A 57,671-nucleotide genomic window follows, 5' to 3' on the forward strand; every position below is an offset into this window, starting at 1 on the left:
GATGGTTAACTGCCGTATACGCCGCCCCGAGGCCGAACCGTTTGCCGGTTCGGGTTGACGGGCGGCTTTGTATGGGGGCGGAATGAGAGCTTGGACCAATGGGGGCCATTGGGTGAAAAGGGACAAACGGATAGCCATCCTGTCGGATGGGGATAAAAAGATAAAGGGAATTAAAGATATGTACTTAAAGGTATTTGACGGAAAACGGAATGGGGCAACTGTGCAGAGGGGCTACTCCTTGATACAGCTGTTGGTGGTGATGCTGTTGGTTTCGATAGTGGCGATGTAGGATATTAGGCCGTCTGAAAGATACTTCACATCAGCTTTCAGACGGCCTTATTGTCTGATGAATTTTTGATATTGGCGTACTTTTTTAAATACAGATAAAATCCCTGCTAATTATTTATAACGATATTTTTAGGATACACAGTGCTTGCTTTGGATTATTGTCATCAAAAGGCTGCAGAAAGCCATTCCAGTTTTTTATCCGGCTTTCGTTTTTTATCGGTAGAAAAACGAAATGCAATCACTGTTTTATATGCTTTTTGTCGCGAACTAGATGATGTGGTTGATGGCTGTACCGATCCAAATGTAGCTCAGATAACGTTGAATTGGTGGCGCAGTGATTTGGAGAAAGTATTTAATAATGAGATGCCGGAGCATCCTGTTCATCAAGCTTTAAAAGATATTCGGGCAAATTTTGACTTGCCGAAGAATGAATTTGAAGCTTTGATTGATGGCATGCAGATGGATTTGGAGCAGGCTCGTTATGGTAGTTTTGATGAATTAAAGCTGTATTGCCACCGTGTTGCAGGGGTGGTGGGTTGTCTTATTGCGCGGATTTTAGGTTTTTCGAATCCCCAAACTTTGGAATATGCGGACAAAATGGGCTTGGCTTTGCAGTTGACGAACATTATTCGCGATGTGGGTGAAGATGCGCGACAGGGAAGAATTTATTTGCCGATAGAGGAAATGCAGAAGTTTGATGTGCCTGCCAACGTCATCATGCAATGTAAACCGACAGACAATTTTGCAAAATTAATGCAGTTTCAAGTGGATAGGGCGCGTGAAACTTATCGTGAGGCTATGTTGCTTTTGCCGGCTGCGGATAAGAAATCGCAAAAAGTCGGCCTGATTATGGCGGCTATTTATTATGCGTTGTTAAATGAAATCGACCGTGATGGTGCGCAAAATGTGTTGGCTTACAAAATTGCGATTCCTTCTCCACGTAAAAAACGTATTGCTTTGAAAACTTGGCTGTTTGGATTTAAACCATGAATACTCAGCGTCCAAAAATTGCTGTAATTGGTGCCGGTTGGGCAGGTTTGTCTGCGGCGGTTTCCCTGATTCATCGAGCTGATATTGCTTTGTTTGAAGCCGGGAGGCAAGCGGGCGGTAGAGCGCGTACCTTAGCCGGGAAAGATGATGGATTCAGCTTTTTGGATAATGGGCAGCATATCTTGTTGGGCGCGTATCATGGTGTCCAAACTTTGATGCGACATATTGGCGTTCAACCTGAATCAGCCTTTTTACGCCAGCCTTTGCAATGGTACATCCATGAGGGATTGCAGTTTCAGACGGCCTCTCTGCCTGCACCGTGGCATTTGCTTGTCGGTATCCTGCGTGCAAAAAATCTTTCCTTTTCATTGAGAATCAAATTGCTGTCGGATATGTCGGCATTGCAACGTTGGACAGGCCATCATAAAACCGATTTGACGGTTGCAAAGTGGTTGAGAACACGAAATGTTCCGCGCAGCCTGCTTGGCCAATTTTGGCAACCTTTGGTTTGGGGTGCTTTAAATACGCCGTTAGAACAGGCATCGTTGCGCATTTTATGCAATGTATTGAATGATGGCGTGTGGTCTGAAAAGGCGAACAGCGATTATCTTTTGCCCAAGCAGGATTTGGGGCGGATCGTAGCCGAACCGGCTTTGGATTTTCTACACAAACATGGTACAAAAATCCATCTTGAAACCCGTATTACACATTTAAACCATCATATCGATGGCCGAATTGAAATCAATGGCGAAGTATTTGATGCGGTGATTTTGGCTGTTGCGCCATATCATGTTGACGCGCTTTTGCCTGAAGATACGCCTGACTATATTCAGACGGCCTATCAATCGTTGCATTACCATGCGATTACTACGGTTTATTTGCGTTATGCCCAAGCGGTCAAGCTGCCTGCGCCTTTAACCGGCTTTGCCGATGGTACGGCGCAGTGGGTGCTGCATCGGGGAGCGTTGGGTTTGCCGGATAATGAAGTCGCGGTTGTTATCAGCGTTTCTGATTACACCGAGGCTTGGAAGGATAAAGATTTAGCCGAGAAAATTCATGCGGACATTAAGCGGGTTTGTTCGGATTTGGATAAACCCGAAGCCGTACGCATTATTACGGAAAAACGCGCGACTACGGCGGCAACGGTTGATTTTGTACAACCTGATTTCTCATGGCTGCACCATCGCCGTATTTATCCGGCCGGCGATTATCTTCATCCGCGCTATCCGGCAACCTTGGAAGCGGCGGTTCAGTCAGGTTTTGCCGCGGCTGAAAAGCTTATGCTGGATTTGCGGTTTGAATAAACTGAGGCCGTCTGAATGTTCAGACGGCCTTTTTGACTTTACAAAACTTACCAAGTCGATACAATATCCAAAACCATAAAGTTCAAGGAAAAGTCATGACGACATTAGCGGACAAAACCATCTTGGTTACCGGCGCATCCCAAGGCTTGGGCGAGCAGGTTGCCAAAGCCTATGCGGCGGCCGGAGCGACTGTCATTTTGGTGGCGCGTCATCAAAAGCGTTTGGAAAAAGTATATGATGCCATTGTGGCTGCAGGCAGCCCAGAGCCGTTTGCCATCTGCTTTGATTTGATGAGCGCAGAGGAAAAAGAATTTAAACAATTCGCAGAAACCATTGATGAAGCTACTGGCGGAAAATTGGATGGCGTGGTGCATTGCGCCAGCTATTTCTATGCTTTGTCGCCATTGGATTTCCAAACCGTATCAGAATGGGTCAACCAATACCGCATCAATACCGTTGCGCCTATGGGCTTGACCCGTGCGCTGTTCCCATTGTTGAAGCAATCCGAAGACGCTTCTGTGATTTTTGTCGGTGAAAGCCACGGCGAAAAACCGCAAGCCTATTGGGGCGGTTTCGGAGCTTCCAAAGCCGCGCTTAATTATTTGTGTAAAGTGGCTGCGGACGAGTGGGAACGTTTTGATAACCTGCGTGCCAATGTTTTGGTGCCGGGTGCCATCAATTCGCCGCAACGCATCAAATCCCATCCGGGCGAATCGAAAAGCGAACGTAAAAACTACAAAGATGTCCTGCCGCAATTTATTTGGTGGGCAAGCCGAGAGAGCAGGGGGCGGACAGGCGAAATCGTCTATCTGTAAATCTACCTGCTCAGATTGGTTTGAGAACATGAGGCCGTCTGAAATCTATATTTTCAGACGGCCTTTAACTTATTGAGTTTTATATCTAAATAATGGTGTAGGTTTGATGTTTGACGTGCTAATAGGCAACCGTTGGGCTGGCACAAAATTAGATTTAGTAATCTAAGTTATAGTTATATTGGATAAATATGACGGAATTTGACTTTATCAGACAATATTTGCAGCGACAAAAATCGGAAGGTTTGATTTTGGGTATAGGCGACGATGCCGCCATTATCCGCCCAAGTAGCGGATTTGATTTATGTTTTAGCGCTGATATGCTGGTCAAAGGCAGACATTTTTTTGAAGATGTTTCGCCTGAAGATTTGGCATGGAAAATGCTTGCAGTAAATTTGTCCGATATGGCCGCTATGGGTGCCAAGCCGCGTTGGGTGTTACTCAGTGCTGCGCTGCCTGAATTGAATCAAGACTGGCTGACACGTTTTTGCGACAGCTTTTTTGCTTTGGCCGCGCGTTTTGATACGGTGTTGATTGGTGGCGATACCACCAAAGGCGATTTGGTCTTTAATGTAACGATAGTGGGCGAAGTGCCGACAGGGCGCGCCCTGCGGCGTGATGCGGCCGAAGTCGGCGACGATATTTGGGTATCGGGCCGCTTGGGTTTGGCTGCCGCTGCTTTGAACCAACATCTGGGGCATTATCAATTGCCGTCTGAAATCATGGCGGTTTGCGATGATAAATTGCTCCGTCCGGAGCCGCGCGTTTCATTGGGGCTGGCATTGCTGCCGTTTGCCCATGCTGCGCAAGATGTTTCAGACGGCCTAGCTCAAGATGTGGGGCATATTTTAAAAGCCTCTGCTGTCGGGGCGGAAATATTTGCCGATTGTGTGCCGTCGTTGCCTGAATTAAAAAACGTATTGTCGCGCGAGCAATGGTTGTCGGCAGTATTGGCCGGCGGCGATGACTACGAACTGATTTTTACCGCTGCTCCAGAAGACAGGGAACGCGTTTGTCAGGCAGCGGAACAAAGTGGCGTACCAGTCGCTCGAATTGGTAAAATTACCGACTCAGGCCGTCTGAATATTTTGGATGCCGAAGGCGGCGTATTGGAACTGACTTCTTTAGGATTTGATCATTTTGGCTGAACGTAAACCTACTTTTTCTTGGCTGTTGCACAAACCATTGTGTTTTTTAGGATTCGGTTTCGGCAGCGGCTTGTCGCCGGTTGCGCCGGGTACGGCCGGAACGCTGGCAGCATTACCTCTGGCTTTTGTATTGTGCCTGTTGGGCATAGACGGCTGGATATTGCTTTTATTGTGTATCGCCTTGTTTTTTTGGGGTATCCGCATTTGCGGTTATACCGAGAAGGAACTGGGTATTCAGGATTACGGCGGTATCGTCTGGGATGAAATTGTCGCGATGCTGCTGGTGCTGTCGCTGATTCCGTTTAAATGGAGCTGGTGGCTGGCTGCTTTTGTTATTTTCCGCTTGTTTGATGCGTTGAAACCATGGCCGATCAAATGGTTTGACCGGCGGATTCATGGAGGTTTAGGCATTATGCTTGATGATTTGATTGCGGCTGTGATGACCTTGATGGTCTTAGGCCTGTTTTATTGGATTGCGTGATGCGTTTTAAGTGTTTCGACCCTTTGCAAAAATAGGGCGGGCACGCCGGAATTATCCGGATTGAAATAAAATAAATACCATACGGGGTAAATAATTATGAATGAAATCGAGATTAACGTGGAGCCGCGTTATATGGCCGGTCAGAGCGATGTCTATCGTGACCGCTATGCCTTCAATTATCTGATTACCATCTGCAACCGTAGTGATGAAATCATTACTTTGCGTCAGCGTTTTTGGGAAATCACCGACGGACACGGTGAGACAGAGCAGGTCGGTCATGCTGGCCTGATTGAAGAGCAACCTGTTTTGTACCCGGGCGAAGCCTATGAGTACAACAGCGGTTCGCAAATCAGCACGCCTTGGGGCAGCATCGAAGGCGCGTATGAGTTTGAAGACAGTATCGGCAAACGTTTCGTTATCGGGGTGCCGAAGCTTGAATTCAAAGCAGGCTTTACTTTGCAATAGGCCGTCTGAAAAATAAAAAACCGGAACATGCGAAATGTTCCGGTTTTGTTTTTTCAGACGGCCTTATCAGTCTTTGCAAGGCTGTACCAATACCCACGGCGCCACGACAACCGCCCACATTTCCTGCTTATCCGCTAAAAATGTGCGTGCCATATCATCGCTGATGGCACCGAATTTGCCTTGTTCCATCCATTGTTTCAATGGTGCGGCTTCATCTTCGGCAACATGGCGGGCGACGGCAATCAAATCCAAATCGGGCGCAACATAGACGGCGGCACCGCGTGCGAAGTGGGGTTGCAGCTCTTCCCATGAAATGCGGGCGGTTTCGGTATTGAGTTTTTCGTTTAAGAGTGGAATAGACATAGGACAATCATCAAATAAAAAACGGATTGTAACCGATATTCTGCCTTTTGCCCGATGCCGTCTGAAAACGAAAGAAATTTACAGGGTTAACGTTATACAGTATCATTTTAATGTTTTAATTTTCTTTCAGACGGCCTGTTGTTCGTATTCGGGCAAGGGCGGTTTTAGGCTTATGAATTCTGTATTGTTGACCGGATTGCTGCAAAGGCTGCTGATTGCGCTTGTCGCATTGGCGGCGTTGTGGGCTGTATATTTTTGGGCGGTATCGCCATGAGTATCGTGGTGGAGAATCTGACGGTCAGCTATCAGCGCAGGCCGGTGGTGCATCATGTCGATATGGTGTTTGAAGATGGCAAGATGTGGACGATTTTCGGGCCGAACGGCGCGGGCAAATCTACCCTGCTCAAAGCCATTATGGGCTTGCAGAAGGCGGACACGGGCAGCGTGCGCTATGAAGATATGGCGCGCAAGGACATTGCCTATCTGCCTCAGCAGTCGGACATTGACCGCAGCCAGCCGATGACGGTGTTTGAACTGGCGGCGATGGGGCTGTGGTATGAAATCGGCTTTTTCGGACGCGTGAACGCAACGCAGAAAAAGCGCGTAATGGCAGCTTTGGAACGCGTGGAAATGCAGGATTTTGCCACGCGCCAAATCGCGCACTTGTCCAATGGTCAGTTCCAACGTGTATTATTCGCGCGGATGCTGGTGCAGGATGCCAAATTTTTGCTGCTGGACGAACCGTTTAACGCGGTGGATGCGCGTACAACTTATGCGCTGTTGGAAGTTTTGCGCCAGTGCCATCAGGACGGTCAGGCTGTGATTGCCGTGTTGCATGATTACGAGCAGGTGAGGGCATATTTTGCCAACACACTGCTTTTGGCGCGTGAAAAAGTGACTGCCGGTGCGACGGAAAATGTGTTGACCGATGAATTTTTGGCACAGGCCAACCGAATGATGCAGAAACAGGAAGCGGCCGATTGGTGCGCGGTTTAATGGACAAGGCCGTCTGAAAGTAAGTGTTTTTCAGACGGCCTAAGGCTTTCAGAGATTAATAAAAAAAGCGATAAAACATGAATTTATATGATTTAGTCGTTGCGCCGTTCGCCGAATTTGACTTTATGCGCTATGCCTTGGCATCGATTTTCTGCCTAGCATTGAGCGCGGCGCCCGTCGGTGTGTTTTTGGTGATGCGCCGCATGAGTTTGGTGGGCGACGCCTTGAGCCATGCGGTTTTGCCCGGTGCGGCCATTGGCTATATGTTTGCCGGCTTGAGTTTGCCTGCGATGAGCGTCGGCGGTTTCGCGGCCGGTTTGCTGATGGCTTTGTTGGCAGGTTTGGTCAGCCGGTTTACTTCATTGAAAGAAGACGCGAACTTTGCCGCATTTTATTTGAGCAGCCTTGCCATCGGCGTGGTTTTGGTCAGCAAAAACGGCAGCAGCGTCGATTTGCTGCATTTGCTGTTTGGCTCGGTGTTGGCGGTGGACATTCCGGCTTTACAGCTGATTGCCGTTTCTGCGAGTGTCACTATTTTGCTGATGGCTGTGATGTTCCGCCCGCTGGTGTTGGAAAGCATAGACCCTTTGTTCCTCAAGGCTGTCGGTGGTAAGGGCGGCTTTTGGCATGTGTTGTTTTTGGTGCTGGTCGTGATGAATCTGGTTGCCGGTTTTCAGGCATTGGGTACGCTGATGTCGGTCGGCTTGATGATGTTGCCGGCAATTACCGCCAGACTGTGGGCGAAAAGTATGGGTTGGCTGATGATTTTGTCTGTCGCATTGGCTTTGCTTTGCGGCTTGGCAGGACTGTTGTTTTCCTACCATATCGAAATCCCGTCCGGCCCTGCTATTATTTTATGCTGCGGCACGCTTTACCTGATTTCCGTCGTATTCGGTTGGGAAGGCGGCATTTTGGCAAAATGGTTGCGCCGCAAGAAACACCGCACGGCATGATTTTTCAGACGGCCGCTTGAATAATCAGGTGGTCTGTCTTATGATGATGTTAATGTTACGTTATATCACTGGAGAGAATATGAAACATTGGAAACTCGGCATTGTTGCCGCATTATTGACCGGTGCCGCTTATGCCGCTCCTTTGCCTGTTGTCACCAGCTTCAGCATTTTGGGCGACGTGGCCAAACAGATTGGTGGCGACCGTGTGGCCGTTCAAAGCTTGGTGGGCGCAAACCAAGACAGCCATGCCTACCACATGACCAGTGGCGACATCAAAAAAATCCGCAGTGCCAAATTGGTATTGCTCAACGGCTTGGGTTTGGAAGCCGCCGATGTACAGCGCGCAGTCAAACAGAGCAAAGTTCCTTTTGCCGAAGCGACTAAAGGCATTCAGGCTTTGAAAGCAGAAGAGGACGGCCATCATCATGACCATGATCACGAAGGCCATCATCACGATCACGGCGAGTTTGACCCGCACGTTTGGACCGACCCCGTCCTGATGGGTACTTATGCGCAAAATGTTGCCAATGCTTTGATTCAAGCCGACCCTGAAGGCAAAACCTACTATCAGCAACGTTTGGGCAACTATCAAATGCAGCTGAAAAAACTGCACAGTGATGCGCAGGCTGCCTTTAATGCCGTACCTGCCGCCAAGCGAAAAGTCTTGACCGGACACGACGCGTTCTCTTACATGGGCAAACGCTACAATATTGAATTTATCGCCCCTCAAGGCGTGAGCAGCGAAGCCGAGCCGTCTGCCAAACAAGTGGCTTCCATCATCCGCCAAATCAAACGCGAGGGCATTAAAGCCGTCTTTACTGAAAACATCAAAGACACGCGCATGATTGACCGTATTGCCAAAGAAACCGGCGTCAATGTCAGCGGACGTTTGTATTCTGATGCATTGGGTGGCGCACCGGCCAACAGCTACATCGGCATGTACCGCTACAATGTCAAAGTTATGACCGATGCCATGAAAAAATAAAGCGGCTTAAGGATAAAGGCCGTCTGAAACCTCAAAAACAAGGTTTCAGACGGCCTTTTATATGCTTATTTTTAAAATAAACCGTCAAATTTAAAATATAAAAATAAAATTTGTGCTATTAAAAGTTTAATTATCAAAAATTCATGCTAATTTGCTTGGTAAGTACGCACCATCCGTGCGAATTGCTTATCGGCTGTCTGCCGGCCACTCACGGCTTGACTTCACCCTGTTACAATTCGGCATCTTCACGTTTCTTAATATTACATCATGAGCAACCATTCGTCTTGGTCATCCAAAATCGGCTTTGTGCTTGCTGCGGCAGGCTCGGCCATCGGTTTGGGTGCAATTTGGAAATTCCCTTATACGGCCGGTACAAATGGCGGCGCCGTATTTTTTCTTTTGTTTTTGATTTTTACGATTTTGGTGGCTTTGCCGGTTCAATTGGCCGAGTTTTACATCGGCCGCACGGGTGGTAAAAATGCCATCGACTCCTTCAAAGTATTGCGCCCCGGTTCGCAGTGGCCGTGGGTTGGCCGCATGGGCGTGGCTGCTTGTTTTATCTTGCTGTCGTTTTACAGCGTGGTCGGCGGCTGGGTATTGAACTACGTCGTGCACAGCTTTACCGGTGAAATTCATGCCGGTGCGGATTTTGAAGCCTTGTTCGGCAAAACGATTTCATCGCCGTTTGGTTCGCTGTTTTACCAAGGCTTGTTTATGCTGATTACCATTTGGGTGGTTAAAGGCGGCGTTTCAGACGGCATTGAAAAGGCAAACCGCGTCTTGATGCCGGGTTTATTTATCCTCTTTATTGCATTGGCTATCCGTTCGCTGACCTTGCCTGGCGCAATGGACGGCGTGGCATTTTTGTTGAAACCGGATTGGTCGTATTTGAAACCGGGTACGATGCTGACTGCTTTGGGGCAGGCGTTTTTTGCCTTGAGTATCGGCGTGTCCGCGATGATTACCTATGCTTCGTATTTGGGTAAGGATCAGGATATGTTCCGCTCCGGCCACGTGATTATGTGGATGAACCTGTTTGTGTCGCTGCTGGCCGGTTTGGTGATTTTCCCTGCGGTATTTGCCTTCGGTTTTGAACCCGGTCAAGGCCCTGGTTTGATTTTTGTCGTATTGCCTGCGGTATTCATGAAAATGCCGATGGGTACGTATTTGTTTGCCGTGTTTATGCTGTTGGTTGTCTTTGCGACACTGACTTCCGCGTTTTCCATGCTGGAAACCGTTATCGCGGCAACCATCCGCCAAGACGAGAAAAAACGCAGCAGCCACGCTTGGGTAACCGGTATTGCGATTTTCATAGTCGGTATTCCTTCGGCGCTGTCTTTCGGCGTATGGAGCGAGTTTAAAATTTTCGGCAAAACCATTTTTGACTTGTGGGATTTCATTATTTCCGCCGTCATCATGCCGATTGGCGCATTGAGCGTTGCCGTGTTTACGTCATGGGTTCAGGACAGACAGTCTGTCCTGCGCGATGCAGGCATGGGCAGCACCATTCCGAAACAGCTGCTTTACCTGTGGTTGGGTGCGCTTCGCTATCTTGCGCCGATTGCGATTATTGTCGTGTTTATCAACTCTTTGGGTTTGATTTAATCCGATAGTGAAACAAACAGTCCGGCGTTGCATTGCTTCGCCGGACTGTTTGTTTAAAAATATCATTAAAAATATTAAGGCCGTCTGAAAATTTTTCAGACGGCCTTTTTATATAGCGAGGCTGATTAGAACTTCGCTTGCAGTCTCAGCCATGCGGTGCGGCCGGGTTCGTTCACACGCATGGTTTGAGTGCCGGCAGACGGGTCGCCACCACGGCTGACGAATTCAGCATAGGTTTTGTTGAACACGTTGTCCACGCCGCCTTGCAATGTGGCGTATTTGCTGAATTTCCAACCAGCGTTGAGCGAGAGTACGCCAAAGCCCGAGGAAGCGCCGATGTCTTGGCCGACGATATTGCCTTGGCCTTTACTGTAACGGTTTTGTTTGGCTACGACGCGCCATAATGCGCCCGCACTAAATTTGCCGTTGTCAAAGGCGAGGGTGTTGTTCCACTCGAGCGGCGGAGTTTGTGCCAAAGGTTTGCCATCGGTGCGGTTTTTGCCATGGGTGTAGGCGAGGCTGGTGCCGACTTCCCAGTTAGGTGCAAAGGTCCATTTGACTTCGGCTTCGCCGCCAAAGCGTGAAGCGTTGATGTTGCGCACGCCGAAATTCATGCCTTGGCGCTCCATCATGATGAAGTCTTTGATGTCGCTGCCGAATACGGATACGGAAGCGTGGAGATTAGGACGTTCCCAGATTACACCTGCATCGATTTGGCGGTTTTGCTCTGCGCGGATGGCTTTGTTTTCAGAGCGCAGGCGTTCCCAATAGTCAGGTGCGCGTTCGGCAATACCGAAGCCGGCATAGTATTTCAGGCCGTTGTCCGTATTTCTTTCCCAGCGCAGGAAGCCTGAGTTCAAATTGAATTTTTGATGTTTCAAAACGGGGTCGGTCACGCGCGCGGTATCGTAATGCGCTTTGACTTGGTCATGGCGCAAACCTGCTACCCAGCGTTGATTGTCGGTTTGCTGCCAAGCGGCTTCGGTGAAAACGCCCCATTGTTTGAAACTTTGGTTGGGCATGTAAGGCTTGTGACTGTAGCCGTCGCCGCCACGTTCCATGCGTGCGACGTGGACGTCGTCCAGGTAGTCCAAACCGGTTTGCAGGTTGAGCTTGTCCCAGTCAAAAGTGGCTTTCAGACGGCCTGTATCGGTATTGCGTTTAGGGTTGTTGGCATTTTTAATCTGCTTGCCGGCAGGATTGTAGATGGTACGCAGGCTGTATGTATCCATCACGTGGTCGATTTCGCTTTTGCCGTAGCGCAGTTCGAGTTCGCTGAACCAAGGAGTAAGGTTGCGCTGGGTAAAGCGGACGTTCCATGCATCGCGGTCGAATTTACTGCCGTCCATCATGCGGTCGGCGTAGGCAACCTTGGCTCTGCTGCGCTCGTATGTGCCGGCAATGGTGGTGTTTTCTGTCGGGGTAACACCCAGTTGCAACATTTGGCTGTCGCGTTTGAAGTTGGAGTGAATGCGGTTGCCGTCGCCGTCTTTGTAATCGTCGGCTTCGTTATGGGAGATATTGGTACGGACGTAGCCGTATTTGCCGCCGAATTCGGCTTCCAACGAGCCGTCAAGACGGTCGTTGCTGCCTGCCGTCAGAGTAGCGTTAATGTTGTAAGTTTTTTCAGTGAAATCAGGGTCTTTGCGGATAAATTGCACCGAGCCGCTGACCAATCCCATGCCTTGGGTAACAGTTTGCGGGCCTTTGGTGACGACGACTTTATCAAACGAATTGGGGTGGATATAGGCAGTCGGCGGGTCCATGCGCATACCGCAACCACCATAAATAAACTGGTCGTCGGCATTGACGGAGAGGCGCGAGCCGCCCAAGCCGCGGAACAGCGGATCGCCCGAGCTGCCACCTTTGCGGATGATGCTCATGTTGGGCACGGATTGTAAAAGGTCTGCCCCGTCTCCGGCAGGGAGGGGTTGCAAAGCAGCTTTGGGGTTGAAAGTAACGCGATTGGCTTTTTGTTGTTGTGTGCCGGTGACGGTGACAGGGGAAAGGGTAACCGTTTCTTCAGGTGTAGGATCGGTATCTGCCCATGCTTGGGATACGGCTAAGGCAATGGGTAAGATAAGTAATGGTGGGTATTTCATATCGTTTCTCTCTATTATTAGGAATTATTTTGACTAATACCTAAGTATTATACATAAAGTCTAGTTAAATAGAAGCAGTGGGATTTTAATCTAAATCAATATTTTCAGATTTTGGGCGAATAGGTTGTTTATTAAGATTGGTCATACCAAAATATTGATTTGAAGGCATTGGTGAGGTTACTCAATAAAAATGAATGTGTTTGAATTAAACTGCTTGCGATGGGGAGAATGGCATTTCTTGACGAAAAAATAGGGGATTGATTAGAATGGGCGGCCAATTGGTCAATCCAATTTATGGCCGTCTGAATACAACTGTCCTTCAATCATCAGGAATACAACATGACGAAATTGGTTCGTCCGCAAAAAATCAGCGATCAGGTTTTAGCCGTTTTGGAAGAACGTATCGCGACCGGCATTTATGAAGAAGGCAGTAAATTGCCTCCCGAACGTACGCTCTCGGAAGAATTCGGCGTGTCGCGTCCGTCGGTCCGGGTGGCATTGAATATCTTGATTGCCAAGCAGGTTTTGGAAGCACGGCAGGGCGATGGCTATTATGTTTCCGTCAAACCGCAGCAGGATTTTTTACAAAGCTGGCAGGATTTGCTCGGCAAGCATACCAATTGGGAAACAGACGTATTCGATTTCAGCTGTCACGTTGAAGGCTGTATGGCGGCTTTGGCTGCCGAAAGACGGACTGATGCCGATTTGAAACGCATTGACTTCTGGAGGCAGAAGTTCGAGACGGCCTGTGAAAGCGGAAATTTGGAGCATCAAGCCGAAGCAGACGTCAGCTTTCATCAAACCATTGCCGATGCTGCACACAATATCCTATTCAGTCATCTTTCCAGTAGCCTGCTCAAAATGCTTTATCAGCAAACACGCAGCGGCATTATCTATATCCATCAAACCGAAGACCCGCGCCCGACATTGATTGCCCAGCACCGCGCTATTTTTGAAGCCGTTGCGCAGGCCAAACCGGCGGAGGCTGCTGAAGCGGCCAAGCTACATTTGAATTATGTCGCCCGCCGCATTTTGCAGGACAGGGAATATCAAAGCCGCAGCGAGCATGCGGATGTATTGGCACAAAATGATTTGAAACGGGTAGATTGGTAGCGTTTAAAAATAATCAGGCCGTCTGAATTTTTCAGACGGCCTGATTTTGCAAACAAGGACTTTTAGTGCCACAATCTTCATCAATTCTGTCTGAAAACAAAGGAAGCACCATGTACCGTCATGTCGAGTATTATCCGGGCGACCCGATTTTGAGTTTGGTTGAAACCTTCAAACGCGACGAGCGTCCTGAAAAAGTCAATTTGAGCATAGGCATTTATTTTGATGACGAAGGCAAAATGCCGGTTTTGGAATCTGTCTGCCGCGCAGAAGCAGAACGTGCGGCCGTACCGCGACCATCGCCTTATCTGCCGATGGAAGGTTTGGACACTTATCGAAGCGCGGTTCAGCGTTTGTTGTTTGGCAAGGATAATCCGGCGCTGGCAGAAGGGCGTGTTGCGACCGTACAGACTTTAGGCGGATCGGGGGCATTGAAAGTCGGTGCCGACTTTTTGCACCGGTGGTTCCCTGATGCAAAAGCCTATGTCAGCGATCCGACTTGGGATAACCATAAAGGCATTTTTGAAGGCGCCGGTTTTGAAGTGGGGACGTATCCTTATTACAACCCTGAAACCGTCGGCGTGAAATTTGGAGAAATGACAGCGTTTTTCAAAACATTGCCGAAAAACAGCGTCTTGATTTTGCACCCATGCTGTCAAAACCCGACCGGCGTAGATATGTCGCAAGCGCAATGGGATGAGGTGTTGGACATCATCAAAACGCACAAGCTGATTCCATTTATGGATATTGCCTATCAAGGTTTCGGCGAGGATTTGGACAGCGATGCATATGCGATTCGTAAAGCCGTCGAAATGGGACTGCCTTTGTTTGTCAGCAACTCTTTCTCGAAAAACCTGTCGCTGTACGGCGAGCGCGTCGGCGGTTTGAGCGTAGTGTGTCCTAATAAGGAAGAAGCAGGGCTGGTATTCGGACAGTTGAAATTTACCGTCCGCCGCATTTATTCCAGCCCTGCAGCACATGGAGCATATATTGCGTCTGATGTGATGAACAGCGAGGAGCTACGCGCTTTGTGGGAGAACGAGGTTTACGCCATGCGCGACCGCATCCGTGCCATGCGTCAGAAGCTTTATGATGTTTTGACGGCCAAAATCCCCAATCGCGATTTCAGCTATTTCATCAAACAGCGCGGCATGTTCAGCTATACGGGCCTGACCGTAGAGCAGGTACACCGCCTGCGTGACGAGTTTGCCGTTTATTTGCTAGATTCGGGCAGGATGTGTGTGGCCGGTTTGAATGCATCGAATATCGATTATGTGGCCGAGGCATTTGCCAAAGTGTTGCAATAGCCGTTCAATCTGAAATTGAATGTAGTTTTATTTGAAGTAAATCAAAAGGCCGTCTGAAAAATTTTCATCTTTCAGATGGCCTCTTTATAATTGGCGCACCCAACAGGGATCGAACCTGTGACCTCCAGCTTCGGAAACTGACACTCTTCCAACTGAGCTATGGGTGCGGAAGCCGTAAGGTTAACGCATATTGGCTTTATTGGCAAAGTTTATCTTGAAAGTGTCTGAAAGTGGCATTGGCGGCCACTTTTTTGTATGGCTGGAATAATCAATTAACTACAAAGGCTTAGCAGAATTCAGACGGCCTTTTGAGGATTTTTGCGTATCTTTTTCTCAAGATGGATTGGAAAGCCTTTGCGAATTCAGTATAATCCAGCAAAATATTGTTAATTGCGTTTAACACATAAACTATAACTTACAGCACAACCTAACCTAACGGCGAGGCCTACCAAATGAAACAACTCCGCGACCACAAAGCCCAAGGCTCTGCATTGTTCACCCTTGTGAGCGGTATCGTTATTGTTATTGCAGTGATTTTCTTCCTGATCAAATTGGCGGGAAGCGGTTCATTCGGCGATGTTAACGAAACAACCGAAGCTGCGACTCAAACCCGTATCCAGCCAGTCGGCCAACTCAAACTGGGCGACGGCATCCCTGTCGGCGAACGTCAAGGCGACCAGATTTTCAACAAAATCTGTATCCAATGTCACGCGGCGGACAGCATTGTTCCTAATGCGCCTAAATTTGAAAACAAAGGTGATTGGGCTCCTCGTATCGCCCAAGGTTTTGATACCTTGTTCCAACACGCTTTGAACGGTTTCAACGCAATGCCTGCCAAAGGTGGTGCGGCTGATTTGACCGACCAAGAATTGAAACGCGCGATTACTTATATGGCCAACAAAGCCGGCGGTACTTTCCCTGATCCTGATGCTGCGGCTCCTGCCGATGCCGCTGCTTCCGGCGAAGCTGCTTCAGCTCCAGCGGCTGATGCTGCGGCTCCTGCCGATGCTCCTAAAGCGGACGCTGCCAAAGCTGAAGACAAAGGCGCAGCTGCCGGTGGTGCAGACGGTAAAAAAGTTTACGAAGCCAACTGCCAAGCATGTCACGGCGGTGCAGTTCCCGGTGTTCCTCATGTAGGCAAAAAAGAAGACTGGGCTCCTCGTATCAAACAAGGTAAAGACACCCTGCACAAACACGCACTCGAAGGCTTTAACGCAATGCCTGCCAAAGGCGGTAACGGCAGCCTGAGCGACGATGAAGTGAAAGCTGCAGTTGATTACATGGCTAATCAATCTGGTGCTAAATTCTAAGATTTGACTTTGAATCTCGAATAGAAAGCGCATTCTGCATAGGATGCGCTTTTTTCGTGCAGGAAGGCCTGATCTTGCTATAATACGGAAGTAGTAGATTGTGGTTTGTCTGAAAGATTCAGACGGCCTTCAAACACAATATTTTTTAAAGAAGTTCAACCATATTCACATACGACAAAACAATCACGGAGTTATCTCATGGCAAAAAAATATTTCGGTACTGATGGTGTGCGCGGCGAAGTCGGTCAATTCCCTATTAATCCTGATTTTGTCCTGAAATTAGGCTATGCGGCAGGTCAGGTTTTGGTGCAGCACGAAGGCGAAATCAAACCGACTGTCTTGATCGGTAAAGACACGCGTATTTCAGGCTATATGCTGGAAGCTGCGCTGATTGCCGGTTTTACCGCTGCCGGTGTTAATGTTATTCAAACCGGCCCTCTGCCGACTCCGGGCGTGGCGTATTTGACCCGTGCTTTGCGTTTGTCTGCCGGTGTGATGATTTCTGCTTCCCACAATGTTTATTCCGACAACGGCATTAAGTTCTTTGCCGAAGGCGGTGTGAAGCTGAGCGATGAAATCGAGTTGGAAATCGAAGCCAAAATCGATGAGGAAATGAAAACTCAGCCCTCCAGCCGTCTTGGCCGTGCGCGCCGGATTAATGGTGCGGATGACCGCTATATCGAGTTCTGTAAATCCACTTTCCCAAGTCATTTGGACTTGCGCGGTCTAAAATTGGTGGTTGATACCGCTAATGGTGCAGGCTATGCGGTTGCGCCTAAAGTATTCCATGAATTGGGTGCGCAAGTGGTCAGTATCGGTAATGAGCCAAACGGCTACAACATCAATGAAAAATGCGGTGCGACCCATCCGAAAGCTTTGCAAGCCGCTGTGTTGCAAAATGAAGCCGATTACGGCATTGCCTTGGATGGCGACGGCGACCGTTTGATGATGGTTGACCGCAATGGCAAAGTGTATGACGGCGACAGCTTGATTTATGTGATTGCCAAAGCACGCGCGCACGAAGGCGTGGAAATCGGCGGCGTGGTGGGTACGGTAATGACCAATATGGCGATGGAAGTTGCTTTGAAAGAGCAGGGCGTTGATTTCTGCCGCGCCAAAGTGGGCGACCGCTATGTGTTGGAACAGCTCCATCAACGCGGTTGGCTGATTGGCGGCGAAGCCAGCGGTCATATTTTGTGCATGGACAAACACAATACCGGCGACGGCATTATTTCCGCGCTGCAAGTTTTGGCTGCATTGCAAATCTTGAATCAAGACCTTGCCACCGTTTGCGCCGATTGGCAGCCGTATCCGCAAACCATGATTAACGTCCGCATTAAAAAAGGCCAAAACTGGCAGGATGCTTCCAAAGAGGCTTTGGCCGAAGTGGAAAAAGAACTCGAAGGCAAAGGCCGCGTGGTCTTGCGTGCTTCAGGTACCGAGCCTGTCGTGCGCGTGATGGTGGAAGCCAAACAGGCGGACTGGGCGAAAAAAGGTGCAGAAAAAATTGCCGCTGCCATTCAAGGTCAAAAGTAACAGTGTGTTTGATGTTGAATTGAACTAAATAAAAGGCCGTCTGTTGTTCAGACGGCCTTTGTGTTTCAGTTGAAAGCTTAATTGCTCAAGACATCAACGCCTTTAGGAGGGGTGAATTTGAACATACCGCTGGAAAGGTTAGGCTTAGTGTTCAAACCGCTGAAGCTGATGCTGGTTTGGTTGCCGAAGCTGTCTTTCAGCTGCATGGCGGCAAGGTTGTCGCCTTTGAAGCCGATGCGGATGTATTGGTAGCCGGCGTTGTTTTTCTTAGGCGTAGCCAAAACGTAGTCGATGCCGTTGGCAGAGCCGTCTTCTTTCAGCGTGTAGCTGCTGTCCAATGCGGTTTTGTTGGAGAGAATGGCGGCAGGGCTGTCGCCGATGGTTTGGTCTTGTGAGGACTTGGTTACTTGCGCCAAATCTACGTCATAGAGCCAAATAGTTTTGCCGTCGCCGACGATGGTTTGTTTGTAGGGTTTGGTGTATTCCCATTTGAACAAGCCAGGGCGCAGGATTTTGAATGTACCGTATGTGGTTTGGGTTTTCTTTTTGCTGTGAACGGTTTGGCTGAAGTTGCCGCTGATACCGTCGGCGTCATTATTGAATTTTTTCAGGGCGTCCACTGCGCCGGCTTGTGCAAAGCCGATGGCTGAAGAAAGCAGCGCGGCAGCGGTCAGGGTGAACAGTCGGGTAGTTTTCATGTTTTGGTTCCTTGTTCGGAGAGATGGGTTCAGTATAGACGTTATGGTGTAACAGGCAAGGGGCTGAATGGAGGGTTTAATTTGTGTAAATATGAAAAATCCAAGCAAGTGACTGAAATAACTTTATTTCTTCAGACGTCCTGCATTTGGTTTTGACGTTTTTTTAATGAAACGCATAAGGGCTTGGTGTGGTATTTAATGTCATTTTACGGAAAGCGTGAAATTATAGTCTTTCTGTTTGCTTTTTAAAACGGTTATAATATTTATCTTTTGAAAACAATGGTTTTGTATGTATCTGAATCCTTATCCTTTATTGGAACAGGCTTTGCTGTCGGACAATCCGGATGAAAAAGGAAAATTGACGCAGGCCTTGTTTGCGCAGTTGGGCGAGGCGGAAGGCTTGACGGCTGAAGCGTCGAAACCCGTGGATTGCCGTTTTGCCGGTCATCCGTTGCGTCCGCGTTTGGTTGCGCCTTCGGAGGTTACGCCGCGCAAGATGAATACGGTCGAAGGCTATGCGGCGATGTTGCATGCGATTGCGCATATTGAATTTAACGCGATTAATCTGGCTTTGGATGCGGCGTATCGTTTCCGCAATATGCCGTTTCAGTTTGTGCGCGATTGGGTAAGGGTGGCGAAAGAAGAAGTGTTTCACTTCGGCTTGATGCGTGGCCGTCTGAACAGCTTGGGCTACGATTACGGCGATTTTGAAGCGCATGGGCATTTGTGGGACATGGCGTATAAAACCGCTTACGATCCCTTGTTACGCATGGCTTTGGTGCCGCGGGTATTGGAAGCGCGCGGTTTGGATGTTACGCCGGGTATTCGTGCAAAAGTGGCGCAGCGCGGCGATATGGAAACCTGCGATGTGTTGGATATTATTTACCGCGATGAAGTAGGGCATGTCGCCATCGGCAATCATTGGTATCAGCATCTTTGCCGTGAGCGCGGTTTGGAACCGGTCGCCCTGTTCCGCAGCCTGATTGCGCGTTACGATATGTTTATCTTCCGTGGCTACGTCAATATCGAAGCACGGGAACGTGCAGGATTCAGCCGTTTCGAGCTGGATATGTTGGAAGATTTTGAGAAAAGTTTGAAACAGGATAAAAAGGCCGTCTGAAACGGTAAAACCATCATGGCACATCATCACGATCATTCGCACGCGCATACGCATACCGCCAACAAGCAGGTATTGCGCATTTCATTTTTCGTCATTGCCGGATTTATGCTGGTTGAAGCGGTTGGCGGCTGGCTGACTAACTCTTTGGCTTTGCTTTCCGATGCGGGGCATATGTTCAGCGATGCGTTTTCGCTGGGCATGGCATTGTGGGCATTCAAACTTGGCGAGAAACAGACCACGCTGCAAAAAACATTTGGGTATAAGCGTTTTGAAATTTTGACGGCGATGTTTAACGGCCTGTCGCTGGTGTTGATTGCGGCAATGATTTTTTATGAAGCAGTCAAACGATTGTTTTATCCGCCGGAAATTTTGACGGGCGGCATGTTGGTGGTCAGTATCATCGGATTGCTGGTCAACATCGGCGTCGCCGTTTATATGTTGAAAAATAGCGATACCGAAGAAAACGTCAATATGCGAGGTGCGTACCTACATGTAATCAGCGATTTGTTCGGCTCGATAGGGGCGATTGTCGCAGCGGTATTAATGATGGCGTATGGCTGGCAATGGGCGGATACGGTTGCCAGCGTATTGGTGGCGGCTTTGGTGGGGCGCAGCGGCTGGAAGCTGTTTAAACAGACTTTGCACATTTTGATGGAAGGCGCGCCGGAAAACATCCATACCGATGAGTTGCTCAGCGTTATCCGCAATACGGAAGGTGTAAAGTCCGTTCACGACTTGCATGTTTGGACGATTACCAGCAATATCCACGTTTTGTCCTGCCATATTGTTGTCGATGGCAACATGACGGTTGCAGAGTCTGAACAAATCGCCTACCGCATCGAACATGAATTGGCGCATCACAACATCGGGCATTGTACGATTCAGATTGAAAGCGAACAGCATCCGCATAAAGATGAAGTTTTGTGTTCGCAGGAAATGCACGAACATCATCACCATTAACCATATTCAGGCCGTCTGAAACTTGTTGGATTGTTCAGACGGCCTTCTAAAATCATCAAAGGAATACTTATGACCCAAGCCGTATTATTTGACCTTGACGGCACGCTTGCCGATACCGCACTTGATTTGGGTGGTGCGCTCAACACGGTATTGCGCCGACACGGTTTGCCTGAAAAAAGCATGGATGAAATCCGTCCGCAGGCCAGCCATGGTGCGAGCGGTTTGCTCAGACTTGGCGCAGGCATTACGCCCGACCATCCGGACTATATGCAATGGCGTAAAGAGTTTTTGGACGAATACAGCCGCTGCTATGCCGACCAAACCATCTTGTTCGACGGCGTGAACGAAATGTTGGAAGCCTTAGTTCAACGCGGTATCCAATGGGGCATTATCACCAACAAGCCTATGCGTTTTACCGATGTCCTCGTGCCTAAGCTTGGGTTTACTGTGCCTCCCGCCGTCATTGTCAGCGGCGATACATGCGATGAACCCAAGCCCAGCGTGAAGCCTATGTTTTATGCGTGCGAACAGATTGGTGTTGAGGCGCAGCGATGTTTTTATGTCGGCGATGCCGAGCGCGATATGCAGGCAGGCAAGAATGCAGGCATGACGACTGTGCTTGCCGATTGGGGCTATATTTCTACCGAAGACCAAACCGAAAACTGGCTTGCCGATTTCCGTATTGCCACGCCTTTGGATTTGTTGGCAATCTTGCGTTAAAACCCTGTAATAATCCGTTTTCAGACGGCCTGAAACGGCGTAAAATCGTACTAAGTTTGTATTTTTTCAACCGTTTTACTACTTGTAAAGAGAAAAATCATGTTCTTCAAGCATATCGAAGCTGCTCCTGCTGATCCGATTTTAGGTTTGGGCGAGGCGTTTAAAGCCGAAACCCGTCCGGAGAAAGTCAACCTCGGTATCGGCGTGTACAAAGACGCATCCGGCGCAACGCCTATAGTCAAAGCCGTCAAAGAGGCTGAAAAACGCCTGTTGGAAAGCGAAACAACCAAAAACTACCTGACCATTGACGGCGTTGCCGACTACAACGAACAAACCCAAATCCTGCTGTTTGGCAAAGACCACGAAATCATCGCCAGCCGTCGCGCCAAAACAGCGCAAAGCCTTGGCGGTACAGGCGCATTGCGTATTGCGGCCGAGTTTGCCAAACGTCAGTTGAACGCGCAAACCATCTGGATTTCCAATCCGACTTGGCCAAACCACAATGCCATCGCCAAAGCGGTCGGTATCCAAGACAAACCTTATCGCTACTATGATGCCGCCAAACACGGTTTGGATTGGGACGGCATGATTGAAGACTTGAGCCAAGCGCAAAAAGGCGACATCGTCCTGCTGCACGGCTGCTGCCACAACCCTACCGGCATCGACCCTACGCCCGAACAATGGGAAACTTTGGCAAAACTTTCTGCCGAAAAAGGCTGGTTGCCACTGTTTGACTTTGCTTATCAAGGCTTCGGCAATGGTTTGGAAGAAGATGCCTACGGCTTGCGCGTGTTCTTGAAACACAATACAGAATTGCTGATTGCCAGCTCTTATTCCAAAAACTTCGGTATGTACAACGAGCGCGTCGGCGCGTTCACCTTGGTTGCGGAAGACGAAGCAACCGCTGCACGCGCCCACAGCCAAGTCAAAACCATCATCCGTACCTTGTATTCCAACCCGGCTTCACACGGTGCGAACACCATTGCGCTGGTGTTGAAAAATGATGATTTGAAAGCACAATGGATTGCCGAACTCGATGAAATGCGCGGTCGCATCAAAGCCATGCGCCAAAAATTTGTCGAGTTGCTCAAAGCAAAAGGTGCAACCCAAGATTTTGATTTCATTATCGAACAAAACGGTATGTTCTCTTTCAGCGGTCTGACTCCCGAACAAGTCGACCGTTTGAAAAACGAGTTTGCCATTTATGCCGTCCGCTCCGGCCGCATTAATGTTGCAGGCATTACCGATGACAACATTGACTACCTGTGCGAAAGCATTGTGAAAGTCTTGTAATTGTCGAATTAAAGGCAAAGGCCGTCTGAACCATTCAGACGGCCTTTATTTTTTAGTTGTGGTGGCTTATCCGGCAACTGCGTTCATTCCCCAATAAATCATGGCATAGCGCAGCAGTTTGCCTGTAATCAGAATGATGGCGCAATGCAAAGCATTGAGCCTGAGCCAGCCTGCGGCAAGAGGGAGGGCATCGCCGATAATCGGCAGCCATGCAAACAATAGCGGCCAAATCCCCCATCTTTGTATACGCGCCAATACTTTTTCAGACGGTTTTTTCTTGGCCGGAAACATTCTGCCCATGTAATACGAAACCATACTGCCCAAGCCATTCGCCAAACCGGCACACAAACATGCGCCGAGGGCATGTTGCGGATATTGGTATACAAATGCGGCGTATGCCGCCTCGGATGTACCTGGAAGTAGTGTGGCCGAAGTGAAGGCAGAAGCAATCAGGGCAAGGTAAGCGTAAAGAAGGGGCATGTTTTGAGTTGCATCAAGTGATATTGTAAAAAAGAAATAACAGGTTCAATAAGAGGATTATGCCTTTATTTTTCAATATATCAAAATATAAATCCAATATTATTGAATTTTTTAAAATTAAACGTCTAAAGAGTAATGTGGTCGGCTGTTAGAAAATAGTTTTCAAAGTGACGGATTATCAGTATGATACGGACGCTGTTAATGAGTGTTAAGTTTAATGAACTGCTTTCAGCTCATTTTTGGCGAGTCTTAACAAAACGAAAGGCAAATTATGTCTGCGCATTCACAACAAAATCATACTCCTGCGCTGGTCGTCTTGACCACACTCTTCTTCATGATGGGTTTCATCACCTGCATGAACGATATTTTGATTCCGCATCTGAAAGATATTTTCGAGCTGACATATGTTCAGGCGATGCTAATTCAGTTCTGCTTCTTTACCGCTTACGCAATTATGTCGATTCCTATGGGTTATTTTGTCGGCAAAATCGGCTATAAAAACGGTGTAATTGGCGGTTTCGTATTGACTGCCATCGGCTGTCTATTGTTCTATCCTGCCGCCGGCAGCCATTCTTATCCTACTTTCTTGGGCGCGCTGTTTATTTTGGCTTCAGGTGTAACGCTGTTGCAAGTGGCGGGTAACCCTTATGTAACCCTGTTGTCTAAACCAGGTAAAGAATCTGCAACACTGACTTTGGTTCAGGCATTCAACTCTTTGGGTACGACCATTGCTCCGCAAATCGGTGCATTCCTGATTTTGGCTGATGCGACACAAACTGTCAGCAAAGCCGAGCAAATTTCTTCTGTTCAAATTCCATATTTGGGTTTGGCCGGTTTGCTGATTATTTTGGCTGTGTTTGTCAAAATGATTCGTCTGCCTGATGCAAACAAAATTGCTGAAGAAGAGAGTGAACACAACCATGATGGCAAACACAGCGTATGGCAATACCGTCATTTGGTTTTTGGTGCGGCTGGTATTTTCTGTTACGTTGGTGCAGAAGTATCTATCGGTTCTTTGTTGGTCAGCGTGTTGGGTTACCTGAAAGGTATGGACCACTCGTCTGCCGCAAAATATCTGTCGTTTTACTGGGGCGGCGCGATGGTTGGCCGCTTCTTAGGTTCTGCCATCATGGCGAAAATTGCGCCTAACCGCTATTTGGCATTCAATGCTACCGCTGCCGTTGCCCTATTGGGCGTTTCTATGTTGGTAGGTAAAGCCAGTGCAGATATTGCGATGTGGGCATTGTTGGCCATCGGCTTCTTTAACTCCATCATGTTCCCAACGATTTTCTCTTTGGCAACCAAAGGCCTGGGCCGATTCACCAGCAGTGCTTCCGGCGTATTGTGTACTGCGATTGTCGGCGGTGCGGTTGTGCCTGTGGTACAAGGTTGGGCAGCGGATACTTACGGCCTGATGATTTCTTTCGTTGTATCGGCAATTTGTTACGTATACATCGTCTTCTTTGCTATAAAAGGCTACAAAGCTGACGAATAATTCATCATGATAAAAGGCCGTCTGAAACCTTATGGGTTTTCAGACGGCCTTTTTACTTTGTGGCATAATGATTTAAATGACAGGAGGAAAAAATGGCCAAAATCATTTTGCTGCATGGCTTGCACATGCATTCATGGGTAATGAAACCGCTGGCATATTTGCTGGAACAAGAAGGTTTTGAAGTTGCGCTGTTCGATTATTACAGTGTTTTACATTCGATGAACCGACATGTCGAAGATTTGGCGCGATGGATTGATGAGAACCATGCTGATGAAACGCTGCACTTTGTCGGTCATAGTTTGGGCGGGTTGGTCTTACGCAATTTTGCAACAGCATATCCGGATAAAGTCAGCGGCCGTATCGTTACCATGGGTACGCCGCACCAAGGCAGCCGTGCCGCGCAACGTGTGTTCAATATGGGTTTGCAAAAACCGGTATTGGGCGGCTCGTATAAAGGTGCATTGGACGGCAGTATGCCTGAATTGCCCGAGGGTGTTGAGTTGGGCAGTATTGCCGGCAATAAACCGTATGGACTGGGCCGTGTTTTAGGTTTGCATGGCGAACATGATGGCACGGTTTTGGTCAGAGAAACGCATTGTCCGAATATGCGTGATCATGTCGTTCTGCCTGTCAGCCATAGCGGTATGCTGTTTAACCGTAAAACGGTCGAGCAGGTGGTGGCATTTTTGCATGATGGACGTTTTAAAAAGCAATAAAATTCCATTTATTTTCATTTAAAAATATTTAATTTTAATAATTTGATATATTTTAAAGAAAGTGTCGCAGTTTTGCTGAAGCTGTTTTTATAAAATAATAGGCAGGCCGTCTGAAAATCGGGTTTCAGACGGCCTGTTATGCTAAAATCTGTTAAATACTTATTAAAAAGGCAAAGAAGAATGTTTGCTTTCAAATCCTTACTTAATATGCCGCGTTTTGAGGCCATTGCTGTGGCCTTGGCTTTGGTGGCGGCAATGGGTTATACGATTATTTCGCTTGAATGGCTGCCGCATATGTCGATTGTGACGGCGATTGTAGTCTTGCTGTTGTACGGTTTGATGCGCGGCTTAAAATATCAAGACATGCAAAACGGTATGATAGGCGCGGTTGGGCAGGGCATGGGCGCGATTTATCTGTTTTTCTTTATCGGCCTGATGGTCAGCGCACTGATGATGAGCGGTGCGATTCCGACGCTGATGTATTACGGTTTCGGATTGATTTCTCCGACTTATTTTTACTTCTCGGCGTTTGCGCTTTGCTCGATCATCGGTATTTCCATCGGCAGTAGTTTGACGACTTGTGCGACTGTCGGCGTGGCATTTATGGGTATGGCGGCTGCGTTTCATGCCGATATGGCGATGACGGCAGGTGCGATTGTGTCGGGTGCGTTCTTTGGCGATAAAATGTCGCCGCTTTCCGATACGACCGGTATTTCCGCTTCAATTGTCGGCATTGATTTGTTCGAGCACATCAAAAACATGATGTACACCACTGTGCCTGCATGGTTGATCAGTGCGGCGTTGATGTTGTGGCTCTTGCCCAATGTTGCCGCGCATGACATGAACAGTGTCGAAGCTTTCCGCGCGCAATTGGAAGCAACCGGTTTGGTGCATGCTTACTCACTGATTCCGTTTGCCTTGCTGGTTGTCCTTGCCCTGATGCGCGTGAATGCCATTGTGGCCATGTTGTTTACCGTTATAGTGGCGTTGATTGTGACTTACTTCCACAGTACGCCTGATTTGAAACAGCTGGGCGCGTGGTTTTACAGTGGATATAAACTCGAAGGCGAAGCATTTAAAGACATTGCCCGTTTGATTTCTCGCGGCGGCTTGGAAAGCATGTTCTTTACGCAAACCATCGTGATACTCGGCATGAGTTTGGGCGGCCTGTTGTTCAGCATTGGTGTGATTCCGTCTTTGCTGGAAGCCATTCGTGCGTTCCTGACCAATGCCGGACGCGCTACTTTCAGCGTGGCCATGACATCGGTCGGTGTCAACTTCCTGATTGGCGAGCAATATTTGAGTATCCTGCTTTCCGGCGAAACCTTTAAGCCGGTTTATGACAAGCTTGGTCTGCATTCGCGCAACCTTGCCCGTACGCTTGAAGATGCGGGTACGGTCATCAACCCGTTGGTGCCTTGGAGTGTCTGCGGCGTATTTATCAGCCATGCCTTGGGCGTGCCTGTTTGGGAATACCTGCCGTATGCCTTCTTCTGCTACTTGAGCTTGGCTCTGACGCTGGTGTTTGGCTGGACAGGGCTGACTTTGAGTAAGAAGTAAACAGTATTTAAAATAGCAATGCTTTTATAAAATTAGGCCGTCTGAAAACAATTTCAGACGGCCTTGTTTTACTTGAAGTAGCCGTATCAGCATGATTTCACTATAATTGCTGCGCCAATAAAAAAATAATCCAAACAATGAACAAACAAATCCGCCAAGAAATTTTCGAGCGTTTCCGCGCTGCCAATCCTCATCCGACTACCGAGTTAAATTTTAGTTCGCCGTTTGAGCTGCTTATCGCCGTTTTATTGTCCGCGCAGGCAACTGATGTCGGCGTGAACAAAGCGACTGCAAAACTCTTTCCCGTTGCCAATACGCCGCAAGCCATGTTGGATTTGGGGCTGGACGGCGTGATGGAATACACCAAAACCATAGGCCTTTACAAAACCAAATCCAAGCACATCATGCAGACTTGCCGTATTTTGCTGGAAAAATACAATGGCGAAGTGCCTGCCGACCGAGAGGCTTTGGAATCTTTGCCCGGTGTTGGCCGTAAAACAGCCAATGTGGTGTTGAATACTGCATTCGGGCAACCTGTTATGGCGGTCGATACCCATATTTTCCGTGTGGCCAACCGCACCAAAATCGCGCCCGGCAAGGATGTGCGCGAAGTTGAAGACAAGCTGATGCGCTTTATTCCCAAAGAATTTTTGATGGATGCCCATCATTGGTTGATTTTGCACGGCCGTTATACATGTAAGGCTTTGAAACCGCAATGCAGTAAATGCCTGATTAACGATTTGTGCGAATATCCGGCAAAAATGTAAATAAAAACATAAAAAAAGGCCGTCTGAATTTCAGACGGCCTTTGATTTGGCTACGATTAGTCGGCAACTGCCATCAGGCTGGCATTACCACCGGCAGCGGTAGTATTGATACTGCAAGAAATTTCTTCAAATACTTGCAGGATGTCCAGACCTTGTTCGGAAGGCAGGATACGGATGAGCGCACCGTCGCGGCCGGCTAACTCTTGTTTGCGCTCGCTGCTCAAAGGCTCGATGGCGGCAACATGGCTGATGCCTGCGTTTTCAGGTTTGCTGTTGACTTGCAACAAACCGTCCAAATCGGCTGAGTAGGAAGCCAACGGGCTGTTAGGCTCAACAACGGTTTGGATGCCTGCGGCTGCCAGCTCGGTCAGGGCAGAGAAGGCTTGCAACAGAGTACCGCCATGTACCCAAACACGTTTTGGAGAGCGCCAGCTCAATGAGTTGCGTTCGCCGGTCGGGCCGACCAATACGGTTTCGGCTTTGCGCAGAGTGCGAACTCGCGCGTGACCCAAAGCTGCGGCTGCAGTTTTCTTCTCTTCTGCATTAAACGGCAGTTTGTGAACCAGAGTTTCCAAACGTTTGAGCGCGTCTTCGTCTGCTTGGCCGATACGGCTGAGGGTTGGCGCAATCCATTCAGGAGTGCGAACCAAACGTTGCAGATAGAATGGACCGCCCGCTTTAGGACCGGTACCGGACAAGCCGTGACCGCCGAAAGGTTGTACGCCGACAACGGCACCGACGATGTTGCGGTTAACGTAGATGTTACCGGCTTCGATGCGGTCGCGGACGTGTTCGACAGTACCTTCGATACGGCTGTGTACACCGCTGGTCAAAGCATAGCCTTTTGCGTTGATTTGGTCGATGAGTTGATCCAATTCGCTGGCGCGGTAGCGGACAACGTGCAATACAGGACCGAACACTTCGCGTTGCAACTCGTTCAAGTTGTTCAATTCAAACAGGATTGGACGAACGAAAGTAGAGTTGTTGCTATCAACGTCGGCAGCAGTTTTGATTTCGTGGTAAGCCTTCGCTACGCCTTTCATTCGGTTGATGTGGGCCAACAGGTTTTGTTGGGCTTCAGCATCGATGACAGGGCCGACGTCTGTGGTCAGTTGGGTCGGTTTGCCGACAACCAATTCGTCCATTGCGCCTTTGATGATGTTGACCATTTTGTCGGCAACATCTTCTTGAACACACAAGATACGCAGAGCGGAGCAACGTTGGCCTGCGCTGTCGAAGGCAGAGTTCAATACGTCGAGGCAGACTTGTTCCGGCAGTGCGGTAGAGTCCACAATCATCGCGTTTTGACCACCGGTCTCGGCAATCAGGACAGGGTTGTCGTCGCGTTTGGACAGTGCTTTGTTAATCAGACGCGCTACTTCGGTAGAACCGGTGAAGATCACGCCGCCGATGCGGGCATCGCCGGTCAGGGCAGAACCGACATCGCCTGCGCCGAGTACGAGTTGCAGCGCAGAAGTCGGAATACCGGCTTGATGCATCAGGGAAACGGCGTAAGTAGCAATCAGGCTGGTTTGTTCGGCAGGTTTGGCGATAACGGTGTTACCGGCTGCCAATGCAGAAACCACTTCGCCGGTAAAGATGGCCAATGGGAAGTTCCATGGGCTGATGGCAACGATTGCGCCGACAGCTTTGGCATCTTTAGGCAGGGTGTTTTCAGCTTCGTTGGCGTAGTAGCGGCAGAAGTCAACGGCTTCGCGTACTTCGGCAACAGCGTTGTTTAAGGTTTTACCGGCTTCGCGGACGGCCAGCATCATCAATGCAGGCGTGTGTTGTTCCAACAGGTCGGCAAAACGGCGCAGGCAGTCGGCGCGTTCTGAAGCAGGTTTGGCGCTCCACTCAGGCAGGGCGGCAACGGCTGCACCAATAGCTTCTTGAGCCAATGCGGCATCGGCAAAGCTGACAGTACCGACAACATCGTTGTGGTCTGCAGGGTTGCGGACAGGTTGTGCTTCACCCACATTGCGCGCTTCGCCATTGACGATGGAAGCGGCGTGGAAGTCTTCGGAAGAAGCTTGGTTGAGTTTTTCTTGCAGGTTTTGCAATACGGTTTCGTTGCTGAAATCTACGCCTTGAGAGTTCAGACGGTCTTTGCCATACAAATTGCGCGGCAGAGGCAATGCCGGATGCAGGTGGATGCCTTGTTCGGCGATGGTGTCGAACGGGCTCTTAATCAGGCGGTCGATGCTGATGTTTTCGTCAACGATTTGGTTCACGAAAGAAGAGTTCGCACCGTTTTCCAACAGGCGGCGTACCAAGTAGGCAAGCAGGGTTTCGTGTGTGCCGACCGGGGCATACACGCGTACGCGGCGGCCTAAGTTTTGCGGGCCGACCACTTGGTCGTACAGGGTTTCGCCCATACCATGCAGACATTGGTGTTCAAAGTCTTTGCCTTTACCCATTTGGTAGATTGCGCCCAAAGTGTAGGCGTTGTGGGTGGCAAATTGTGGGAATACGGCATCTTGCGCATCCAAGAGTTTGCGTGCGCAGGCGAGGTAGGAGATGTCGGTGTGGACTTTACGGGTGTAAGTCGGGTAGCCGTCCATGCCGTCTACTTGGGCCCATTTCACTTCGCTGTCCCAGTATGCGCCTTTAACCAAACGGATCATCAGTTTTTGGTTGTTGCGGCGAGCCAGATCGATCAGATAGTCGATAACGAACGGGCAACGTTTTTGGTAGGCTTGAACAACGAAACCGATACCTTTGTAGCCAGCCAAGTCAGGGTCGGAAACCAAAGCTTCCATCAAGTCCAAAGACAATTCGAGACGGTTGGCTTCTTCGGCGTCGATGTTGATACCAATATCGTATTTTTTACCCAAAAGGAACAATTCTTTCAGGCGTGGCAACAGTTCGCTCATAACGCGTTCGTGTTGGGCGCGTGAGTAGCGAGGGTGGATGGCGGAAAGTTTAACGGAGATACCGTTGCCTTCGTAAACGCCTTGGCCTGCGGCATCTTTACCGATGGCGTGAATGGCTTGAACGTAGTCATTGTAGTAGCGGTTGGCATCTTCTTCGGTGTATGCGGCTTCACCCAACATATCGAAAGAGAAGCGGTAACCCATTTTCTCGCGCTCTTTACCGTTTTGCAGCGCTTCTTCAATGGTTTGGCCGGTTACGAACTGTTTGCCCAACAGGCGCATTGCGTAGTTCACACCTTGACGGATCAGAGGCGCGCCACCTTTGCTGATTATGCGGCTCAGTGCAGAGCCCATGTTTTTTTCAGAAGTGTTGGTGGTCAGTTTACCGGTAATCAACAGACCCCATGCAGCCGCGTTAACGAAGAGGGAAGGGCTGTTGTTCAAGTGGCTTTTCCAGTTGCCTTCGGAGATTTTGTCGGCAATCAGGCGGTCGCGGGTTGCATTGTCCGGAATACGCAGCAGGGCCTCGGCCAGACACATCAGTGCAACACCTTCTTCACTGGAGAGAGAGAACTCGTGCATCAAAGCATCTACGCCGCTTGCTTTGGTGCGGCTGGAGCGGACTTGAGTAACCAAACGACGGGCAAGCTCAGAGGCGGCATTGCGCTCTTCGTCGGTCATCTGTGCACGTTGCAACATATCCTGAACGGCCTCGATTTCATCGCGGCGGTAGGCATCAGTTACAGCTTGACGCAGAGGAGTTTGTGTTGGAAAAGCGAAGTTAAACATTATTTATGTTCTCCAAAGGTTTTTTTCATGGTTTCAGACGGCCTGAATTAAGACTGCTAAAACAGGCATTCTGAAGGATAGTAATATCGTAATAAAAATATGATGCGGATACAAGATGCATCCGCATAAATTGCTGTTTTTTCTGATAAGGCTCAGATTATTTTGAAACAGTTTATTTCGTAAAGACGGCCTGCACGGAATCATGCAGGCCGTCTGAAAACGTTTTATTTAGAGGCGCGGTATTCTGCGTCTGCTTTTTCGAAACGTTCTTGCAATTCGCGTGAAGGTTTTTTGTCGATCAGGGAGACCAAAACAATCACGAGAGTGCAAATGATGAAGCCGGGAACGATTTCATAAACGGTAGAGAAGCCTGTTTCTTGTGCGGCCAAAGCAGGTTTTTTAATCCACTCAGCCCAAACAACCACAGTCAGCGCGCCTGCAATCATGCCAGAGAGTGCGCCGTAGGCAGTAATGCGTTTCCACAGAACAGACAGGATAACAACCGGACCGAATGCGGCACCAAAGCCGGCCCATGCATAAGCTACCAAGCCCAATACTTTGCTGTTAGGGTCAGAAGCAATCAGGATAGAAATCACGGCAATCGCCAATACCATTACGCGACCAATCCATACCAATTCAGCTTGTTGTGCTTTTTTACGCAGGAAGCCTTTGTAGAAGTCTTCGGTAATCGCGCTGGAGCAAACCAACAATTGGCAAGACAGGGTGGACATTACGGCGGCGAGGATCGCGCTCAAGATAATACCGGCAATCCAAGGGTTGAAAAGCAGGGTAGCCAAAGCAATGAAGATACGTTCGTGGTTGCCGTTCATTTCATCAACGTGTGCTGGGTTGGCGCCGAAGTAAGCGATACCGAAGTAGCCGACAGCCACAGCACCGGCCATACACAGAATCATCCAAGTCATACCGATACGGCGTGCAGAAACCAGAGATTTAGCGCTTTCAGCAGCCATGAAACGAGCCAAAATGTGTGGTTGGCCGAAATAACCCAAGCCCCAAGCAGCGGTAGAGATAATGCCGATGAAAGTAGTACCGGCAAACAGGCTGCCGTATTCTTTACCGGTAGAAGCGGCAACTTGTTGGATGGCAGCATTCATTTGATCTGCACCGCCCAAACCCAAGTACACCATTACAGGAGTCAATACCAATGCAAAAATCATCAAAGAAGCTTGCAGGGTGTCGGTCCAGCTTACGGCCAAGAAACCGCCCAAGAAAGTGTAGGCGATGGTAGCGCCGGCACCCAGCCACATGGCTTGAGTGTAAGACATACCGTGGAACAGGCTTTGGAACAGGGTAGCACCGGCTACGATGCCTGAAGCACAGTAAATAGTGAAGAAGAACAAGATAATCAGTGCAGAAACCACTTTCATCAAGTGACCGCCGGCACCGAAGCGGTGGAAGAAGTAATCAGGAAGCGTCAGTGCGTTGTTGGCGTATTCGGTATGCACGCGCAGACGGCCTGCAACCAAGAGCCAGTTGAGGTATGCACCCACAATCAGACCAATGGCGATCCAAGCTTCATTCAAACCGCTCAGGTAAATGGCACCTGGCAAGCCCATCAAAAGCCAACCTGACATATCGGAAGCACCGGCAGACATCGCGGTCACGAACGGACCCAAGCTGCGGCCGCCGAGAATGTAGTCGTCGAAGTTGCGTGTTGAAAAATAGGCGGCGAGGCCAATCAGTAATACGGCGACCAAATAGATCGCGAAAGTGATATACATGGGATTCATGTACTTATTCCTCATCTAACTTATAAATACGGGTTTTGAAATTGCAAGCAATTCGTACCCAAACTTTTTTCTAATAAAAATACAGCTTAAAAATCCTGTTTTTCACGAGAGAGTCAGGATAAATTATTTTCAAATACAATAGGATATGTAACCAATCCATATTAAATTGTAAATAATTAAATTCAGAATACAGTAAATTTTTTGTTTTGCAAAGCACTGAACACGGGCTTTATGAAAAATCGTAGTGCTTTTGAGGGGAAGTCATTTGAAAACAAAAGATTGCAAAAATTATCTTAAATTGAAGAAAAGGAAAGGCAATGAAACTATCTTTCCTATAAATGAAACGTTATGCAGAGAGAAAGCGTAATTATGTGACACGAAAGGCGCTTTCAGACGGCCTGATAAATGAAACTACCCCGTATTTCTGATGAATACGGGGTAGTGCGTCAGTTTGAACTAAATAGAAAAATCGTCTTTTAACAAATGTTTATAAGCGAAGAGATAGAAAGCGGCAACAAAAGACGATCCGCCGAGGACGTTACCTAAGAAGACGGGAATCATATTGTAGAAAAATTGACCCCAGCTGACATTTGCGCCTGCCCAAATACCGGCCGGAATGATGAACATATTGGCAACAAAGTGTTGGAAACCGATTAACACGAAGATCATGACCGGAAACCAAGTTGCCAAAATGCGGCCTGAAGTATGGCGTGAGCCGAAATAGAACCAAATACCCATGCACACCATCCAGTTACATGCGATAGCGGAGACGAATGCACGGCCAAAGTCCATATTAACTTTGGCTTCAGCGATGGCAATGGTTTTCGCCGTAGCCGCTCCCTCTGCCAGACCGACATAGTGGCCGAGGAAATAGGCCATGGCAACGGCTCCTGCCAGATTGCCCAAGCTGACAATGAGCCAGTTGCGTACCAGTTTGTAGGTGCTGACGCGGCCGGTCAATCTGCCCAAAGCCATAATCATCATATTGCCTGTTGCCAGCTCACCGCCGCCGATTAAGATACAAATCAGCGCAATCGGGAACACGGACGCACCCAAAAGGGCGGCCAGGCCATTCCATTCGGCCGGAATGCCGCTGATGACGCGCAGGCAGGCAAGATAGCCGAAGCCGACATAGCCGCCACCTAAAAAACTTAAAATCACCAACATTTTGATGCTGAACTCGGACTTGGCGCAGCTCTTGCCGATGGCTTCCTGCAAAATCTCGTGAGGGTACAAATCTCGTGTATCCATGAGGCTCCCTTAAATTGGAAATATCTTGTTTATCATGAAGATAATAAGTTTGCCTGAGAATGATGCCGGTAGGAAATAACGCCTGGTTGTAAGAATAGAAGAGGGGGTTATATATTGAAGCGGCTAAGGCTGCGGCTGACTTTTTTAAAAAAGATAAGTTGAGGCGTTGAGATATTGGTGTTTTAAAAACTTAAAAGGCCGTCTGAAAAGTTGCTCTCAGACGGCCTTTGGATTTGCTTGGGTAATGAGAACTACAAGCGCGTTACGCTTAAAACGCCTTTGATGTCGCCCAAACTGGCTAATACGCGCGGCAGGTCGTTGACTTGGCGGACTTCAAGGGTAAAGCGCATACTGGCTTCCAAATCACGCGATTGGGTTTGCACTGCGGTAACGTTGAGTTTATGACGCGCCAGCGCATCCGAAACATCGCGCAGCAAACCGGAGCGGTCTTGGGCGCGAATTTCAACATCGACGGCAAACACTTGTCCTTCTTGCAAGGCTGCCCAGCTTGCATTCAACACTTTTTCAGGGGACTGTTCGGCAAGGTGGCGGAAAGAAGGGCAGGTATTGCGGTGGACGGAAATGCCGCGGTCGCGCGTAACGAAACCGATGATGTCGTCCGGAGGTGCCGGTTTGCAGCATTTGGCAAGCGTGGTCATCAGGCCGTCTTCGCCGTCAATCAAAATGCCGTTTTTGCCGCCTTTTTTGATTTTAGACTGCTTGACGATATTGGTTTCATCAATAGGTACAGGAGGCGGTTCATTCAGCGCGCCGCAGGCTTTGTGGATGGCGCGGTTGGAAACTTCGCCCTGACCGATGGCCGTATAGAGTTCGTCGGTTTTTTTGAAGCCGAGTTTTTCTGCCAATGCTTGCAGACTGGGTTTGGGGAAGATTTTTGACAACTGTTTGTCTAACTGGGCGCGGCCTTCTTCGCGCACGGTATCCGCATTTTGCTGGCGGATGTAGGCACGGATTTTGCTGATGGCGCGGTTGGATTTGACCCAGCCTTCGTAGAGCCAGTTGACAGAAGGATTTCCCTCTTTGGCAGTAATGATTTCAACGCGTTGTCCGTTTTCCAACGGCGTGGACAGCGGCACGATTTGTCCTTCGACTTTTGCGCCGCGACAACGGTCGCCCACGCTGCTATGCAAGGCATAGGCAAAGTCGATGGGGGTAGCGCCTGTAGGCAGGGAAAGGACTTTGCCGTGCGGGGTCAAAACGTAAATCGTGTCGTTGAACAGCTCGGTTTTAAAGGCGGCGGCAAGGTCTTCTTTGCCGCTTTCGGCCATGTTTTCGCGCCAGTCCAAGAGTTGGCGCAACCAAGCGATTTTCTGTTCATAGGCGGAATCACCCTTGCCACCTTCTTTATAACGCCAGTGGGCGGCAACACCGAATTCGTTGAATTGGTGCATATCGAAGGTGCGGATTTGGACTTCCACGCCTTTGTCTTCCGGGCCGACGATAACGGTGTGCAAACTTTTATAGCCGTTGCCTTTCGGGTTGGCGATATAGTCGTCAAACTCGCCCGGAATCGGCTGCCAGAGGCTGTGGACAATGCCCAAGGTGGTATAACACTCGGGAATGGTGTCCACCAAAATCCGTACGGCGCGGATATCAAACAAGCCGTCGAAAGTAAGCTTTTTCTTCACCATTTTTTTGTAAATGGAGTAGATGTGCTTCGGTCTTCCGGCAACTTCAAAATGAATATTGTATTTTTTCAGTTCCGTACGCAGGATATTGAGGAAGTTTTCGATGTATTCGAGGCGCTCGGTGCGTTTTTCGTCCAAAAGCAGGGCGATTTCGCGGTATTTTTCCGGCTCTTGATGACGGAAGCCCAAATCTTCGAGCTGCCATTTGAGTTGCCACACGCCCAAGCGGTTGGCGAGCGGGGCAAAAATGTCGAGGGTTTCTTTGGCAACGGCGCGCTTTTCAGGATTGTCGGGAACGTTGCTTAAGAATTGCAGGGTGCGCGTACGCATCGCCAATTTGATCAGGACGACGCGGATGTCGGTAACCATCGCCAACAGCATTTTGCGCATGGTTTCGGCCTGTTGGCCGCGTTCTTCCGGCGTGGCAAGGCTGTCCACGCGTGCGAATTGGGTCAGTTTCTGTACTTCGTCTACGCCTTTGACCAGCTCGCAAACGGTACTGTTGCAGCGTTCGGTAACCAATTCGCGCCAAGTGGGAACGTATTTGCCGATATCGGACAAAATCGTAGCGGCCACGGCATCGGGCAAGAGGTCGAGTTCGCTGACGATTTGCATCGAGCCGAGGAAATGTTCCATCAATGGCTCGCCGTAAGTCGTTAGGGCATCGGCAGGGTAATGTTCTTTAGCTAAGTCAAAGGCCGTCTGAATCAGGTTTTTATCGGAATCGGGCAGCGCGGCAACATAGCCGTCGAACCAAGCGAGGAGGCCTTCCAGCGTTGCACTCGATGTTTGGGGCGTTTGGCGAATAGTGGTCATGGCGTGCGTTTTTTTCTTTTTGATAAAAACGTTGCTATTGTAACAGTTTATTGCCGACAGCCCTAGATTTGTATGCGAATGTGGCACTATGTTTCAGAACACCTTGTTTCAGACGGCCTTGGGTGTTATGGTTAACCGTTTTGAAATTTTAAGGAGCATTTCGATGAAACTGTATATTTACGACCATTGCCCGTTTTGCGTCCGTGCGCGGATGATTTTCGGCTTGCGCGATGTGGCGGTGGAAGAAGTTGTCTTGGCGAACGATGACGAAGCTACGCCGATTGGCATGATTGGCTCAAAACAAGTGCCGATTTTGCAAAAAGAAGACGGTTCGTTTATGGGCGAGAGTTTGGATATTGTCCGTTACATCGATCAAGGCCGTCTGAAAGAAGAAGTTCGTCCCGAGGTTCAGGCTTGGTTGGACAAAGTGGGCGAATACAATAACAAATTGGTACAGCCGCGCATGGTCAAAATCGGTTTGCCCGAATTTGAGACCGATGAAGCGAAAAAATACTTTATCGACAAAAAAGAGAAAAGTATCGGCAATTTCGAGACTAATCTGAATAAAACGGCGCAATATCTGGAGCGTCTGCATCAAGACTTGGCTGAACTGGAAGCGCTGGTGTGCGAAGGCGAGGGCTTGGGCGGTGAAGTCAGTTTGGAAGATATCCTGACTTTCCCTATTTTGCGCAACCTGACCGTTGTGCGCGGTATTCAATGGCCGCAAAAATTGATGGATTATTTGTTGGCGATGAGCGAGCGTTCCGGCGTGGCTTTGTATTTTGACCGCGCGTTGTAATGAATGTTTGAAACATGAAAAAGGCCGTCTGAAAGTTTTTCAGACGGCCTTTTGTTTAATAAGCAATCGTATCGGCAACTTGTGACAAACCGTTTTCCAACGATTCGAGCATGGCGGTATAGCCGTCACCTTGTTGCGGCGTGATGGCGTTAAACGGTTTGCTGCGTCCGTCCGGCCATTGTGCATAACCGCTGATGGTGGTCTGCCCCTGATAGCTGCCTTGGAAGGCTTCGATATAGACTTTCAGGGTTTGGCTGCTTTGGCTGCGTGAAGCAGGCACGAAGGTGCGATGCGGATTGAGGCGGTTGAGCTTGTTGCTGAGGTTTGCCGCCAATGCACCATCGAGCGGAGCCGCCCAAAGGTGGTTTTTCGCCAGATTCACATGATAGGCATCGGTTTGGTAAACGAGGCCGCCGTTGGCAAGCGGTTCGGCAAGGTTGACTTTGACTGCGATTTCGTTGCCTTGTGCAGCCGGACGGATGTACTGGCTGTCGGGCAGGACGAAATATTGTGTGCTTTGCGCAGTGCCGCAGGCGGCAAGCGTCAGGGCGGCGGCAATCGGGAAGAGGCGCATTATCGGCTTCCTTTCGGGATGGGGTCTTTGCTGCTGCTGTTGAAAATCAGCGCGTTGGGTTTTTCTTTCAAAGTATTAATCACGGGTTGAACGTCTTTTAAGGTTTTGTCCAAACTTTGCAGCGTATTTTGTACGTCGCCGTAGATAGGCGATTGAGGCGATACGCCTTGCAGGGTTTGACGCAATTCTTTCAGGGTTTGGTTCAACTCGTTCGGAATGTTTTGTGTCTGCGGTTTGCCGACCAGTTTGTCGATAGAGCTTAGGGCAGCATTGGCAGATTTAAGTGTGGACTTGAGCTCGGCAAGCGAACCGTTCAAGCCGGCAACGGTTTTATCCAATGGCAGATTATTGAACTTGTCTAACAAGTCGGCCACTTTTGCCTGCAAATCGTCCAAACCGCCACCTTGGGTCGCGATAACGGTATCGCCTGCATAAACGGTATGTGGCCGCAGCTTAGGTGAGGCGGAAGGCTGATCGTTTAACTCAATCATTTTGCTGCCGGTCAGCAGGTTGTTGCTGGAGATGGTGGCGGTCAGGCCTTTGTTTAAGGCCGTCTGAAATTGTTGTTTCCAATGCTCTTTGCTTTGCTCGTCAGCATTGATTTCCAAACGGGAAGGCTCGATGCGGATGCGTACGGGAATCCAACCGTTTTCAAACAAGTGCAGACTGTCGTTGCGGTCGAAATAAGGGACATCGGAAACCACGCCGACATTCAGGCCTTTGTATTCGACAGGAGAACCGGCAGACAGGCCGCGTACGGATTGTTTGAAAAACGCGGTGTAGTACAGCGAGCGGTCGTCAGGTAAGTTGGCGACTTCGCTGCGGCTGTCGTAAAGCGTGAAGCTGTCTTCACTTTTAACGTTTTTGCTGTCGTTTGTTTTGGGCGAATCAAACGAAATCGCGCCGGACAGCAGGGCAGGCAGAGGGGCGGAATTGAGTTTGACGCCGCTGCCCGTGGTTTCGATATTAATGCCGCTTTCCAGCCAGAAACGGCTGGCGGAATTAATCAGTTTGTCGTTAGGGCTTTGGATGAAGATGGTGTAATGCACGCTTTGGTCGGACGGGTCAAAATGCGCGCTTTCTACTTGGCCGACCATAAAGTTTTCGTACAAAACCGGGCTGCTGACATTGAGGATGCGGTCGTTTTTGCCGACCAAGTTCAGGCGCAGGCCGCTTTGACCGATGGCGGCAATCGGCGGAATGTCTTGGACGACAAATACCTCTTTGGTTTCTTGGCTTTTGCCTGGTGTAAATGCAATATATGAGCCGGAAAGCAAGGTTCCCAAGCCAGTAACGCCGCTTTGGTCGATACGCGGTTTGACTACCCAAAATTGGGTATCGCTGCGGATAAGGTCTTTGGCATCGGCGCTAAGTTGGGCAGTAACTTCCACGCCTTTTTGGTCGTCGCGCAATTTGATGCGGGTAACGCGTCCGACATCGACGTTCAACACTTTAATAACGGTGTTGTTGACCTCGATGCCTTCGGCGCTGTCCATCAACAGCGTAACGACAGGGCCGCGGTTGCGGATGTCTTTAACCAAAAGCCAGCCGCCGGCAATCAGCGCAATCAGTGGAATCAGCCACACGATAGACGTGAAGACATTGGTTTTCTTGACACGCGCCGGGGCGTGATAATTGGGTGAAGAATCGTGTTTTTTCATTGTGTTAAGGTCTGGTCAGAATCAAGGCCGTCTGAAAGCTGCTGTTGCTTGTCCCAAATCAGACGGGGATCGAAGTAATAGGCCGAAAGCATGGTCAAAATAACGACCAGGCAGAAGTAAATCGCCGCACCACCCGGCACGACGCGTGCCATATTGGTGTGAAACGAACTCATCAAAATAATAATCACAAAAATATCAATCATCGACCAACGGCCGATGGATTCGGTAATCCGATACAAAACCGACATCTTGTCCGCGCTCATCACGGGTTTGAAGTATGCGGAATAAATCAAAACCGCCATCGCAATAATCTTCAAAACCGGCACCATAATACTGGCACTAAAGATAATCACGGCAATCAATCGGTCGCCGTCGTCCCACATATAAACAATGCCGTTGAAAATCGTGTTGATCTCCAAAGCCGTCGGGTTGGACGAAATCATAATCGGCAGGATGTTGGCAGGGAAATACAGGATAAACGCCGCGACTAAAAACGCCAGCGAAATGCTCAGGCTTTTCGGGCGGCGGCGGTATAAGTCCGCACCGCATACGCCGCAAGGTTGCTCGTCTTTATCGCGGAAATACAGGCAGCGGCTGCAACAGATTTTGTCTTCAGTAGCCGTTTGAACCGCATGGCCGCCGGTTAAACGGTGAATCTTATAATAAACCCAATGCTGCGGAATCGATACCGAAGTCCGAATCAGCATGACCGACAGCGGAAACATTAGATAAAACGCCGAACCGAATTCCACTGTGGCAACGGACGAGAGCTTGATATACGCCACCAAAGTGGAAATGAAAAACACATCCACCATAATCCAATGACGCAGCCGCACCAATACACGCGTCGCAAAGCGCAGCGCAGGGTAGGCCTTTTCGCGTATCAAAGCCGTATAAACATAAAGGCAGAGCAGTAAAAACAGTAAAGGCGCGCCGAAGGTGAGGATAAACATCACTTCCGCCAGAAAACCGTAATCCAGCGAAATCAAAAGCCGCATCATTTGCGGCAACGACAAAATCGATGTCACGCCGAACAAATCGACGCGGATATACACCATATTGTACGCAAACGCCATCAGAATCAAGGTTGTCAGCGCATAGGCGATCGGCGCGATATACGGATTGTTTTCCACCTCCACGATTTCATGGTTGCACACCGGACAATGCGCTTCCTGCCCCTGACGCAGGCGCGGAATATCCATACGGCAGCCGCAATCTGGGCATTCCACCGTATGTGCAGGCAGCGTCGCATCAGGAAGATAAGACTTGTAGCGCCACCAGCGATGGTAGGCAGGAATCCGTTTCATGGTTCGGCAGGGGTAAAGAAGGTGCAAAGAGTGTCGCATTATAAAGGAAAACAGCAGGATAGCCCAAATTTAGCAGATATTTGGTTGAATGGCGGCTGCTTCATAAGAAGGCCGTCTGAAAAGGCAGCAAAGGTTTTAGAAGATGCTGGCTATGGGCCGTTAGATTTTATTAATAAGACCCAATTGAGTTTATTGCAATTGAAATAAAAATGATATATATTCTAACTATAAAAAATGATGAGACTTATTGAATTGCAAAAGGCACGCCAACACTGAGCCGGAAGCATTTAAAAAGTTACATTCTTTATTTTTAAAACGATTTTTTCAAAGAAGACGGCATTTCAACACAATAGAGGCCGTCTGAAGCCGTTTGTCCCCTATTCAAAGGAAACATCATGAGTGAAACACAAGAGCTGACTTTCGCCAAACGCCTGAAAGAGCAAACCACAGTTACACACGACAGCGTTGATAACTTGGTTATGTTTGTCCAGCCTTTCGTCAGCAAAGAAAACTACATCAAATTTTTGAAACTCCAATCAGTTTTCCACAAAGCTGTCGATCACATCTATAAAGATGCCGAATTGAACAAAGCCATTCCCGAACTCGAATACATGGCGCGTTACGATGCCGTAACCCAAGACCTAAAAGACTTGGGCGAAGAGCCTTACAAATTCGACAAAGAATTGCCGCATGAAACAGGCAATAAAGCCATCGGCTGGCTCTATTGCGCCGAAGGTTCAAATTTGGGTGCCGCTTTCTTGTTCAAACACGCTCAAAAACTCGAATACAACGGCGAACATGGCGCACGCCACCTGGCCCCGCATCCCAACGGCCGCGGCAAACACTGGCGCGCCTTCGTCGAGCACCTGAATGCCCTGAACTTAACTCCGGAAGCAGAAGCAGAAGCCATTCAAGGCGCGCAGGAAGCATTTGCCTTCTATAAAGTGATTCTGCGTGAAACCTTCGGTTTGCCGGAAGGCACAGAAGCCCCCGAAGGCATGACGCCGCACAGACATTAAAAAATAATGAAACAAACAAGGTCTCGGCATGGATGTTTGCAGAGACCTTTAATTACACGACACAGATTTAGTTGTACGGGTTGCTGTCTTATTAATCATTAATGATTATCAGAAATTTTTTATGCATTAACTGATGGATGAACAATCCATTACATCTTGAGTTGATAATATGAAACCATTACAAATGCTCCCTATTGCTGCGCTGGTCGGCAGTATTTTCGGCAATCCAGTCTTGGCAGCGGATGAAGCTGCAACCGAAACCACACCCGTTAAAGCAGAGATAAAAGAAGTCCGCGTTAAAGGTCAACGTAATGCGCCTGCAACCGTGGAACGTGTCAACCTCGGCCGCATTCAACAGGAAATGATACGCGACAACAAAGACTTGGTGCGTTACTCCACCGACGTCGGCCTGAGCGACAGCGGCCGCCATCAAAAAGGCTTTGCTGTGCGCGGCGTGGAAGGCAACCGTGTCGGTGTCAGCATTGACGGCGTAAACCTGCCTGATTCTGAAGAAAACTCGCTGTACGCCCGTTATGGCAACTTTAACAGCTCGCGCCTGTCTATCGATCCCGAACTCGTGCGCAACATCGAAATCGTGAAGGGCGCAGACTCTTTCAATACCGGCAGCGGTGCCTTGGGTGGCGGCGTGAATTACCAAACCCTGCAAGGTCATGATTTGCTGTTGCCTGAGCGTCAGTTCGGCGTGATGATGAAAAACGGTTACAGCAGCCGCAACCGCGAATGGACAAATACACTCGGTTTCGGCGTGAGCAACGACCGCGTGGATGCCGCTTTGCTGTATTCGCAACGTCGCGGTCATGAGACTGAAAGCGCGGGCGAGCGTGGTTATCCGGTAGAGGGTGCCGGCAACGGAGCGAATATCCGTGGTTCTGCGCGCGGTATTCCTGACCCGTCCAAACATAAATACCACAGCTTCTTGGGTAAGATTGCTTACCAAATCAACGACAACCATCGTATCGGCGCATCTCTCAACGGTCAGCAGGGCCACAATTACACGATCGAAGAGTCTTATAACCTGACCGCTTCTTCTTGGCGCGAAGCCGATGACGTAAACAGACGGCGCAATGCTAACCTGTTTTACGAATGGACGCCTGATTCAAATTGGTTGTCGTTGTTGAAGGCAGACTTCGATTATCAGAAAACCAAAGTAGCGGCGGTTAACAACAAAGGCTCGTTCCCGATAGATTATTCTACCTGGACGCGCAACTACAATCAGAAGGATTTGGACGAAATCTACAACCGCAGCATGGATACAACCTTCAAACGCATTACATTGCGTATGGACAGCCAACCGTTGCAAATGGGCGGCCAACATCGCTTGTCGTTTAAAACTTTCGCCAGCCAGCGTGAGTTTGAAAACTTAAACCGCGACGACTACTACTTCAGCGGCCGTATTTTACGCACGGCCAGCACGATTCAGCATCCGGTGAAAACCAACAACTACGGTTTCTCGCTATCTGATCAAATCCAATGGAACGACGTGTTCAGCAGCCGCGCAGGTATCCGTTACGACTACACCAAAATGACGCCGCAGCAACTGAATGCCGAGTGTCATGCTTGTGACAAAACACCACCTGCAGCCAACACTTATAAAGGCTGGAGCGGTTTTGTCGGCTTGGCTGCACAGCTGAGTCAGACATGGCGTTTGGGTTACGATGTAACTTCCGGTTTCCGCGTGCCGAATGCGTCTGAAGTGTATTTCACTTACAACCACGGCTCAGGTACCTGGTTGCCTAATCCGAACCTGAAAGCCGAGCGCAGCACCACCCATACCCTTTCTCTGCAAGGCCGCAGCGAAAAAGGTACTTTGGATGCCAACCTGTATCAAAGCAATTACCGCAACTTCTTGTCTGAAGAGCAGAAGCTGACCACCAGTGGCGATGTCGGCTGTACTCAGATGAATTACTACTATGGTATTTGTAGCAATCCTTATTCCGAAAAACTGGAATGGCAGATGCAAAACATCGACAAGGCCCGAATCCGTGGTCTTGAGCTGACAGGCCGTCTGAATTTAGGTCAAGTGGTTTCTTTTGTACCTGAAGGCTGGAAATTGTTTGGTTCTGTCGGTTACGCGAAGAGCAAACTGTCAGGCAACAACAGCCTGCTGTCCACTCAGCCTCTGAAAGTGATTGCCGGTGTCGATTACGAAAGCCCGAGCGAAAAATGGGGTGTGTTCTCCCGCTTGACCTATCTGGGAGCGAAAAAGGCCAAAGACGCTCAATATACCGTGTTTGAAAACACTGGTTGGGGTACGCCTTTGCAAGAAAAAGTAGTAGATTATCCATGGCTGAACAAATCGGCTTATGTGTTTGATATGTACGGCTTCTACAAACCGGCTAAAAACCTGACTTTGCGTGCCGGTGTGTACAATATGTTCAACCGCAAATACACCACTTGGGACTCCCTGCGCGGTCTGTACAGCTACAGCACCACCAACGGCGTTGACCGCGATGGCAAAGGCTTAGACCGCTATCGCGCCCCAGGCCGCAATTACGCCGTATCGCTGGAATGGAAATTCTAAGCAGTTAACGGATGGCTAAAGGCCGTCTGAAAGTTTTGATGACTTTCAGACGGCCTTTTTTAGTTAAAACGAAATCTTTAAACGGATAACAACGGCTGCTGCCGAATAATCGCGCGGATGATGGCGCGGTTGGGGTGTAGCGCGGTTCTCAGCCTTTGCGATAGCGGATGCGGCAAACCGAGTATTTCGGCCGCAATGGCGGCGGCGCAGATGGGGGCTGTTGCCAGTCCGCGCGTGCCGTGTGCCGTATTGATGTAGGCATTGGGCAGGTAAGGGCAGGGGATATTGTCGAGGCGGTAGTTTTTGTCCAATGCCAGTTTGGCGTAGGCGGACTGCATGGCGGCGATGTCGCCGAGTGCGCCGACAACGGGCAAGTGGTCGAGGCTGTCGCAACGCAGGGCGGCATGGCCTTGTGTGTCTTGAAGGCCGTCTGAAAACGAATCTTGCTCAAATAGGGATTGTGCCAATGGGGGATTGAGCTGTTGCAGAGCGGCGCGGTTTTCGGCTTCTTCGTGCGGATACCAAGTTTCATCGTTGCTGTTGAGGATAAATGTCGCGCCATAGCAGTGGCGGCCTTGCCAGCTCGGACTGATGTAGCTTTCGCCGGAAATGGCGCAACGCAGTTTTTGTGAAAACGGGCTGGCAGGTACAACGCCGGTTTGACCGCGGATTTGGCGGAAAGGCAGGGCGGAGACGTTGGTGTCGGCGGCAGTCGGGCTGTGCGCGCCCATACAGTAAACGATATGGCTGGCATTGAAATGCGCGTCCGGCGTGTGTGCCGTCCATTGTGTACCGTCATGCGATACTGCGGTCAGCGGCGAGTGTTCGTGCAATTCAATCAGCGGATGATTCAATAAGGTATGCACGACGGCGGGAGGATTCAGCCATACGCCTTGCGGCCAGTAAAGGCCGTCTGAAAATACGTTTATGCCTGCGATGGACGCAGCCTCTTCGGCAGATACGCTGCGGTAGAGGTGTTTATGCTGGTGTTGCAAACCCAAGGCTTGATTGCGTTTGCGTTCGCTGTCGTCAAAATTCAAATGCAATACGCCGTCTCCGCCCCATACGTCGGAGTTGGGCAGCAAGTCTTCCAGTAATCGGCGCGTGTAGCCGTAGCCAGTCAGCAGCAGCTCGGTTTGTTCGGTATCGTGTGGCGAGATTTTGGCGTAGAGCAAGCCTTGGCGGTTGCCGCTGCCTGCCTGCGCCGCGTTTCCGGCCTCTAAAACGGTAACGCGTACGCCGTGTTCCGCCAGTTTGCGTGCGGTTGCCGCGCCGGCAATGCCTGCGCCGATAATCAGGACGTGTTCGGGCGCGGCTTGATGTTCAGGCCGTCTGAACCAAGGTTTTAGAGTAATGGGGGTGGATTGGGGTATGGCTTCGGTTTGCCATTCGATATGAGGGAAATGTTCGTGTAAGCGGTCGGCGCGGTGTGGCGGAACCAGCCAAAGGTGCACGTCAGGCAATAGGTTTTCTAAAACATTAACACTGTTGAACTGAAGACATTTCATAGTTTGAGCGAGACGGTTGTTCAGACGGCCTTCAAGCTCGGAGGGATGATTCGATAATGGAAAATCGGGAATATGGTTTTCAGGCAGGCAGACAATCAAATAAAGCGGCGCGGTATGTTGTTCGATGGCGCGGCAAAGGGTAGCAAGGGAGGGTGTGGTGTTCCAAGCAAGGCAGGTCATGATGAAAGGCCGTCTGAAAAAAGAGGCTTTATTGTAACGCGGTTTGCGCAGATAGAATATCCGGACGGGTTTTGATAAAATCTTTCGATATTTGTTTTCCCATTGATTTTCATACAGGAATTTTATGCGCCGTCTTTTATTGTGCCTTCTCGCTTCCGGCTTGCCCGTTGCCTGTTTATCCGCGCCGCCGGATAGCGGCAGCAAAGCCGTTCCTTCCGAGCGTTGGGCAACGCCCGTCAAACACGATGCCAACCTTTATCGCATCGACGACAAGCTTTACCGCAGCGAGCAGCCTGTTGTCGAAGATGGCGAAGCCATCGTCAAACTGGGCATTCAAAGCGTGATCAACCTGCGCTTTTTCGACCGCAACGATGACGACCATTTGAAAGCGTATGGTTTGACCTTGCTAAACCGTCCGTTGCTGTCATGGAGCATTAAGCCGAAAGAGATTGCGGAAATCCTATATTTAATTGAAAAACAACAGCAAAACGGCGCAGTGCTTATCCATTGTTATCACGGCGCAGACCGTACCGGTTTGATTGCCGGAATGTACCGCATCATTTATCAAGGCTGGACAGTGGAAGAGGCAAAAGCCGAAATGCAGCACGGGCCTTATGGTTATCACAGCATTTGGAAAAACATTGCCAACCTGTTTACCGAAGAGAAAGTCAAACAGGTTAAAACGCACTTGGAAGCCTTGCGCAAACGCGGTTAACGCCAAGATTCAAAACATAGAAGTTCAAGCCTGTTTTCATCCCGACCAACTTGGCCTTCACTCCCTATAAAGCCAATTTCTCCCCCACTACCGTCCTGGGCAAAGGCCTGACAAGCTAGAGAATATTCCTCATCGTTGTTAGAAAACTGCACCTCTCTAATGTGATCATAAAAGTAAATATCACACTCATCTAAAAGTAATCTTTTTAAATGCTGATTATTTCTGATTATTTGTAGCCTATCCATCTTTATCCCTCTCCAATATTTGGAATTGTCAGTGAATGATGACTTTGATATGATAGTTTTTCGTTTCATTTTTTAGATTTCTGACAAGCTTATCATTCTCTTTTGATTGGCCAAAGAAAAAGGCCAGAGCTTTTCCGTTCTTTTGTTGGATACTCAAAAAATATCTAGCTCCATTCAATTTAACACTTGGAATAAAATGGACCTCAATCTTTTTAATATTATTCAGTGGTATAATTCGCTTTCTAAAAACATAAGCATTATGGATATAAAATCTTCCCTTAGCAATATGAAATGGGGCAAAAAAGTTTCCACCACTTTGACGCACAATGATATAACGGCGCCATAGAATCAGTAAAAGAAGGAAGGACACAAAGTAAATAGCAAAAGTCAAAACCGAGCTTTTCATCATCGATTTTATCCCAATCAAAAAATAATCTATCATAATCAAACCGCCTTTTTACCTTATTCATACCACTTTTATTGAGCAACTAGTTTTATGGACATAGTATCTCAAAACATATGCCTTTGCCTGTTCGTAAAACCCCTTCAATACGAGAATTTCTTCCATTTTCTTTATCTTCTCCCAGCAAAGAATTATTTTTCTCTATAAAATCAGATTACCACTTCATCATTTCCATGAATTTTTAAACCATTAAAAGGCCGTCTGAAAGATTTGTTTTTTCAGACGGCCTTTTTAATGACAGACGGTTTAAATCACAAAATCCGTAGATGATAATTGAATGCTTTGATCCATATCGGCAGACGGGGTTTTGGAAGAGCGGCCGACCGGTTTGGCCGGTACGCCGACGACGGTAATCGAAGACGGTACGTCGGCAACCACCACGCTGCCTGCGCCGATTTTGGCATTTTTGCCGATGCGGATGTTGCCCAAAATCGAAGCGTTCGCACCAATCATCACGCCGTCGCCGATTTTCGGATGGCGGTCGCCGCTTTCTTTGCCAGAACCGCCCAGCGTTACGCCGTGGAGGATGGAAATATTGTTGCCCAAGACGGCGGTTTCGCCGGCCACAAAACCGGTAGCATGGTCGAGCATCAGGCCGTGACCGAAACGGGCGGCCGGGTGGATATCGACACCGAAGACTTCCGACATACGGTTTTGCAGGAAATACGCCAGCGTTTTACGGCCGTTTTGATAGAGCCAGTGGTTGATACGGTGTGCTTGTACGGCGTGGAAGCCTTTGAAATACAACAGCGGCAGCGAATATTCGTCACAAGCCGGGTCGCGTTCGTAAATGGCTTTCAAGTCGGCCTCGACACATTTGCTGATGCGGGTGTCCACGCTCAAAGCCTGCTGATAGATTTCAAACAGCGCGCGCACATCCATAATCGGGCTGCCCAGTTTGCTGGAAAGATGGTAGGCAAGTACCGAATCGAGCGAATCGTGGCGCAACACGGTTTGATGCAGGAAGCTTGCCAGCATCGGTTCGGCCGCGGCAGCTGCTTCGGTTTCTTCGCGGATGGTGTGCCACAGATTAAAATCGGTTGAATTCAAATGGTCTTTTTTCATATTCGAGGCCGACTGAAGAATAAAATCAGATGGCTATCTTACCGTTTTCCAACGTCTTTTAACAAGGCATTTGATAATCGACGTTCAAATGCTTGAAGTTTTTTCAGACGGCCTTATATATAGATCATTGAATGCTAACACTCTAAAAGGATGTCAGAAATGACGGATTGTAACGAACAACACCAAAACGAAGCCGAAGAAGCGGCAGCCGTAGAAACTGCTGAAGCAGTTGAAACCGAACAAGCCGAAGTACAAGCCGAGCCGACTTACGAAGATCTGCAGGCGCGTGTCGCCGAGTTGGAAGGTCAGCTCAAAGACAGCGAGCTGCGCGGTTTGGCAAATGAACAAAACCTGCGCCGCCGCCATCAGCAAGAAATTACCGATACCCATAAGTTCGCCGGACAAAAATTTGCGGCAGAAATGCTGCCTGTCAAAGACTACCTTGAAATGGCGCTGCTCGACCAAAGCGGTAATTTCGATGCCCTGAAAATGGGTGTGCAAATGACTTTGAACGAATTGCAAAAAGCGTTTGATGCCACCCATATTAAAGAAATCAATCCTCAGGCAGGCGAGAAGCTTGACCCGCATTACCACCAAGCCATGCAGGCAGTGGTCAGCGAGCAAGAGCCGAACACCATCGTCAGCGTGATGAAAAAAGGCTACACATTATCCGACCGCGTACTGCGTCCTGCGATGGTTGTCGTGGCGAAAAAAGAAGATTGAAGGCACCGCTTGATACAGTTTATCAAGCATAAAATCTTCAGACGGCCTTATCCGGTTTCAAAACCCGATGTTCCGCTATTGGAAAATCATTCCGATAAACCGGAATCGGAAAATTAAAGCCGGCCGTCTGAAAAAGAATAAACGGCTTGTGGATAAATAAATCAAGTAATTGAATTTAATTTGAAAAAAAATTCAAATTAAGCCTTGAAAAAAAATGAAGCAACCTTATTTACAAGCCATCGGAACGAAATGTTCCACAGGATTATTAATTAAGAAAAGTTTATTAGGAGCAACATAATATGGCAAAAGTAATCGGTATTGACTTAGGTACAACTAACTCTTGTTTGGCCATTTCTGAAAACGGTCAAACCAAAGTGATCGAAAATGCAGAAGGTGCACGCACCACTCCTTCCGTTATCGCTTATCTGGACGGCGGCGAAGTCCTCGTCGGTGCGCCTGCAAAACGCCAAGCGGTAACCAACGCTAAAAACACCATCTACGCTGTAAAACGTTTGATCGGTCATAAATTTGAAGACAAAGAAGTTCAACGCGACATCGAATCCATGCCTTTCGAAATCATCAAAGCCAACAACGGCGACGCATGGGTGAAAGCGCAAGGCAAAGAGCTGTCTCCGCCGCAAGTTTCCGCAGAAGTTTTGCGTAAAATGAAAGAAGCTGCTGAAGCTTACTTGGGTGAGAAAGTCACCGAAGCCGTGATTACCGTTCCAGCCTACTTCAACGACAGCCAACGTCAAGCGACTAAAGACGCAGGCCGCATCGCAGGTTTGGAAGTAAAACGTATCATCAACGAACCTACCGCAGCCGCTTTGGCATTCGGTATGGACAAAGGAGACAACAAAGACCGCAAAGTAGCCGTATATGACTTGGGTGGCGGTACTTTCGATATCTCCATCATCGAAATCGCCAACCTCGACGGCGACAAACAATTTGAAGTATTGGCTACCAACGGCGATACTTTCTTGGGCGGTGAAGACTTCGACCAACGCTTGATCGACTACATCATTGACGAGTTCAAAAAAGAACAAGGCATTGATTTGAAACAAGACGTAATGGCTCTGCAACGTCTGAAAGAAGCTGCTGAAAAAGCCAAAATCGAGTTGTCAAGCGGTCAGCAAACTGAAATTAACCTGCCATACATCACTATGGACGCAACCGGTCCTAAACACTTGGCCATGAAAATTACCCGTGCCAAATTTGAAAGCCTGGTTGAAGATTTGATCCAACGTTCTATCGAGCCTTGTAAAGTCGCATTGAAAGATGCCGGCTTGAGCACCAGCGACATCGACGACGTGATTTTGGTCGGTGGTCAAAGCCGTATGCCGAAAGTACAAGAAGCCGTTAAAGCCTTCTTCGGTAAAGAGCCTCGTAAAGACGTGAACCCTGACGAAGCTGTTGCCGTAGGTGCAGCGATTCAAGGTGAAGTATTGAGCGGCGGCCGTAGCGACGTATTGCTGCTGGACGTAACTCCTCTGTCTTTGGGTATCGAAACCATGGGCGGCGTGATGACCAAGCTGATTCAAAAGAACACTACTATTCCGACTAAAGCGTCTCAAGTGTTCTCTACTGCCGAAGACAACCAAAGCGCAGTGACTATCCATGTACTGCAAGGCGAACGCGAACGCGCTTCTGCTAACAAATCTTTGGGTCAGTTCAATTTGACCGATATCGCACCTGCACCACGCGGTATGCCGCAAATTGAAGTTACTTTCGACATTGACGCCAATGGTATCTTGCACGTTTCTGCTAAAGACAAAGGTACAGGCAAAGCGGCCAACATCACCATCCAAGGTTCTTCAGGTTTGAGCGAAGAAGAAATCGAACGCATGGTGAAAGATGCCGAAGCCAACGCTGAAGAAGATAAAAAACTGACTGAATTGGTCGCTTCCCGCAACCAAGCTGAAGCCCTGATTCACTCTGTGAAAAAATCTCTGGCTGATTACGGCGACAAACTCGATGCTGCTGAGAAAGAAAAAATCGAAGCTGCGTTGAAAGAAGCTGAAGAAGCAGTTAAAGGCGACGACAAAGCCACTATCGATGCCAAAGCCGAAGCTTTGGGCGCAGCCAGCCAAAAATTGGGCGAAATGGTTTACGCACAAGCGCAAGCCGAAGCACAAGCAGGCGAGGGCGCACAAGCCGAGTCTTCTGCTAAGAAAGACGACGACATCGTAGATGCCGACTTTGAAGAAGTAAAAGACGACAAAAAATAATTGATGCCGTCTGAAAAAAGCGCGAATCGAAAGGTTCGCGCTTTTTGTCGTTTGGAAAATGTGTAAAGACACTTTGTCAAAATTGACGGTAAACTTTCAAAACCTTGCTACATTATCGTGTTGCCATACTTCTATTGCCGAATTTTGAACAGATTTCGCCGAATACTGACAGCAGCTGACAGTCAAAGCCATTAATATTTGTCCATCGCTTGAGTGCGAATAAATTCTTATTTTTACCTCAAATCAACCCCTTGAAAGAAGATAAATATGAAAAAACTGATTCAAATGACCTCTTTGATGGTTGCAGCTGCCGGCTTGGTATTGGCTCCGGTCGCTTCTGCACACGGCAAACACGAAATGCATCCGAAACAAGAACGTATGTACAAAAAAGCCAAACCGCAAAAAATGAAAAAACCTGCACCTAAAGCCAAACACCACGCAGCCAAGTCTAAACATCATCAAGAGCATCGCCACGAACATCATTAAGGTGAATCCTCAACAATAAATAAGGCCGTCTGAAACCCAAACATCAGGTTTCAGACGGCCTTCGGTTTATCTGTCAAATAGAGCTTTGCCGTTTTTCTTGTGCCAGACGGGTCGGCTCCAGCCAGGCAATGTTTCTTTCCGCCAGCGCATCGCGCCAATAATCCAGTTTGGTATCCAAATCTTCAGAGAAACTGTCTTGATTCAAAAGCTGAATGATAACGCCGCCGTCCGTAGCTTCGGCCAAGCGGCTGATTTGACGCAAAATGCCGCGGTCGGGAACAGTTTGCGTGCGTACGCCGATGAGAAGTTGCGCCGGAGTTTGTTTCAATTCGGCTTCCAATTGTTCCAAATCTTTTCTGCCGGCGGCCACACCTTTGTCTATCCATTCTTGCGCCAAAACGCCGGAAAACCAAAGCGGCTCAGGCCATTCCGTTTCCAGTGTAACTGCCCATTTGGGCGCATTATTCAGCGTAATTTTAGATGAAACAGGAACGATGTTTTCCTGAAAATCATCGGCATCAACAATCTTCGTTTGCCATGTGCGGAGGATGTTTTGATAGTAGGGCTGATTCAAATCCAAACGTTCGCGAAGGGTTTTTAAAGTAATTTTGCAAGCCAGCCAAGCAAGCAAGCGCGGCAGAATGCCATAGCAGATAATGCTGCCGATGAGTAAACCCGCCCAAGCGCGTGCATCTTCGATATGATTGTTCAGACGGCCTGCAATTACGGCCTGACTGTCGGGAACAGGAAAGCCCAAACGTTCCGGCAGCCATGACAAAGCCTCAACTGTTTTCACCAATGCCGTATTGCTTAAAAGCGTACTTTCCCAGTTAAACGTATATTGACGCACCAAAAGCAGCAGCAAAACAGAAACCAACATTCCCGACAGTGTGCATAGCCACAGGCCGTGTGAAGTTGCACCAATCAGCCAACGCGTTTGCGGTTTACGCCATTCGTCCACATAAAGCCGCAAAATTGCCTGGTTGACCGGATCTTTGCCTCGGAACCAAGTTGCCGGACTGCTGATAAAGTGCACATTTTTCAAACGAAGGAATAAAGTCGCCAACCACGCCAGCAGCATGACCGTATTCATGCCCAAAACCCCGGCCAATACCAGAAAAAAGTTCAGCCCCTGATTGTCCATCAGCAGATAAGTACTGGAAAAACCGACCGTAAACAATAACGTCGCCGCAACAATCCAAAGCCAAAACGAGCCTGTCTCCACCTGTTGCAACACATATTTCAAATGCTGGTCGCGGTCAATAATTTGGGCACGGCGTATCAGTTTTTCCTCGTTGCTGCCATCAATATGTCGCAACGCTTCCGTCGCCTGCACAGGATCTCCCGGAAAAATATAGGCACGTTCTTCAAGGATACGGACCAATTCGACAAGTTTTTGCGATGGATTCAACATAAATGATAGGCCGTCTGAAAGATAAAATGGAAACGTCTGTAAAAGCAGTTTCGATTTTGAATAGGGTATATAGTGGAATAGATGTAAAAAAAGCAGCCCGAAAGCTGCTCATTTTGAGTGTGGTACGGACGGAGAGACTCGAACTCTCACACCTCGCGGCGCCAGAACCTAAATCTGGTGCGTCTACCAATTTCGCCACGTCCGCACTAATTTGAACCGTGGATTATACACAATATTAATGGGGGCGCAAAGTCTTGTTTGCTTGAATTTTTCGGTTTATCCCTTATATAATGGTTTATTCCGGCCGTCTGAAAGCAGGGTTTGTTTTCAGACGGCCTCAACTTTACTATTGGTGAGGAAGGGCAGATGCCTGCTTTATTGATTAAAGATTTTTTGCAGACGCAAGGTTTGAAGTTGCCTGCGGATGAGATACATGTTGCTTATTTGACTGCCCAGGCTGTGATTAAAATGGGCAATGCTTCGGTTGAGCGTTCGATTTTGTGGCCGTCTGAAGACGGTTGGCAGTTGGCGGATTATGTTGATGCCGAACATGAATTGTTGCTGAAACAGATTTTTATGGCTTTGGATTCGGTTGCCGAGCGCACTGAGCATTTGAAAAGCGCAGCGGTTTATACAGCATTTCCGAAAGATGGCGCGTTGTCGCTGGTTCGACTGAGCCGTTGGGGCGTGCCGTTGGAAAATGTGATTCCAATCGACGAGCAGACCGGACAGGCTTTTTTGGCTGTGCGTACGGCGCAAAGCGGTTGGATGAATGTTTGTCAGAATGTGGCGTATTGGCAGGAAATTGGTGAATTGTCGGCCGAACGCAATCATCCCGGTTTGAGTCAGATTTCTGTTCCTGTCTGTATGCCCAGCGGTGCGGTTTTGGGTGTGGTGCATGCCGAGTTTGATATCAAAGACGGCGCGCCTGACGAAGTATTGGTGGCTTGGATTGCCCTTGCCTTGGCCCTGTCGGATTCTTTGAAAAATCTGTTGGGCGTGGCTGAAAACGAGGAAGCGGAAAATGAGTAAGGCCTTGAAGTTTGTCGCGTCATGCCGTTTGCCTACGGAATGGGGCGAGTTTACCATGCACGGCTTTGAAGAAGAGGGTGGTCAGGAACATGTCGCATTGACGATGGGCGATGTTTCAGATGGCCTGCCTGTGTTGTCGCGTATCCATTCAGAGTGTTTGACCGGCGATGCTTTATTTTCGGTGAAATGTGATTGCGGCCCTCAGTTGCAAGCGGCGATGCAGGCCGTTCAGAAAGAAGGACGTGGCGTTATCGTATATTTGCGCCAAGAAGGCAGGGGCATTGGTTTGATAAACAAAATCCGTGCTTATCGTCTGCAAGATCAGGGCTTGGATACGGTTGAGGCCAATGTAGCGCTCGGCCTTCCTGTTGATGCGCGCGACTTCACTTTGGCCAAGCAGATTTATGATTATCTGCATATTCGTGAAGTCAGATTGTTGACCAATAATCCTGAAAAAATCCAAACGTTGAAAGATTCCGGCATTAATGTGGTCGAACGGATTGCATTACATGTCGGCGAAAATGTGGAAAATGAACGTTATCTGCATACTAAAGCGGATAAATTGGGACATTTGATTTTCGATTGATAGATAGGCATAACGGTAATTTTTGCGTTTAAATAAAATATTCTATATTCTTTCAATGGGATATATTTTTATTTAAATAAAAACCTTGCGTGTAGCCTGATTTTTTGATTTAATGTCGGCTTATCGGGTGATTAGCTCAGTTGGTAGAGCGTCTGCCTTACAAGCAGAATGTCGGCGGTTCGACTCCGTCATCACCCACCAAGTTTCCTTTCATTGTCTTTGACAGTGGATGCGCGGTGGTAGCTCAGTTGGTTAGAGTACCGGCCTGTCACGCCGGGGGTCGCGGGTTCGAGCCCCGTCCGCCGCGCCATTATTTAAAAAGCACTGATAATATCAGTGCTTTTTTATTTGTCTTAACAACTCAATTAAGCTGCAAAAATAGAAACAGGTAAGTAACGGGGTATTGAAATACTGTTTAACCTTAATTTCTGATGATTTTAAAAAAAGGCCGTCTGAAACTTTTAAAGTTTCAGACGGCCTTTAGTCTATTGAAACAATAGATTAAATATCCAATTCTGCCGTATCACCTTCTTTTTCCATCCATGCGCGGCGGGCGGCGGCTTCGCCTTTGCCCATCAGTTTGACGAAGATGTCGCGTGTTTCGTCATCCGCACCTTCGGGGATTTGTACCTGCAACAGGCGGCGGGTGTCGGGGTGCATGGTGGTGTCTTTGAGCTGGTCGGGGTTCATCTCGCCCAAGCCTTTGAAACGGCTGATGGAATAAGCAGTTTCTTTAACGCCTTCTTTTTGCAGTCGCTCCAAAATGCTGTCGAGTTCGTTTTGGTCGAGGGCGTAGAATTTGCGGGCGGGTTTGCTCTTACCTTGTGCGTTGACATCGACGCGGAATAGAGGAGGCTGAGCGACATAGATGTGTCCGTCGGCAACCAGTTTTGGGAAGTGGCGGTAGAACAGGGTCAACAGCAAAACCTGAATATGCGAGCCGTCCACGTCGGCATCGGACAGGATGGCGATTTTGCCATAGCGCAGGCCGCTTAAATCGGGATTATCGTTGATGCCGTGCGGATCGACGCCGATGGCGACGGAAATATCATGGATTTCGGCATTGCCGAAGAGTTGGTCGGGGTGGACTTCAAAGCTGTTAAGTACTTTACCGCGCAGGGGTAGGATGGCTTGTGTGGCTTTGTCGCGGGCAAGTTTGGCTGAGCCGCCGGCGGAATCGCCTTCGACGAGGAAGAGTTCGTTTTCGCGGATGTCTTCGCTTTCGCAGTCGGTCAGTTTGCCGGGTAGGACGGCGACGCCGCTGCCTTTTTTCTTTTCGATTTTTTTAACCGAACGCATCCGCGCTTGTGCCTGACGGATGGCGAGTTCGGCGATTTTTTTGCCGTAGTCCACGTTTTGGTTCAGCCACAATTCCAAAGGGTCGCCCGATACGGTGGCAACGAGTTTCAGTGCATCGCGGTTGGTCAGCTTGTCTTTGGTTTGACCTTGGAACTGAGGGTCGAGGACGCGGGCAGAGAGGACGAAGGCAGTTTTGCTGAACATGTCGTCGCTTTGCACTTTCACGCCGCGCGGCAAGAGGTTGTGCAGATTGATGAAGTTGTTGACGGCGTTGAACACGGCTTGTTTCAAGCCTGCTTCGTGCGTGCCGCCCAATGGTGTGGGAATCAGGTTGACATAGCTTTCGTTGGCGCACGAGCCTTCTTCCAGCCAAGTCAGGGCAAATGCTGCGCCTTCTCCAATGCTGAAATCGCCGTTGTGGCCGTCTGAAATGTAGTTTTCGCAGGAGAAGATAGGCACGGCTTCTTGCGCGTCAGCAATCAGGTCGGTCAGATAGCTTTTCAGTCCGTCTGGATAGTGCCAGGTTTGTGTGTGTGCTTCGTCCTCGCCTTTGACCGGACGGGTCAGGGAAACGCGTACGCCAGGCAGCAGCACGGCTTTGGCGCGCAGCAGGCGTTCGAGTTCGGGAATGCTGTAATTCGGGCTTTCAAAATATTTGCCGTCCGGCCACACACGCACTTCAGTACCACTGTCTTTGACCGCGCATTTGCCCACTTCAGTCAATGGCTCGATGACGTCGCCACCGGAAAAGACGATGCGGTGGATTTCGCCTTCGCGTTTGACCGTTACTTCAAGGCGGGTGGAAAGGGCGTTGGTAACAGATACGCCAACGCCGTGCAGGCCGCCTGAAAAGGCATAGGCACTGCCGCCGTCTTTTTTGTTGAACTTGCCGCCTGCGTGCAGACGGGTAAACACGAGTTCGACTACGGGTACGCCTTCTTCAGGGTGCAGGCCGACGGGAATGCCGCGGCCGTTATCACGTACGGAAAGCGAACCGTCTTCATGAATTTGCACGTCGATTGCAGTCGCGAAACCACCCAACGCCTCGTCTGCTGCGTTATCAATCACTTCCTGACAGATATGGGTCGGGCTGTCGGTACGGGTGTACATGCCGGGACGTTCTTTGACC

49 protein-coding genes and 4 tRNA genes (1 of these 53 running past the window's edge) are annotated in these 57,671 nt (G+C 49.0%); 34 read left to right on the plus strand and 19 right to left on the minus strand.

Annotated elements, in window-relative coordinates:
- The first annotated feature begins 429 nt into the window (after positions 1-429).
- The 6 genes from hpnD (at position 430) to apaG (ending at position 5,488) form a co-directional block, all read left to right on the plus strand.
- On the plus strand, positions 430-1,278 hold the full coding sequence (hpnD, locus tag ACTHSX_RS08290) for a presqualene diphosphate synthase HpnD (RefSeq protein ID WP_440377423.1): 849 nt from the start codon (positions 430-432) through the stop codon (positions 1,276-1,278).
- Positions 1,275-2,582, plus strand: a complete 1,308-nt coding sequence (gene hpnE / locus ACTHSX_RS08295; RefSeq protein ID WP_440377422.1) for a hydroxysqualene dehydroxylase HpnE — start codon at positions 1,275-1,277, stop codon at positions 2,580-2,582. Before hpnD ends, hpnE begins: the two co-directional genes overlap by 4 nt.
- A 95-nt stretch (positions 2,583-2,677) precedes the next feature.
- On the plus strand, positions 2,678-3,397 hold the full coding sequence (locus ACTHSX_RS08300) for an SDR family oxidoreductase (protein WP_440377421.1): 720 nt from the start codon (positions 2,678-2,680) through the stop codon (positions 3,395-3,397).
- Between the two features lie 188 nt (positions 3,398-3,585).
- Positions 3,586-4,542, plus strand: a complete 957-nt coding sequence (gene thiL, locus ACTHSX_RS08305; RefSeq protein ID WP_440377420.1) for a thiamine-phosphate kinase — start codon at positions 3,586-3,588, stop codon at positions 4,540-4,542.
- Positions 4,535-5,023 (plus strand): phosphatidylglycerophosphatase A family protein, encoded by a 489-nt coding sequence (locus ACTHSX_RS08310; RefSeq protein WP_204789089.1) that lies wholly within the window; start codon positions 4,535-4,537, stop codon positions 5,021-5,023. Before thiL ends, ACTHSX_RS08310 begins: the two co-directional genes overlap by 8 nt.
- 96 nt (positions 5,024-5,119) lie before the next feature.
- Positions 5,120-5,488 carry a Co2+/Mg2+ efflux protein ApaG gene (gene apaG / locus ACTHSX_RS08315; protein ID WP_003682575.1) on the plus strand — a complete coding sequence of 123 codons (369 nt, stop codon included), beginning with the start codon at positions 5,120-5,122 and terminating at the stop codon, positions 5,486-5,488.
- Positions 5,489-5,554: 66 nt separating this feature from the next.
- Here apaG and ACTHSX_RS08320 read toward each other — a convergent pair whose 3' ends face one another.
- The gene (locus ACTHSX_RS08320; RefSeq protein ID WP_004520632.1) at positions 5,555-5,851 is read right to left on the minus strand and encodes a DUF2288 domain-containing protein; all 297 of its coding nucleotides are present in this window, start codon (positions 5,849-5,851) and stop codon (positions 5,555-5,557) included.
- A 270-nt stretch (positions 5,852-6,121) separates the two neighbouring features.
- Between ACTHSX_RS08320 and ACTHSX_RS08325 the strand changes: the two genes are divergently transcribed.
- From ACTHSX_RS08325 to ACTHSX_RS08340, 4 genes are all read left to right on the plus strand, one after another.
- Positions 6,122-6,847, plus strand: coding sequence for a metal ABC transporter ATP-binding protein (locus ACTHSX_RS08325; protein WP_440377424.1), 726 nt, complete (start codon positions 6,122-6,124; stop codon positions 6,845-6,847).
- Positions 6,848-6,924: 77 nt separating this feature from the next.
- Entirely contained in the window at positions 6,925-7,800 is an 876-nt protein-coding gene (locus tag ACTHSX_RS08330) for a metal ABC transporter permease (RefSeq protein WP_440377419.1), read from the plus strand.
- Positions 7,801-7,879: 79 nt separating this feature from the next.
- A complete protein-coding gene (locus ACTHSX_RS08335) occupies positions 7,880-8,785 on the plus strand; it encodes a metal ABC transporter solute-binding protein, Zn/Mn family (protein WP_440377418.1) in 906 nt (301 codons plus the stop codon).
- A gap of 267 nt (positions 8,786-9,052) precedes the next feature.
- On the plus strand, positions 9,053-10,390 hold the full coding sequence (locus tag ACTHSX_RS08340; protein WP_440377417.1) for a sodium-dependent transporter: 1,338 nt from the start codon (positions 9,053-9,055) through the stop codon (positions 10,388-10,390).
- Between the two features lie 125 nt (positions 10,391-10,515).
- Here ACTHSX_RS08340 and ACTHSX_RS08345 read toward each other — a convergent pair whose 3' ends face one another.
- Positions 10,516-12,492 carry a TonB-dependent copper receptor gene (locus ACTHSX_RS08345; protein WP_440377416.1) on the minus strand — a complete coding sequence of 659 codons (1,977 nt, stop codon included), beginning with the start codon at positions 12,490-12,492 and terminating at the stop codon, positions 10,516-10,518.
- Positions 12,493-12,831: 339 nt separating this feature from the next.
- On the opposite strand from ACTHSX_RS08345, the gene ACTHSX_RS08350 reads away from it, so the two are divergent.
- Positions 12,832-13,605 carry a FadR/GntR family transcriptional regulator gene (locus ACTHSX_RS08350; protein WP_440377415.1) on the plus strand — a complete coding sequence of 258 codons (774 nt, stop codon included), beginning with the start codon at positions 12,832-12,834 and terminating at the stop codon, positions 13,603-13,605.
- Positions 13,606-13,715: 110 nt separating this feature from the next.
- The gene (locus ACTHSX_RS08355; RefSeq protein WP_440377414.1) at positions 13,716-14,909 is read left to right on the plus strand and encodes an amino acid aminotransferase; all 1,194 of its coding nucleotides are present in this window, start codon (positions 13,716-13,718) and stop codon (positions 14,907-14,909) included.
- A gap of 91 nt (positions 14,910-15,000) precedes the next feature.
- Here ACTHSX_RS08355 and ACTHSX_RS08360 read toward each other — a convergent pair.
- Positions 15,001-15,076: transfer RNA gene (locus ACTHSX_RS08360), tRNA-Arg, on the minus strand.
- Positions 15,077-15,361: 285 nt separating this feature from the next.
- Here ACTHSX_RS08360 and ACTHSX_RS08365 point away from each other — a divergent pair.
- Both ACTHSX_RS08365 and glmM read left to right on the plus strand, forming a co-directional pair.
- Positions 15,362-16,219, plus strand: coding sequence for a c-type cytochrome (locus tag ACTHSX_RS08365; protein WP_440377413.1), 858 nt, complete (start codon positions 15,362-15,364; stop codon positions 16,217-16,219).
- A gap of 198 nt (positions 16,220-16,417) precedes the next feature.
- Entirely contained in the window at positions 16,418-17,755 is a 1,338-nt protein-coding gene (glmM, locus tag ACTHSX_RS08370) for a phosphoglucosamine mutase (RefSeq protein ID WP_440377412.1), read from the plus strand.
- 77 nt (positions 17,756-17,832) lie between these two features.
- Here glmM and lolA read toward each other — a convergent pair whose 3' ends face one another.
- Entirely contained in the window at positions 17,833-18,453 is a 621-nt protein-coding gene (lolA, locus tag ACTHSX_RS08375; RefSeq protein WP_036493771.1) for an outer membrane lipoprotein chaperone LolA, read from the minus strand.
- A gap of 289 nt (positions 18,454-18,742) precedes the next feature.
- Here lolA and ACTHSX_RS08380 point away from each other — a divergent pair, with 289 nt between their 5' ends.
- The 4 genes from ACTHSX_RS08380 (at position 18,743) to ACTHSX_RS08395 (ending at position 22,546) form a co-directional block, all read left to right on the plus strand.
- On the plus strand, positions 18,743-19,573 hold the full coding sequence (locus ACTHSX_RS08380; protein WP_295697944.1) for a ferritin-like domain-containing protein: 831 nt from the start codon (positions 18,743-18,745) through the stop codon (positions 19,571-19,573).
- Between the two features lie 15 nt (positions 19,574-19,588).
- Positions 19,589-20,533 carry a cation diffusion facilitator family transporter gene (locus ACTHSX_RS08385; protein WP_440377411.1) on the plus strand — a complete coding sequence of 315 codons (945 nt, stop codon included), beginning with the start codon at positions 19,589-19,591 and terminating at the stop codon, positions 20,531-20,533.
- A 69-nt stretch (positions 20,534-20,602) separates the two neighbouring features.
- Positions 20,603-21,253 carry an HAD family hydrolase gene (locus tag ACTHSX_RS08390; RefSeq protein ID WP_440377410.1) on the plus strand — a complete coding sequence of 217 codons (651 nt, stop codon included), beginning with the start codon at positions 20,603-20,605 and terminating at the stop codon, positions 21,251-21,253.
- Positions 21,254-21,352: 99 nt separating this feature from the next.
- Positions 21,353-22,546 carry an amino acid aminotransferase gene (locus ACTHSX_RS08395; RefSeq protein ID WP_311460498.1) on the plus strand — a complete coding sequence of 398 codons (1,194 nt, stop codon included), beginning with the start codon at positions 21,353-21,355 and terminating at the stop codon, positions 22,544-22,546.
- A gap of 66 nt (positions 22,547-22,612) precedes the next feature.
- Here ACTHSX_RS08395 and ACTHSX_RS08400 read toward each other — a convergent pair whose 3' ends face one another.
- Entirely contained in the window at positions 22,613-23,026 is a 414-nt protein-coding gene (locus tag ACTHSX_RS08400; RefSeq protein ID WP_440377409.1) for a YqaA family protein, read from the minus strand.
- 271 nt (positions 23,027-23,297) lie between these two features.
- Here ACTHSX_RS08400 and ACTHSX_RS08405 point away from each other — a divergent pair, with 271 nt between their 5' ends.
- From ACTHSX_RS08405 to nth, 4 genes are all read left to right on the plus strand, one after another.
- A complete protein-coding gene (locus tag ACTHSX_RS08405; RefSeq protein WP_440377408.1) occupies positions 23,298-24,521 on the plus strand; it encodes a sugar MFS transporter in 1,224 nt (407 codons plus the stop codon).
- A 92-nt stretch (positions 24,522-24,613) separates the two neighbouring features.
- Entirely contained in the window at positions 24,614-25,237 is a 624-nt protein-coding gene (locus tag ACTHSX_RS08410) for an alpha/beta fold hydrolase (RefSeq protein WP_440377407.1), read from the plus strand.
- 180 nt (positions 25,238-25,417) lie between these two features.
- On the plus strand, positions 25,418-26,797 hold the full coding sequence (gene nhaC, locus ACTHSX_RS08415; RefSeq protein WP_137041086.1) for a Na+/H+ antiporter NhaC: 1,380 nt from the start codon (positions 25,418-25,420) through the stop codon (positions 26,795-26,797).
- A 137-nt stretch (positions 26,798-26,934) separates the two neighbouring features.
- Positions 26,935-27,564, plus strand: a complete 630-nt coding sequence (gene nth, locus ACTHSX_RS08420) for an endonuclease III (RefSeq protein WP_049323145.1) — start codon at positions 26,935-26,937, stop codon at positions 27,562-27,564.
- A gap of 56 nt (positions 27,565-27,620) precedes the next feature.
- Here the strand turns inward: nth and putA are convergent, their stop codons facing one another.
- From putA to ACTHSX_RS08440, 4 genes are all read right to left on the minus strand, one after another.
- Positions 27,621-31,229 (minus strand): bifunctional proline dehydrogenase/L-glutamate gamma-semialdehyde dehydrogenase PutA, encoded by a 3,609-nt coding sequence (putA, locus tag ACTHSX_RS08425; RefSeq protein WP_440377406.1) that lies wholly within the window; start codon positions 31,227-31,229, stop codon positions 27,621-27,623.
- A gap of 224 nt (positions 31,230-31,453) precedes the next feature.
- Positions 31,454-32,980, minus strand: a complete 1,527-nt coding sequence (putP, locus tag ACTHSX_RS08430) for a sodium/proline symporter PutP (RefSeq protein ID WP_440377405.1) — start codon at positions 32,978-32,980, stop codon at positions 31,454-31,456.
- Positions 32,981-33,436: 456 nt separating this feature from the next.
- On the minus strand, positions 33,437-34,231 hold the full coding sequence (locus ACTHSX_RS08435) for a formate/nitrite transporter family protein (RefSeq protein ID WP_070630334.1): 795 nt from the start codon (positions 34,229-34,231) through the stop codon (positions 33,437-33,439).
- A 251-nt stretch (positions 34,232-34,482) separates the two neighbouring features.
- Positions 34,483-36,696: a RelA/SpoT family protein gene (locus ACTHSX_RS08440; RefSeq protein ID WP_440377404.1), complete on the minus strand. Its 2,214-nt coding sequence runs from the start codon at positions 36,694-36,696 to the stop codon at positions 34,483-34,485.
- 88 nt (positions 36,697-36,784) lie between these two features.
- On the opposite strand from ACTHSX_RS08440, the gene ACTHSX_RS08445 reads away from it, so the two are divergent.
- A complete protein-coding gene (locus tag ACTHSX_RS08445) occupies positions 36,785-37,495 on the plus strand; it encodes a GrxB family glutaredoxin (protein WP_440377403.1) in 711 nt (236 codons plus the stop codon).
- Between the two features lie 55 nt (positions 37,496-37,550).
- Here ACTHSX_RS08445 and ACTHSX_RS08450 read toward each other — a convergent pair whose 3' ends face one another.
- The 3 genes from ACTHSX_RS08450 to ACTHSX_RS08460 are packed head-to-tail and all read right to left on the minus strand — an operon-like array spanning position 37,551 to position 41,037.
- Entirely contained in the window at positions 37,551-38,069 is a 519-nt protein-coding gene (locus ACTHSX_RS08450; RefSeq protein WP_004520659.1) for a PqiC family protein, read from the minus strand.
- Complete coding sequence (gene pqiB, locus ACTHSX_RS08455; protein ID WP_440377402.1) at positions 38,069-39,730, minus strand: intermembrane transport protein PqiB; 1,662 nt, start codon at positions 39,728-39,730, stop codon at positions 38,069-38,071. Before pqiB ends, ACTHSX_RS08450 begins: the two co-directional genes overlap by 1 nt.
- The gene (locus ACTHSX_RS08460) at positions 39,727-41,037 is read right to left on the minus strand and encodes a paraquat-inducible protein A (RefSeq protein ID WP_083290081.1); all 1,311 of its coding nucleotides are present in this window, start codon (positions 41,035-41,037) and stop codon (positions 39,727-39,729) included. Before ACTHSX_RS08460 ends, pqiB begins: the two co-directional genes overlap by 4 nt.
- A 30-nt stretch (positions 41,038-41,067) precedes the next feature.
- Between ACTHSX_RS08460 and ACTHSX_RS08465 the strand changes: the two genes are divergently transcribed.
- The 3 genes from ACTHSX_RS08465 to ACTHSX_RS08475 all read left to right on the plus strand — a co-directional run bounded on the left by ACTHSX_RS08465 (position 41,068) and on the right by ACTHSX_RS08475 (position 44,598).
- On the plus strand, positions 41,068-41,244 hold the full coding sequence (locus ACTHSX_RS08465; protein ID WP_440377401.1) for a hypothetical protein: 177 nt from the start codon (positions 41,068-41,070) through the stop codon (positions 41,242-41,244).
- 188 nt (positions 41,245-41,432) lie between these two features.
- Positions 41,433-42,056 (plus strand): biliverdin-producing heme oxygenase, encoded by a 624-nt coding sequence (locus ACTHSX_RS08470; RefSeq protein WP_003747519.1) that lies wholly within the window; start codon positions 41,433-41,435, stop codon positions 42,054-42,056.
- Positions 42,057-42,225: 169 nt separating this feature from the next.
- Positions 42,226-44,598, plus strand: a complete 2,373-nt coding sequence (locus ACTHSX_RS08475) for a TonB-dependent hemoglobin/transferrin/lactoferrin family receptor (protein ID WP_440377400.1) — start codon at positions 42,226-42,228, stop codon at positions 44,596-44,598.
- A 77-nt stretch (positions 44,599-44,675) separates the two neighbouring features.
- On the opposite strand, the gene mnmC is transcribed toward ACTHSX_RS08475, so the two are convergent.
- Entirely contained in the window at positions 44,676-46,286 is a 1,611-nt protein-coding gene (gene mnmC, locus ACTHSX_RS08480; RefSeq protein WP_440377399.1) for an FAD-dependent 5-carboxymethylaminomethyl-2-thiouridine(34) oxidoreductase MnmC, read from the minus strand.
- A gap of 124 nt (positions 46,287-46,410) precedes the next feature.
- Here mnmC and ACTHSX_RS08485 point away from each other — a divergent pair, with 124 nt between their 5' ends.
- On the plus strand, positions 46,411-47,001 hold the full coding sequence (locus tag ACTHSX_RS08485) for a tyrosine-protein phosphatase (RefSeq protein ID WP_440377398.1): 591 nt from the start codon (positions 46,411-46,413) through the stop codon (positions 46,999-47,001).
- Here the strand turns inward: ACTHSX_RS08485 and ACTHSX_RS08490 are convergent.
- The 3 genes from ACTHSX_RS08490 to cysE all read right to left on the minus strand — a co-directional run bounded on the left by ACTHSX_RS08490 (position 46,998) and on the right by cysE (position 48,774).
- Positions 46,998-47,246 (minus strand): hypothetical protein, encoded by a 249-nt coding sequence (locus ACTHSX_RS08490; protein WP_440377397.1) that lies wholly within the window; start codon positions 47,244-47,246, stop codon positions 46,998-47,000. The genes ACTHSX_RS08485 and ACTHSX_RS08490 overlap by 4 nt on opposite strands.
- A 28-nt stretch (positions 47,247-47,274) precedes the next feature.
- On the minus strand, positions 47,275-47,688 hold the full coding sequence (locus ACTHSX_RS08495) for a hypothetical protein (RefSeq protein ID WP_049331062.1): 414 nt from the start codon (positions 47,686-47,688) through the stop codon (positions 47,275-47,277).
- Positions 47,689-47,955: 267 nt separating this feature from the next.
- Positions 47,956-48,774, minus strand: a complete 819-nt coding sequence (gene cysE / locus ACTHSX_RS08500; protein WP_049331061.1) for a serine O-acetyltransferase — start codon at positions 48,772-48,774, stop codon at positions 47,956-47,958.
- Between the two features lie 150 nt (positions 48,775-48,924).
- Between cysE and grpE the strand changes: the two genes are divergently transcribed.
- The 3 genes from grpE to ACTHSX_RS08515 all read left to right on the plus strand — a co-directional run bounded on the left by grpE (position 48,925) and on the right by ACTHSX_RS08515 (position 52,211).
- Positions 48,925-49,497 carry a nucleotide exchange factor GrpE gene (grpE, locus tag ACTHSX_RS08505; protein WP_440377396.1) on the plus strand — a complete coding sequence of 191 codons (573 nt, stop codon included), beginning with the start codon at positions 48,925-48,927 and terminating at the stop codon, positions 49,495-49,497.
- Positions 49,498-49,796: 299 nt separating this feature from the next.
- A complete protein-coding gene (gene dnaK, locus ACTHSX_RS08510; RefSeq protein ID WP_440377395.1) occupies positions 49,797-51,725 on the plus strand; it encodes a molecular chaperone DnaK in 1,929 nt (642 codons plus the stop codon).
- Positions 51,726-51,992: 267 nt separating this feature from the next.
- Positions 51,993-52,211, plus strand: coding sequence for a hypothetical protein (locus ACTHSX_RS08515; protein ID WP_440377394.1), 219 nt, complete (start codon positions 51,993-51,995; stop codon positions 52,209-52,211).
- A 73-nt stretch (positions 52,212-52,284) separates the two neighbouring features.
- Here ACTHSX_RS08515 and ACTHSX_RS08520 read toward each other — a convergent pair whose 3' ends face one another.
- Together ACTHSX_RS08520 and ACTHSX_RS08525 are read right to left on the minus strand one after the other, a co-directional pair.
- Entirely contained in the window at positions 52,285-53,625 is a 1,341-nt protein-coding gene (locus ACTHSX_RS08520; protein ID WP_440377393.1) for a DUF2868 domain-containing protein, read from the minus strand.
- Positions 53,626-53,745: 120 nt separating this feature from the next.
- Positions 53,746-53,830, minus strand: a tRNA-Leu gene (locus ACTHSX_RS08525).
- Between the two features lie 161 nt (positions 53,831-53,991).
- Here ACTHSX_RS08525 and ACTHSX_RS08530 point away from each other — a divergent pair.
- The 4 genes from ACTHSX_RS08530 to ACTHSX_RS08545 all read left to right on the plus strand — a co-directional run bounded on the left by ACTHSX_RS08530 (position 53,992) and on the right by ACTHSX_RS08545 (position 55,553).
- The gene (locus ACTHSX_RS08530; RefSeq protein ID WP_311459499.1) at positions 53,992-54,657 is read left to right on the plus strand and encodes a hypothetical protein; all 666 of its coding nucleotides are present in this window, start codon (positions 53,992-53,994) and stop codon (positions 54,655-54,657) included.
- Positions 54,650-55,243 carry a GTP cyclohydrolase II gene (gene ribA / locus ACTHSX_RS08535; RefSeq protein ID WP_003747497.1) on the plus strand — a complete coding sequence of 198 codons (594 nt, stop codon included), beginning with the start codon at positions 54,650-54,652 and terminating at the stop codon, positions 55,241-55,243. Before ACTHSX_RS08530 ends, ribA begins: the two co-directional genes overlap by 8 nt.
- 125 nt (positions 55,244-55,368) lie before the next feature.
- Positions 55,369-55,444, plus strand: a tRNA-Val gene (locus ACTHSX_RS08540).
- Positions 55,445-55,476: 32 nt separating this feature from the next.
- Positions 55,477-55,553 (plus strand) — tRNA-Asp (locus tag ACTHSX_RS08545).
- A gap of 191 nt (positions 55,554-55,744) precedes the next feature.
- On the opposite strand, the gene parE is transcribed toward ACTHSX_RS08545, so the two are convergent.
- A protein-coding gene (gene parE, locus ACTHSX_RS08550) for a DNA topoisomerase IV subunit B (protein WP_440377392.1) crosses the window boundary here: on the minus strand, positions 55,745-57,671 show its 3' portion. The gene runs 59 nt beyond the window's last position; 1,927 of the gene's 1,986 nt are visible here — the last part of the coding sequence; its start codon lies beyond the right edge, outside the window — the gene reads right to left on this strand; it ends in the stop codon at positions 55,745-55,747.

The sequence above is a fragment of the Neisseria sp. P0014.S002 genome, assembly GCF_051958295.1.
In the GTDB taxonomy this organism is placed as follows: domain Bacteria; phylum Pseudomonadota; class Gammaproteobacteria; order Burkholderiales; family Neisseriaceae; genus Neisseria; species Neisseria flavescens_B.

Excerpts from the sequence above, each read along its gene's own strand:
- hpnE (WP_440377422.1), top strand. The coding sequence starts at position 1,275 with ATGAATACTCAGCGTCCAAAAATTGCTGTAATTGGTGCCGGTTGGGCA.
- ACTHSX_RS08300 (WP_440377421.1), top strand. The coding sequence starts at position 2,678 with ATGACGACATTAGCGGACAAAACCATCTTGGTTACCGGCGCATCCCAA.
- thiL (WP_440377420.1), top strand. The coding sequence starts at position 3,586 with ATGACGGAATTTGACTTTATCAGACAATATTTGCAGCGACAAAAATCG.
- apaG (WP_003682575.1), top strand. The coding sequence starts at position 5,120 with ATGAATGAAATCGAGATTAACGTGGAGCCGCGTTATATGGCCGGTCAG.
- ACTHSX_RS08320 (WP_004520632.1), bottom strand. The coding sequence starts at position 5,851 with ATGTCTATTCCACTCTTAAACGAAAAACTCAATACCGAAACCGCCCGC.
- ACTHSX_RS08325 (WP_440377424.1), top strand. The coding sequence starts at position 6,122 with ATGAGTATCGTGGTGGAGAATCTGACGGTCAGCTATCAGCGCAGGCCG.
- ACTHSX_RS08330 (WP_440377419.1), top strand. The coding sequence starts at position 6,925 with ATGAATTTATATGATTTAGTCGTTGCGCCGTTCGCCGAATTTGACTTT.
- ACTHSX_RS08335 (WP_440377418.1), top strand. The coding sequence starts at position 7,880 with ATGAAACATTGGAAACTCGGCATTGTTGCCGCATTATTGACCGGTGCC.
- ACTHSX_RS08340 (WP_440377417.1), top strand. The coding sequence starts at position 9,053 with ATGAGCAACCATTCGTCTTGGTCATCCAAAATCGGCTTTGTGCTTGCT.
- ACTHSX_RS08345 (WP_440377416.1), bottom strand. The coding sequence starts at position 12,492 with ATGAAATACCCACCATTACTTATCTTACCCATTGCCTTAGCCGTATCC.
- ACTHSX_RS08350 (WP_440377415.1), top strand. The coding sequence starts at position 12,832 with ATGACGAAATTGGTTCGTCCGCAAAAAATCAGCGATCAGGTTTTAGCC.
- ACTHSX_RS08355 (WP_440377414.1), top strand. The coding sequence starts at position 13,716 with ATGTACCGTCATGTCGAGTATTATCCGGGCGACCCGATTTTGAGTTTG.
- ACTHSX_RS08365 (WP_440377413.1), top strand. The coding sequence starts at position 15,362 with ATGAAACAACTCCGCGACCACAAAGCCCAAGGCTCTGCATTGTTCACC.
- glmM (WP_440377412.1), top strand. The coding sequence starts at position 16,418 with ATGGCAAAAAAATATTTCGGTACTGATGGTGTGCGCGGCGAAGTCGGT.
- lolA (WP_036493771.1), bottom strand. The coding sequence starts at position 18,453 with ATGAAAACTACCCGACTGTTCACCCTGACCGCTGCCGCGCTGCTTTCT.
- ACTHSX_RS08380 (WP_295697944.1), top strand. The coding sequence starts at position 18,743 with ATGTATCTGAATCCTTATCCTTTATTGGAACAGGCTTTGCTGTCGGAC.
- ACTHSX_RS08385 (WP_440377411.1), top strand. The coding sequence starts at position 19,589 with ATGGCACATCATCACGATCATTCGCACGCGCATACGCATACCGCCAAC.
- ACTHSX_RS08390 (WP_440377410.1), top strand. The coding sequence starts at position 20,603 with ATGACCCAAGCCGTATTATTTGACCTTGACGGCACGCTTGCCGATACC.
- ACTHSX_RS08395 (WP_311460498.1), top strand. The coding sequence starts at position 21,353 with ATGTTCTTCAAGCATATCGAAGCTGCTCCTGCTGATCCGATTTTAGGT.
- ACTHSX_RS08400 (WP_440377409.1), bottom strand. The coding sequence starts at position 23,026 with ATGCCCCTTCTTTACGCTTACCTTGCCCTGATTGCTTCTGCCTTCACT.
- ACTHSX_RS08405 (WP_440377408.1), top strand. The coding sequence starts at position 23,298 with ATGTCTGCGCATTCACAACAAAATCATACTCCTGCGCTGGTCGTCTTG.
- ACTHSX_RS08410 (WP_440377407.1), top strand. The coding sequence starts at position 24,614 with ATGGCCAAAATCATTTTGCTGCATGGCTTGCACATGCATTCATGGGTA.
- nhaC (WP_137041086.1), top strand. The coding sequence starts at position 25,418 with ATGTTTGCTTTCAAATCCTTACTTAATATGCCGCGTTTTGAGGCCATT.
- nth (WP_049323145.1), top strand. The coding sequence starts at position 26,935 with ATGAACAAACAAATCCGCCAAGAAATTTTCGAGCGTTTCCGCGCTGCC.
- putA (WP_440377406.1), bottom strand. The coding sequence starts at position 31,229 with ATGTTTAACTTCGCTTTTCCAACACAAACTCCTCTGCGTCAAGCTGTA.
- putP (WP_440377405.1), bottom strand. The coding sequence starts at position 32,980 with ATGAATCCCATGTATATCACTTTCGCGATCTATTTGGTCGCCGTATTA.
- ACTHSX_RS08435 (WP_070630334.1), bottom strand. The coding sequence starts at position 34,231 with ATGGATACACGAGATTTGTACCCTCACGAGATTTTGCAGGAAGCCATC.
- ACTHSX_RS08440 (WP_440377404.1), bottom strand. The coding sequence starts at position 36,696 with ATGACCACTATTCGCCAAACGCCCCAAACATCGAGTGCAACGCTGGAA.
- ACTHSX_RS08445 (WP_440377403.1), top strand. The coding sequence starts at position 36,785 with ATGTTTCAGAACACCTTGTTTCAGACGGCCTTGGGTGTTATGGTTAAC.
- ACTHSX_RS08450 (WP_004520659.1), bottom strand. The coding sequence starts at position 38,069 with ATGCGCCTCTTCCCGATTGCCGCCGCCCTGACGCTTGCCGCCTGCGGC.
- pqiB (WP_440377402.1), bottom strand. The coding sequence starts at position 39,730 with ATGAAAAAACACGATTCTTCACCCAATTATCACGCCCCGGCGCGTGTC.
- ACTHSX_RS08460 (WP_083290081.1), bottom strand. The coding sequence starts at position 41,037 with ATGAAACGGATTCCTGCCTACCATCGCTGGTGGCGCTACAAGTCTTAT.
- ACTHSX_RS08470 (WP_003747519.1), top strand. The coding sequence starts at position 41,433 with ATGAGTGAAACACAAGAGCTGACTTTCGCCAAACGCCTGAAAGAGCAA.
- ACTHSX_RS08475 (WP_440377400.1), top strand. The coding sequence starts at position 42,226 with ATGAAACCATTACAAATGCTCCCTATTGCTGCGCTGGTCGGCAGTATT.
- mnmC (WP_440377399.1), bottom strand. The coding sequence starts at position 46,286 with ATGACCTGCCTTGCTTGGAACACCACACCCTCCCTTGCTACCCTTTGC.
- ACTHSX_RS08485 (WP_440377398.1), top strand. The coding sequence starts at position 46,411 with ATGCGCCGTCTTTTATTGTGCCTTCTCGCTTCCGGCTTGCCCGTTGCC.
- ACTHSX_RS08490 (WP_440377397.1), bottom strand. The coding sequence starts at position 47,246 with ATGGATAGGCTACAAATAATCAGAAATAATCAGCATTTAAAAAGATTA.
- ACTHSX_RS08495 (WP_049331062.1), bottom strand. The coding sequence starts at position 47,688 with ATGATAGATTATTTTTTGATTGGGATAAAATCGATGATGAAAAGCTCG.
- cysE (WP_049331061.1), bottom strand. The coding sequence starts at position 48,774 with ATGAAAAAAGACCATTTGAATTCAACCGATTTTAATCTGTGGCACACC.
- grpE (WP_440377396.1), top strand. The coding sequence starts at position 48,925 with ATGTCAGAAATGACGGATTGTAACGAACAACACCAAAACGAAGCCGAA.
- dnaK (WP_440377395.1), top strand. The coding sequence starts at position 49,797 with ATGGCAAAAGTAATCGGTATTGACTTAGGTACAACTAACTCTTGTTTG.
- ACTHSX_RS08515 (WP_440377394.1), top strand. The coding sequence starts at position 51,993 with ATGAAAAAACTGATTCAAATGACCTCTTTGATGGTTGCAGCTGCCGGC.
- ACTHSX_RS08520 (WP_440377393.1), bottom strand. The coding sequence starts at position 53,625 with ATGTTGAATCCATCGCAAAAACTTGTCGAATTGGTCCGTATCCTTGAA.
- ACTHSX_RS08530 (WP_311459499.1), top strand. The coding sequence starts at position 53,992 with ATGCCTGCTTTATTGATTAAAGATTTTTTGCAGACGCAAGGTTTGAAG.
- ribA (WP_003747497.1), top strand. The coding sequence starts at position 54,650 with ATGAGTAAGGCCTTGAAGTTTGTCGCGTCATGCCGTTTGCCTACGGAA.